Origin of the sequence: Bacillus sp. FJAT-27225 (assembly GCF_001685025.1) — a bacterium.
Lineage (GTDB): Bacteria > Bacillota > Bacilli > Bacillales > Cytobacillaceae > Bacillus_D.
Genome location: NZ_MAYU01000024.1, coordinates 288,357 through 332,032, shown reverse-complemented (window position 1 = coordinate 332,032; position 43,676 = coordinate 288,357). Strand labels below are relative to the sequence as shown.

Here is a 43,676-nt window from a genome sequence, read left to right as displayed (position 1 = left end):
AAAAGGGGTTCGGAATGAGACCATTCCGAACCCCTTTTGTCGACAATCTGAGAAAGCCTTAGCAACAAGGCTTTCTAAAAATCCCTTTACCTATTCAAAAAATAATTAAACAATCCATCATGTATCCCCTGGGCTGCTTTCTGTTGGAATGCAGAAGTGGCAACCGTTTTTTCCTCGTAAGGGTTGGAAATATAGCCAAGCTCCAGGAGTGCTGCCGGGCGTTTGTTCTCACGCAGGACGTGATAGTTCCCATACTTTGTGCCAAGGTTTTTCATCTTTGTCTGGGCGATAACCGAATTCTGGATTGATGAAGCCAAAGCTTTATCCTTTGAACTATTATAATAGTACGTTTCAATTCCAGCACTTGTTTTTGAAAAAGCATTATAGTGAATGCTCAAAAACGCATGGGCAAGATTGAGGTTTGAAATACTGACTCTCTTGGCAAGTGTTAAATACGTATCTGTTGAGCGTGTATAAATGACCTTTGCCCCTGACTTTTGAAGGAGTGGCCCAACCTGAAGGGCTGATTTTAACGTAAGCATCTTCTCATAATAAATGGCTCCGACTGCCCCGCTGTCATACCCGCCATGGCCGGCATCAACAACGATGACCTTTCCCTTCAGGACTGTCGCCGGATCCCGAAGCACCGTCGATAATATCCAGCCTGTCGTTCCATTTGATTTCTTCACTTGCGTCCAGCCATCCTTCACCGCAAGTTTGTCAAAATAGGTTCCCGCTGTTTCTGAAGACACAATCGCGTAGGTTGTGCCAGGGCCTTTCCTCATGCTTGTTGCGGATTTCAAAACAAGTTTTGGATTTACAGGGGTTACGGCGGTTTTGGAAATAAAGGAGGATGATACCCACCCATTCAATGATTTGGAAGGAACAGAAACCTTTAGCCAGCTTCCATCTGTTCCATGTACCGTCACCGCAGTACCACTCGGAATTGAGCCAAGAACTGTTCCTGTCGTGCTTGCCGCATTGCGGACATTCAGGCTATTCGCAGTAACATAGCCGCTCCAGGTAACAGGGGACAAGTATTGGGATGAAACCCAGCCTTTCACTGTTCCAGAAGTAATATTTGACCAGCCGCTTTTTTCCGATAGGACAGTCACCAGTGTGCCGGTCGGAAGCTTTCCTACGATCGAGTAAGAGGTTCCCACACCCGAACGTACATTAAGAGAAATAGCCGTTACCTTTGCCTGAAATGAATAGGCAGCGTCGGCTTTTGTATTGTCCAGTGACAGAACGAATGAAAATAAGACTAAGAAGCAGACGACAACTTTCCCCAACGATGATGCAGCTTTCACTCATTTCCCACCTTTTGTCTTTTCTTGTATGTTTTTGTAAGTGCATATCCACTATAAACCAAAAATGGAATGGAAAAGAGGTAAAAAAGTCCCGTTTCACGCTACAGGTAAAACTTGGTAACCAAAAAACACAATACGGCATTACTGAAATGCAGCATTTTTCAACAAGGGGGACAAACCTTCCATTGTTTCCTACTTAATAAGCTTAACTTTAAGTAAAAATGTGTTTCGAAACCTCCTTATGCGCCAACGCCCTTTTTGACAAGCAGTCGGCAGGCTATCTTTGTTGAAGGTTATCCTCAATCGTTTCTTTTCGACTAAATATTCCAACAAAATTTGGGATTTTGCACCCTTTAATCTACTTTTGTGGTAATATATTCTTACTACTAAACTACCAAAGAGGTGATTTCAGTCCAATGAAAGGTAAAGTTGTCGCTGCATGTGCAACAGTTGCCATTTTGTCTGCCGCGTATTCTGCACAGGCCTCTGCATCTGGAACGGAGTATATTGTCAAAAAGGGTGATACTCTATCAAAAATTTCCCTTACATACAAAACCACTGTTAAGGATTTAAAAACTGCAAATGGCTTACAATCTGACCTCATTTTTATTAATCAAAAGCTGTCCATTCCCACTGCGTCTATCAATCTGGTTACAGTCCCTATAGAAACACCAGCTGCAACTTTAACTGCTTCCGCATCCCATACGGTCGTAAAAGGGGATACATTAAGCGGGATTGCACTTAAGAATAAAACAACTGTGGCAAACCTAAAAAAATGGAACAGCCTTAAATCCGATTTGATTTATATAGCACAAAAGCTGATGGTTTCGGCCCCTGTTTCCGAATCGGCCCCAGTAACGGTAACGCCAACGCCAAGTCCAGTACAAGTAGTGCCAGTATCTGCCCCTGCCCCTGCCCCTGCTCCCGCTTCACAAAAGCCGCAGCCGGCAAATCCAGCTTCACCGCCAACCGAAGCTGCCGATAAAGACTATGCATCCTACACAATTAAAAGCGGTGACACTCTGGGCAGGATCAGCATGAACTTCAATACAACAGTTTCCGAACTTAAGGCACTAAATAATCTTACTTCTGATTTTATCCGGGTTGGCCAGGTAGTAAAGGTTCCAGCTTCTAAGGAGACACAAACAGCAGAGCCCGCTAACGCCGTAAAGAATGATAACTTAATTTCTCTGGCGAAAGGATTAATGGGCACTCCTTATGCATGGGGCGGTTCAACCCCAAAAGGCTTTGATTGCAGCGGATTTATTTATTTTGTATTTAAAGAATCAGGGAACAACCTTAACAGGCACTCATCCCAGGGCTTTTACGATCGCTCTTATTATGTAGACAAACCTGAAGCAGGTGACCTGGTATTCTTTGAGAATACATATAAAAAGGGCATTTCCCATATGGGTATCTACATAGGAGACAACCAGTTCATCCATGCCTCCGATAAAGGAGTCACGATTACAAGCCTGAACGATTCCTATTACAAAAAACATTTCTCGAGCTTTAAACGATTCTATTAAAAATAGTAAACAGGCATACCGGCTTCGGATGCCTGTTTTTATCATTTATTTGACTTTATAGAAGCCTGAAGGAGAACGAAATTTAAGGAAACCTCACCATTTTTCAATATTGCCAGTTTGTTTATGTCACTTTTTAGCGATTGAAAAAAGAATATTTCCCTCTTTTCTAAATTTATTTATATAATCCTACTAATTTCCCCTTTTATATTGGAAATTTTATACTATTATTTATTATACTAGTAATAATAGATTAAATAATACGGTTAAAAGATAGGTCAAGGGAGGTGTACTATGAATGGCCAACTGTACGAACTGGGTTTCAAAATAAAGAAACTTAGCGGTGAACTTGCCGATTATTTGGATACCCCGGGAACCGGCAATAAATATAGCTTGCTGTACCACCATATAGACGACCCCCACTACATGCAAAAATACCTTTTCTACCTGCTGGGAGACTATCTTTCAACACATAACCCTACCATCAAGAACGATTTAATCTCTTTTGCGAACCTAATGGGCCAGCGTTCAGTCGGGATTGCGGGTTCGCTCGATTCATGCATTAGCCTCGTTTACAAATCCCGTTCTGCTATCATCGCGTTGATGGAGCGTGAACTAAAGGAGGAGAAACTTGATGCTTACCAGCTTATCGAGGCCATTAAAGTTCTGGATCCCCTGCTGAATGCAGTCCTATATTCAGTGATAAGCCATTACAATGACATTCTTTTCACTACAAAATATGCCCTTGACGAATCTACAGAGGATTTGCGAATGACCTTGAAGGAATTGGCAGAACTTAAGAGGGCTCTTAATGAAGCTACAATATTTGCGGTAATGGATGAACATGATCGCTATCTCTATGTCAATCAGCGGTTCTGTGAGGTTTCTAAATACTCAAAAGAGGAACTGATTGGCCGGACTCCCTTTATCCTTAATTCCGGCTATCATCCGAAAAGCTATTTTGAGGATGTATGGAAGGACTTAAGCGAAGGCAAGGTTTGGAATGGGGAAATACTGAACAGCGCCAAGGACGGTACAACCTATTGGACGGACACAACCATCATCCCTTTCATGGATAAAAACGGAAAGAAATACAAGCACATTTCCATTCAATACGATATAACCGAAAAGAAACGAACCGAGGAAACACTGCAAAAAGCTGAAAAACTATCGATGGTAGGCGAGCTTGCTGCGGGTTTTGCCCATGAGATCCGCAATCCGCTTACAACAATAAAAGGATTTGTCCAATTGCTGACAGAAACAACCGAAGAAACGGTCTTCACAAGTACCATTCTTGAAGAAATCGACAGGATTAATTCAATTGTCAGTGACTTCATGATTTTTGCCAGGCCACATGTTGCCGATTATACACAGTGCGATTTGGCCGAAATCCTGCAGAACGCCGCAAAGTTCCTTGAACCAGAAGCCCTGCTTAGAAATGTCCTGATTATTACGGATTTTCCCGAGGAACAAGCCATCCTATCAGGGGAAAAAAACCAGCTGAAGCAGGTATTCCTCAATATCCTTAAAAATGCAATTGAAGCAATTCCAAACGGCGGTTTCGTCTACGTTACCCTGAGCAACCTCGCCACAGAAGTATCTGTAACTATTAAGGATACCGGAATTGGTATGACGGAGGAGCAGTTGAAAAAGCTTGGCGAGCCGTTTTTCACAACAAAATCAACGGGAAACGGCCTTGGGCTGATGGTGACATATAAAATCATTCAGGACCATAAAGGAAAAATAGATGTTTTCAGTGATGGCCCATATACAGGCTCCACCTTCAAACTTACCTTCCCGCGCATAATATAAACCTGATCAAAGAGGGACGGTTCTTGTTTTCCGTCAGCATAATAGGGAATTATAACTTTAGACGAAGTTTTTCTAGCGTAGTACCTTATAGAATCACTTTATAGGCCTTCCTATGTACATGGTTTGAAATCATGTACATAGGAAGGCCTTTTTAAAAACGTTTCGGCAAATTCTCTATCACTCTTTCCAGATTCGCCATTTTATTGTCCACCTTACACCTTATCCTTGTCCATACTCGGCTTCCCCTGTCCTTTTCCGTCTATTTTTGAGGAACGGTTCTTTGTTTATTTTCATAAAAAAGACGGTAAACAACTAGTAAAAGGAAGAAATGTCATGAAACCGCCAGTTCCATTAAAACAACAGACATTCACACAGAGGGGTGACAAGGAATGAAAATAAAAGCAGGCAGCTGGAAGCGATTAGCCACATGGGAAAAACAGTTCATTCTACAGGCAGTCAGCAATAAAACAAGAAATCGCTAGTAAGATTAAACAAATAGTGAGCATCTATATAAAAAATCACCCTGCACCTTCAGTAGGCAGCAGGGTGATTCTTTGTTTCTATCTTTCTATGAAGATATGTTACTTTCCTTTGCCAGGCGTTTCTCCGGATTGCCCAGGGTTATTCCCGCCTTTGCCAGGTGTATTGCCAATCTGGCCTGGAGGGGCATACTTTTGTTTTTTGGTAACCACTCCATTTTTGTCGAGCTTGTACCACCAGCCATCATAGCTCTCCCACTTGTCTCTCTGCTGAATCCCCTCATCATTGAAGAGGTACGTCTTTCCATCAATCGTGACAAGGCCGGTCTGCATTACCCCATCCTGATTGAAATAATAGACAGCTCCGTCAATGGCCTTCCAGCCGGTTACGCGGGCACCATTATTGACAGGGTCGAGATAATATACATTGCCGTCAAGCTCAAGCCAGCCGGTTACCTTCTCACCCTTCTCGTTGAAGTAGTACCAGAGGCCGCCTTCTTCCACCCAGCCTGTTACAATGACAGGCTCGGATCCAGTAACGATCCTGCCCTCAACAGCAGGTGAAATTGGGCTGAGCTTTGTTACATATTCAGCTGTGATTTCATAGTCAGTAATCAACAGCTCGTTAATGCGCCCTTCGTTCTTTGCAGCTTTGAACATAGTGAAGCCGTCTCCGCCATCGGCCGTAAACGCATTGGTTGCAACGGTATAGGTATTGTCAAGATTAATAGGCTCATAGCCATTGGCTGTTTTCACTTCCACTGACCAAACACGGTCATAGGCAGGCTTTGACGGGTCATATTTAAATTGCAGCCCGGATACCTGAAGGAACTGGCCAGCACCTGATTCTACCTTCGCAACGGAATGCTCGAGGGCGTCCCAAATCTCTTTACCTGTCAAATCAAGTGTAACAAGCAGGTTAGCGAATGGCTGAACAGTCAGCAATTCACCAAGGGTAATGTCTCCCTGATCAATCGAAGCACGAATGCCGCCGCCATTTTGCAGTGCAATTGATGTTTTAGGATCAATCGACTTTGCTTTTTCAAGCATTGCATCTGTGATCATGTTGCCAAGGTTTGTTTCTTTAGTCCTTACATTGCCGCGTTCGCCGTCAAGAGGAACATTGGTGTAGCCAACAACGGTTTGCTTCAGTTCTTCAAGTGGAGCTTTGAACTCATTAACCTTTGCCTGAGCAGCTGCATCAGGAGTGAATACTGCCACATCGCGAAGTTCGCCAGTGGATTGTGTTACAACGCCCTCTTCATCAAATGAAACATTCAGGACTCCTAGGAAGTTCAAATATTCATTTGCCTGAACAATTACAGTTGGCTCTTCTTTTTCAACCAGGACAGGCTGTGTTAATTTCGTATGGGTATGGCCGCCGACGATGACGTCAATTCCGTCAACTGCTTTAGCAAGGTCCTGATCTGGACCGTAACCAAGATGTGAAAGAACGATAATTTTGTTGATGCCTTCCTCCTCAAGGGCAGCAACGGTTTCCTGTGCTGATCCAACGGCATCTTCAAAGATAATGTCGTCAGATGGGCTGGCAAGGAATGTCGTATCAGGAGTAGTCAGCCCGAAAATCCCTACCTTTTCCCCATCAATTTCCTTCACAATTGCAGGATAGATGTTTCCGCCTTCCGGTGAGGAGGAAATTTCATCCTTGAATAGCTGGTTCAGCACGTCATCGCCTGTTACGTTGACATTAGAGCTGACCATTGGGAACTGCATGTCCTTGATAAAATCGGCCAGTACATTTGAATCCTTATCAAACTCATGGTTTCCGAATGTCATAGCATCGTAACCCAGCTGATTCATAAACCATAAATCTGCTTTGCCAAGATATTTATTGAAGTAAAGCGTTCCAGAGAACACATCGCCTGCATCAACCAGCAAGGCATCAGGGTCTTCCGCGCGGACTTGGTTTACAGCGGTGAAAAGTTTTGGATATTTTTCAACGTTTGCATGGCTGTCGTTTACATGCATAAGTGTCAAATCAATCGGCTTCGGATCTGGAGTCAAATCGATTAGGGCAACCAGCGGATCGTGATCGCTGACCCTACCATGCGCTTCTGTGAAATCGGAATTCAGGTGAACGATATCCAATTCTGCTGAGCCTACCAAGCGGTTTGACACCAGCAGGTGATCAAGCACCTGTGCATTCCCCTGGTAGTTGTACGTATACCGCTCCGGCTTTGGTACACTTTCAATCAGGTTTGTCAGGTCATCGCCTTTTAATGTTTCAAGAGGTGCAGAGAATTCAAAGTCATTCAGGTCGCCTAGGACTACAACATTCGCATCAGGGTTCTTTGTTTGAACATCGGAAACAAAGTTGTTTACGATTTTCGCAATTTCAAGACGCTGTGCCTCACTGCCAAGTACCGGCGGCTGATTTTTACCGAAAATCGGCTCGTCTCCGCCTTTTGAGTTGAAGTGATTCGCAATAACAATCACTTCTTCGCCGTTAAAGACAAATTCAGCTGCCAGCGGCTTACGGCTTGAATTGAACGCTGTATTTGTCGGGTCAATCCGGCCGGGGTTCAATGTAAGCGAGCCATTTTCATAGGAAACCGCTTGTGTCGCAGTACCTTTTGGAGCACCTTCTGCCAGCTGGACGCGCTCAGGGTTATAAAGGTAACCGACTCGGATGTTTCCTCCAGGTGCACCCCCGTCCCTAAGGTTTTCAGGTGCAATATCCGTCCATTTATAAGTTGGGCCGCCAAGGGCTGCTATTGCATTAATCAGCGCTTCATAGTTTTTCGAAGCATCAACTGTTCCATCATTCTTTTCGCCATTGTTGTCCTGTACTTCGACAAGGCCAATGATGTCAGGTGTTTTTAGGTTGTTTACAAAAGTTTCAGCAAGCTTTTGAGTCTTAGCTGTTTCACCAGCATGGTAGTTTTCCATGTTGTAGGTTGCGACAGTCAGCTTGTCCTCTTCTTTTGTAATAGTAGTTGATTCACGCGCGGCAGTTCCCTCAACCAATGGAGGTAAATCCGATTTGTTTGTCAGGATTTTGTAGTTGGTGAAGCCATAGCTGACAACGCCTGTTACCGTTCCGTTCAAACGGTCGCCAGTCTTGTTAACAAAATTCCGGTCACCCATCAGGATATGCATCCGTTCAGGGTTGGAGTTTTCTTCAGTGATAATCGTGCCACCGGCTATCGTATAAGGCTTGCCTTCAACCTTACCGGCAATAACAGGAATTTCACCGTATTTTTGCGGAGCTGTTGCAGTAGGATTTTCGATTGAAACCCTCATGCTTTCGAGGCTTTCGTAAAAATCAATTCCATCTTCTTGTGGGTCAAATGTTCCAAACCTGTCGTTATCAACAACTTCTGTCGGAGGGATTACATCCTTGCCGATGACGACTGGCTGTGGCAGAGGCTGGTTGTTTCCAATTACCCAAATTGCACCGTTCTGTGCGTTGATTTCGGTCATTGCCAGATCGGTCTGTAGCTTTTCAGCATAACCGTCCAGTACCCATTCCTTCACAAGGCCGTTTACCGCTACAAGGTCACCGACTTTTACGTTATGAGTTGGCTTATAAACAAGAATCCCTTCAGACGTATTGCTGTCACTGTCAGGTGTAACCGATTGCATGTAGAAGTTGCTTGCATCTTGAACATGAGTAACAATACCCCTGACTCCTGTTACATTTTGGTCTTTAAAAGGAGATGTATGAGAGTTTCCCTGAATTTCATGGATTTTCGGGCCTTCGGCTGGGGGTTGCCCAGGGTCTGATGGATTTTCCCCTACGAAGCTCATTGCAGTAGGGCTCCTTAATCCTGGAACTGAGAAATAAGCAGCTAAGGTGCCAGTGACCAGGATTTCTTTCCCGATATTTCCTTCATTTGTCTTCACATTAAATTTCGTCCGAAAGTCACCGGATGGTAGCTGAACTGGCAGTATTTTTGCAGGATCTCTTTCAGTTGGAGAATCTGCAATTGCTATATTTGTATCTCCATCAAATGGTGCATCAAAATCGTAACTTCGGGTTCCTTTTGTAAATGCTACAATATACCCCTTTACTGTCGCTGTGCCGCTATTGTTCGCAATTGCTTGTGAAACGGTTATATAATTTTCCTCTGCACTTGCTTTGCCCGCATATGGCAGGATTGTTCCTGCTAGCAATGCGAGAATTGTAGTTAGGACGAATAATTGCCTTCTAATAGCCTTCAAATCCTATTGCCTCCTTAGATATTTAGCAATTTATTTACTTAAAGCGTTCAGTGGCTTTCGGTTTGCAGTCGTTTTTTGCAAGTGTGAATGACAAGGCCAAGCGATGGCACGCACTCCTTTCGAGGAAATTTTACACTGCACTCCTCATTTTATCTGAATGTTAAAAACACGCACATAGGCCGTTATTCACGTTTTAGAGGAAATATTCCGACTTTTATTCGACTATCTTTGGCAAATCTCCTCCTTTTTCATTGCATATCTAGGTAAACAGAACTAAATTATTTCCATAATTATGAATTAACACACTGAATTAGGTGGTTGCCGTCAGTATTTGTTGAACGGTTAGCTATTCAATTTCGCCTCTGGCAGCGCTATAGTTATACATAGAAAGACAATAGATAGCAATGGTTCAAAAACAGCGCATTATCAGCCTGTTTCCGTCAATAAATAAAAACGGGGAGTGAACTTTCATGAAAATTCAAGTTAAAAACTGGAGAATGCTTACTGGGGAAGAGAAACAATTTTTATTGAAGGTACTCAGCAACCGTTTTAAAAAATAACGGATCGAGTTGCCTATAAAATTGAATGTTTAATACACATATAAGAATCCCGCCGTTGTCAGGCCTTTTTGGTCATGACAAAGGCGTATTTGTACGCATTTCGAAAAGGCAAGCCATATCTGCCCTTCCGCCAAGCTAAAGGCAGCCCAACCCGCTGCCTTATTTAAATTTATGAAACCCTTTTATTTTGCGAGAGCCATGGCCAATACTATATGATAATAAGAGAATAGATAAAAGGAGAACGGCCATGAAGGATGAATTGCAGTATATAGGTGAGAAAATCATTGCTAACGACCATATTATTGCAAAAAATGTTACAGATATCATTGAGAAAAATAACACGTTCAGGCTTCCTGTTATTGAAATTCCCCGCGAGAAACAAGTTAATTTTTGCTCTGAGCTCGTTCGGCTGCTTGGCGAGGCTCTTTTGGATTCAACCCCTGTATATGGCAAGATTGAGGAATGGAGCAAAAAAGCAGCCACTATCGCAATTCGTCATTCAATCTCCCTGACTGACTCTCTGAGAAGCGCAACCTTTTTCCGGACCGTCATTTGGGATGTATTTACCGATGAGCTGGAGAAAAGGAAATTTGCAGCCATTACAATGCTAGATGTTTCAAAAATTATCGACCCCCTCCTCGACCGGGTCAGCAGTGTGATAGGGGAGGAGTTTGAATTACACACAAACCGCCTGATGAACGTTGCCTACACTGCCCTTGAAGAGCTATCTGTCCCCGTCGTCCCGATTGTCGAAGGAGTGGCGGTTGTACCTCTGGTCGGTTCTATTGATACACGCCGAGCAAAGCTGATTATGGACGTATCATTGGCGGAAAGCTCAAAACTGAATGTCCGCCAAATGATATTCGATGTTTCCGGAGTGCCGATCATTGATACAATGGTGGCCGATCAACTGTTCCAAATTTTTAATGCCTTGAGACTAACAGGCGTTCAAGCTGTCATAACCGGGATTCGCCCCGAGATTTCACAGACGATTGTCAACCTCGGTTTAAATTTTACTGGAATCAAAACAAGGGCCACCATGCAGCAAGCCCTTCGTGACTTGGGTGTTCATAAGCTTTCCAAAGAGCAAAAATAAAGGTCAATAGCTGCCGGTAAAGACGGCTGCTATTGACCTTTTCTTTTTGATGGCCAAGCTGTACTATTCCCCTATGTTCATTTCCGTCCCGGAATCAGCCCCTATCTTGCGGACCGCGGTTTCCATGATCCACACTGTAAGGAGAAGCCCGGAAAAGAGTAAAGATGCATACTCAAAATAATACCATTCGAAGGTTATCACTATATCATAAACACCATGGACAGCGATTAACAGCCATAGATTGCGTGACCATAAGAGAAGAATGCCCAGGAACAGGCCCAAATTTGTAAACGTAACAACCGTACCAATCGTTACTTCCCATGGCTGTGGAGTGTCCAAAGCATGCCCAACCCCGAATAATAGGCTGCTGATGAACAAGGCGGCCATCAAAAAAACATCTTTTGGCCATTTAGACCATCTGTTTGGAAGGATTTTTTTAAAAAGCATTAAAATCAGGATGATATAGCCAAGCCGGTAAACCTCCTCGAACCCTGCAAGGGCGGAAGTATAGAAATCGTATCCTTCAAATTCAAACCAGTCGATTAGAGAATTTGTGGCACCCGGCTCAATCAGCCCTTCCTCTTCACCTACTTGATTCCACTCACCATTTACTGCCTCAACCGATTCTTCCACATACTCCTCATACTGATCGTTAAACCCGGGAAAGAGAATAGTAGAATAAAAGTTAACTACCGCTGATCCCATGTAGAATAAAAGGAAAGCAGCCGCAAATTGGGAAGCATATCCTCTATTCCAAAATTTATGTTTGCTATCTGGCATGTCAGTAGTGAACCCAAGCGCATCCTTTAACGTTCCGGCTGCTTTCCTTCCAGTTGGGCCTGCCAGCCTCGGATGAAGTTTCCATGCCACAAAAATGGATACAATCATGATCGCATCATATATTTCAGTAAAGAAAGAACTATACCGAGAAAGAAAAAGGGCCAATTCAGAGCCCACTGTCACAATTAGAAGCAAAAAGAATAGCCGTTTTGATACCGGCCTAACTAGATCGTCTACCAAGTCCTATTCCCCACTAACATCCTTTTATTTTCCAACAAATTGAATGACAAGATACCCAATTCCGTTTACGGCCAGCAAAAAAAGCCCGCAGCCCAATAGCCATCTGCTATTCCATTCCATACTAATTGCTCCTGACTATTTTTTCCTTAGCTTATCATATTCCGCTTGACTAAACATCAACTTTTTGAAGCCTCTTTCAGGGGGCAATTTCGACATCTTGCCCAGCAATCCGACAAATCCATTTTTAATCAAACGTTTGATTGAAAACAGCAGAAAACGCAACGTAGCATAGGATGTAAGACTTTAAAAAATTAAAAAAATGTCGAAGGGATAATCGGATTTTAGACTAAAAAGAGTTGGAAACAGCTTTGTCCTGATTCATTTAAACATTGTCCTAATCGTTCGTTGAACACCTCGTTCACCGGTAAAACAGACAAAAAGAAAGCTGCGGGCATACTTATGCCGACAGCTTTCCATCAATCCTTTATTCAATCCGTTTCCGGTTTGTGTCACCTTTAACTTCAAGCAGCTTTTGCTTCAAATTGCTCTCCATGAGCGAAAGCTCGTGCTCGGCTTGGCGACGCTTATTGCGCCCTTCTTCCTGGATCCGCAATGTTTCCTCAAGAGTCGAGACGAGGCTTTCTTGCGTCCGCTTCAGTGTTTCAATTTCAACGAGGCCGCGTTCGTTTTCGCGGGCTGTCTCAATGGTGTTTGCTTTCAGCATTTCCGCATTCTTCAACAGCAAATCGTTTGTTGTCTTCGAAACCTGCTTCTGGGCTTCAACCGCATTGCGCTGGCGGATAAGGGTCAGGGCTATTGCGACCTGGTTTTTCCAAAGCGGGATCGCCGTCATGATTGACGACTGAATTTTCTCGGCAAGCGCCTGGTTCGTATTTTGGATGAGCCTGATTTGCGGTGCGCTCTGGACAGTTAATTCCCTGCTTAGCTTCAAATCATGGATCCTCTTATCCAAGCGGTCGGCAAACTGCATCATGTCGTTAACTTCCTGGACCTTCATCTGGTCTCCAGATGCCTCCGCCTCCCTGCGCATTGCCGGGATTGTCTTCTGAATTAATTCATCATACTTCAATTCGCCAGCCGCGATGTAGACATTCAATGCATTGAAGTATTCGCGGTTGTGTTCATACAAGCGCTCAAGAAGGGCCATGTCGGCAAGGAGAGTATTTTTACTGCGGTCAAGCTTCACGGATATCCTGTCAATCTGCGCGCCTGTCTTCTGGTACTTCGACAGAACCTCCTGGACTGAGCCAGTCACCTTTCCAAACATCCGCGAAATTAATCCTTTTTTCTCTTGATTCAACTCGTCTGGATTCACATGGGACAAGTGTTTCATCAGATCATTAATAATTTCGCCAATTTCCCCGACATCCTTCTTTTGGACATGCTCAAGCATGGTGTTCGAAAAAGAGAGCAGTTTTGACTGCGCCTGCGTCCCATAGGCGATCATGGCCTGATGGTTTTTTGGATCAATTTGATCGGCAAGCTGCAAGGCTTTTGCTTTGTTTTCCTCAGGAAGCACATCGATCAGCCTGACCTGCTTTCCCTCCTCCGCTACTGGAGCAGATGCCACTGCAGGGTTTTCATTCGCGCCGAACGGGTCAGACAAAATATCATCAAGAATATTATTCGAGTTTAGGGAAGGTATATTATTTTCGCTCATTTTAGCCTCCTGTTATCCTCTGGGATTTTGATACCTCTTTGTTTTTCAATCACCTTTTTGGCTACATCGATTTCAAAATCAAGATGGTCAATATCATCCCGGATTATATAATATAAATCCTGCTCAACTATATCCGCCATATCATCGAGCGTCCGCTGTGTTTCATGGAGCTTCAATTCAATCTCGGGGTTCCGCTTTGGCTGGGCTGAAAGGAATGCATATTTTTCGGCAAGTTCAATTAAGGAATCGAGATGGGAAAAATAGAATCGTTCCGCCTTATAAAATCGCTTTGGTTCATCTTTCGTCAGCTTGTATATTTTTTTAGTTATACGAAGCAATTCAATCCGCTGCTTCAGTGAGGGAAGATTCTTTATTGAAAAGAGAGCCTTGTGGAGGCGGTTGATTTTCCGCTTTCCTTCCTCAAGGTTTTGTTTAATATACCGGTATTCCTTCCGTGTCAGGCTGTGCTTCTTCAAGAATTGGGAATTGGTGTACATGCCTACCGACTTGTAGGCCGTAAAACCGCCGGCCGCCGAAATCCCTGTTGCCAGCAGCAGTCCAGTATCAAAACCAAAAAAACTTATCGCTCCCGCTGTCACAGCGGTAGGGACAGCGATCGAGCTTTTCAATAAAAACGATAGAAATGGATTCATACCGCATCGACTCCTGACTTTAATAGCTATATCTGTTAATACGTTGCTGGAAGTGAAATTGTTTCAATTTATACAAAAATATATTTTGTAAATACTGGTTTCCATACCTTAACAATACACGAATTGGCATTATCTTTCCACCGGCTGAAATTGTAGAATCAACTAGGTCTCAAGACTGAGTTTTATCCTAAGTTGCCTCCACTAAATTAAAAAAGCCTCCATCCATTATCGACAGAGGCCTGTATCCTTATGCATTATTGAAATCTTCCGGCCTTTCAGATTGCTTAAAGTGATACAAAATCGCCTTTACAATTCGGGCTGAGGCCAAACCGTCCCCATAAGGATTTGATGCCTTGGCCATGCAGCTGTACGCTTCTGGATTGGTCAACAAATCGTCCGCAAGCGCAAAAATCGTTTCTTCATCCGTTCCAGCGAGCCTCAAGGTACCGGCAGCCACTCCTTCAGGACGTTCTGTAGTGTCGCGGAGTACTAGTACCGGAACGCCAAGCGAAGGAGCTTCCTCCTGTACACCACCAGAATCGGTCAAGATTAAATGTGCCCTCGCGGCAAAATTGTGAAAATCAATCACATCCAGCGGCTCAATTAGGGAAATACGCGGATTGTCACCAAGAATACGCCCCGCTATTTCCCTTACGACTGGATTCATATGGACAGGATAAACAACTTGAATATCCTGATGCTTTTCCACCAAGCTGCGGATTGCCCTAAACATATTTTCCATAGGAGTTCCGAGATTTTCCCGTCTATGAGCAGTCATCAATACGAGGCGGTCACCGCCAATTTTTTCAAGAACAGGATGAGAATAATTTTCTTTAACAGTCGTCTTCAACGCATCAATCGCTGTGTTGCCGGTTACGAAAATATCCTCGGCCTTTTTATTTTCTGAAAGCAGATTTTGCCTGGACTGGTTAGTCGGTGCAAAATGCAAGTCAGCAAATACACTCGTCAACTGGCGGTTCAGTTCCTCGGGAAATGGAGAGTACTTGTTCCATGTTCTCAAGCCAGCTTCGACATGTCCGACAGGGATGGAATTATAAAAAGCGGCGAGGCTTGCGACAAATGTTGTGGATGTGTCACCATGAACGAGAACGATATCAGGCCTCGCTTCCTGAAACACAGCGTTCAGCCCCTCGAGACTTCTCACAGTTACATCAATAAGCGTTTGCCGGTCTTTCATGATATTTAAATCATAATCTGGAACAATATTAAAAATATTTAATACTTGGTCGAGCATCTGCCGGTGTTGTGCAGTGACTGTTACAACCGACTCTATTTTATCCGGATGCTTCTCGAGTTCCTTTACAAGCGGAGCCATTTTAATTGCCTCCGGCCTTGTACCGAAAACAGTCATTACTTTTACTGTCATCTATTCTTTATCTCCAATCATTAAGATCCTAATCTTCCCTTCATTATACGAAGAGCAATTCAAAATGATTATAAAAGATGAATAGAAACATTAATGTTAACTCAAGCCTATCCTTATCCTAATCCTGTCTAGGAAATTCTCTCTGATGATGGTTCCTCGCCCACTTCCCACGCTTCCTAGTTAAACTCGCCTAAACCCTTAAATGAAATTTAATTTTCAGTAAATATGCCAAAAAGTCATTTTAGAGCCGCTAACCGAAGTAAAACGACAGATTGCCTATACGTGTTACGTCAATTTTCAAGCCTTTTTATACGTAAAAAGAAAAATTGCCTCTTTCGACCGTTGCTGCCAAAGGCGGTATGGTTGTCTTACCCGGGAATACATGGCAAGCGCGCTTCTAAAAGGACGTACAAAATGGAACGTTATCTTGAAAATTTCGAGCATATCGCTGCTCAATATGAGCCTATGCTCAACAGCATTATCCGTTCTCTCCATATTCAGAAAAATGAAGATGAATTTTACCAAATCGGGCTCATTGCTCTTTGGGAGGCGGTACGCGGCTTCGACCCATCGAAAGGGAAATTCGAATCCTACGCCTACGGGTTCATTAAGGGAAGGATGATGATTGAGATCACCCGGTCCAGCAGGCGATTTGAACGGACTATTTATTTAAAATCGGAACTTTGGGATACAATTGAGGACCGTAAGGCAAGCGAAACGGAACTAACCGAATTGCTTGATGCCTGTACCGACATCCTTACCGCTAATCAGAAAAAATGGCTCGTTTATACATGCAGGGATGACTTGACCGTTCGCGAAATCGCCGCGCTTGAAAATGTCAGTATTTCCACTGTAAAAAGCTGGCGGAGCAGGGCTCAGCAAAAATTAAAGGGTAGTATATTCAAATAGCATTCTAAGCAAAAAAATAAAAGGGGCTCAATGCCCCTTTTGTTTTATAAACGATCCGATTCTGCAATCGGCATATTTTTCAAATCAAGTTTCAATTCCTCAATCATTTTCCTGGTTGTCATTTCGGTTTCAGTGACACCTTTTTCATAGGCCTTCTTTAATATCTCAAAAAACAGCAACTGGCCTTCTTCCACGCTTTTTCCTTTCACTTCGAGTTCGTTCCCCCTTTTTCTATCTTTTCTATCATTCTAGTAAAAATGTTGTCAAATGTAAATGAATTTCCAAAGATTTTGTTTTTGTACATTTTGTGCACGCCTCTATTCTTCGTTTTTATAAAACTAGTAGTTTGCCACTTCCCGCTTTTTTCGTTCTATAAACCAATACGCTCCAAACAATAGGATAAAAATATTCCTATAGAATAATTTTATGTTCGTAAATGAGCAAATGTGATCAAATAAAAAGCGGAAAAAAACCGAGCAAGGTACAAAGTGGGGGAAAAGCCATATAGCCTAGCCCCTTGTTGAACAGTCCAAAGCGACTACAAAGTCTTTAAAGAGGACACGTTGGATTTTCACTGAAAACATGTACAGGTCTCCTGTACTGCCCTGATTTGGGGTATAATAGTAGAATGCCGATTTTTCAATTATCATGCCTCTAACGGAATGTTCATGGCGGCGGGAATGGATTACTCTCCTCATTTCCACGTCGGAATGAAAACTGTTGCGGTGTGTAGTATAGGTCTGTCAAAGACCAGTAGTTTGAGCTAAACAACACAAGGTGAATTTTTATAAATGAAAGAGGAAGAGGTGTGTGCGGATGCGGAATGAAGGGCTGGAGATAACGTCAGAAAAACTTCGGGATATGCTGTCGCCGCATTCAGAAGAAGATGCGCGCCTGATGCAAAAGGGAATGATGCTGTATCGCCAGGGAATGGTTTCACAGCTGCGGATGGATGAAGAAACGGTTACGGCAACTGTTCAGGATGTAGTCCCGGTCCGGGTTACATTGGAGCTGCTTTTTCCCGAAATGAATGAGTGTTCGTGTCCAGGCCACGGCCTTTGCCGGCATCAGCTGGCTGTTTTTTTCACGGCATACAGCCGGACTGATTCTGTCGCTGAATGGATTGAGGATTGGCGCTATCCTGTCAGAGAAAAGCGGGCTGCTACAGCCTGGGGCATGCAGCGAGCCCGCGACCTGATTAAGGCAAATGGCGCACTGAAACAGGATTATCCTGCCTGGATTGAGTCGTTTACAGAAAACTTTGGGTCGATTATGCGTGCAAAGAAAAATGTGAATCCATATGTGGTCAGTGAGCTGTTTGGAGTATATTGGCGGCGGATCAAGGCTGACTCGCCACGCGGCGAGGAATGGAGCCTCCTATACCAGCTCTCGGCAAATGTGTTTTCATTCGCGGAACTTGCCCGCTTTAGCCGGGAGGTAGGCCATACAGATGAAATGGTCAACCGTTATTATCGGCATCTATTTACAGACCTTGGCAATGAGGCATCGAGCATTGCAGCGAGGCTTGGACATCGGGCCAAGCCATTGGGGTTCGATCCATTTCTTCAGAAGCTCAGGGAAGATACACGTGTTCTTTTGACCGACGTTCCATTGCTCAGGTACGAGCGTACATTTATCTATATGGGGATTTGGACCGGCCTTTTTAAAAAGAAGGAATGGCTTGAAGAAGAGTTGGGAAAGCTTGAGGAATTAATTGAAAGCGGAGAAAATGGGCTTCCAGTCGTGATTGCAGCTGCCCACTTGAATTTCCTCCTTAAGGAGGATGCACTCGTTCTTGGCCACCTTTCTATACTCAAAGAAAAGGAAGCTTCTCCTTTCCTTCTGCACTGGATTGATGAAATGAATGCTTATGAGGAATGGAACCGGGTGGGTCCGTATCTTGATATGATCATTCAGAAGCTGAAAGGTGTCCTTTCCAGTATACAAGGTTATCAGGGCCGCTCACAAATTGCCAGAAGTGTCGTTGAATCCGCTCTCCCATATGTCGAAGAAACCGGACGCTCGGATGTACTAGAGCGGCTTCTCCATCAGGCGCTCCCTTACACCTACTATGAGTACGGGAGCTTGCTGTTTGAGCGGGGAGACTATGCAAAGTGGGCTGAATTGCAATCGTATATGGGCTACCAGTACGCCGACCTGCCGAGCGCAAGGCTAAAGGTGCTGGAAAAGGAAATGCCCGAGGCGGTCATGTCGATACTGCATCAGTCGGCAGCGAAGCAAATTGCTGCCAAGAACAGGCCAGGCTATAAGCAGGCTGTCCGGATGCTGAAGAAACTTCGGACGTTGTATAAAAAGCAGAAACGGCTGGATGAATGGAATGCTTTTTTCGAGGAGCTGCTGGAGCGGACAAAGCGGCTGCGGGCATTTCATGAAGAATGCCAAAGGAGTAAGCTAATCGATGTACAATGAACGGTTCATTAAATTACTTTTGATAAAACAAGACTCAGGCTACCTGCTATCCGCACAAGATGAAAGCGGCGGATGGCTTCCGGTTGATATTTGGAAATTCACGCTGTTCAGCCGGCATCCGGAAAGCTATTACGGTGCCTTCCTCGACCCTGTCAAACAGGACGGAATTGAACTGCTTGAACTGAATGCCTGGCAGCTGGTCACGCTGTTTGCCCGTGAGTCTTTCAACCGGTTCTTTGACTGGGACTGGAACGAGGCAGCTGAAATATGTCTTGCGGCGGCGCATGTCCTTTATGAAGGCATCCATGAAAAAGAATGGCTTCCTGACTTCAAGTCCTGGGAGACCGGGACATTTCGCTGGCGTCTTCCTTCGAGAGTCCGTGATGAGTTTGAAAGCTCTTTTTGGGAACAGGCTGTTACTGTTCCTGGACTGTCTGCGGAACCTGAGGAAACCCCGGTCCAGGTGACAGCTTATGACTTCATTGAGGACCTTTATAATCAAGCGCTCGACGCGTATCTGACCCGTAACACCGAAATGCGTGCGCTGTTTGGGCCCAAACTTGAACTGCTTGAAAGCAAGAATATTCCAGCCGCCGCGCTTGCCCGTTATTTTGACGAGGACTCCTGGCTTGAGTGGGTTGGAATTAGGGAAAGCGAGACCCCATTCACTGTCGGGCTCCGGCTTGACGAGCCGGAGGATGGCGAAGGCTTCTGGCTCCTTGAGGTATTTTTACGGAGCAAACGAAAGCCTGACGACATATACAGGATTGATGACCCAAATGTCCCTGCTTCCTGGAAGCCATACCTGGAAAAAGCCGGCCAGGAGGAAAAGCGCTGGATAAGCCTGATTCCTTCCCTGGGTGTTTACGGCAGGCTGAAAACGTCCCTCTCCGAAGAGGAGGCGTGGATTTTCCTGACAGAGTCGAGTGAAATCCTGCTTGCCCTGGGCGTAGAAATACTCCTGCCAGGCTGGTGGGAAGCGATGAAGAACGCCAACCTGCGCGTTAAAGCCTCACTTAAAGGCACATCGAGCCACCGGCCATCATTTGTCGGCCTGCAGGCAATGCTTGATTTCAATTGGCGCTTCTCGATGAATGGCGTCGAACTTTCCGAAGATGAATTCAGGTCAATGGTTGAGGAGAAAAGGCGCCTAGTCTATGTTCGAGGCCGCTGGGTAAAACTCGACCCCGCATTTATCCGCCAGATTCAGGAAATCATGAAGAAAGCCGAAAAGGAAGGTCTGCACGTCCGCGATTTGCTTGAGCAGGAACTCACCCCTGAACAGGAGGGCGATGAGCTCGAAAACCCGCGTACGTTTGCGAAAATCCAAATTGAACTGAATCGACAATGGAAACAAATGCTCAAGCAGTTGAACGAACTCAAGGAAATTCCGCTTGCGGATGTGCCTGAAAGCCTGAACGGTACATTGCGGCCGTACCAGCAGCAAGGGATGAGCTGGCTCTTGTTCCTGCGCCAATTCGGCTTTGGGGCGATCCTGGCAGACGACATGGGGCTCGGCAAAACCATTCAGCTTATTTCCTACCTTCTTTCGGTAAAAGAAAAAGCCGCCGAAGAAGGCAGCCATCCAGGGGGCGGTACCCGAAAGGCTGATAGCGGGGAAGGAACGACGGCGGACCCAACCAAGGCTCTTGCTGGAGCGGCTGCCGCTACGGAGCCGCCAACCCTGATTATCTGTCCAACATCGGTCCTCGGCAACTGGCAGAAGGAACTGGAACGGTTTGCGCCAGGACTTCGCATTCACCTTCATTATGGCCCAAACCGCCTGAAAGGTGAGAAATTTGCTGAATTCGTCAGCGATCAGGATGTTGTGCTGACTTCCTATGGACTTACCCATTTGGATGAAGAAGAATTCTCCAGCATTCACTGGAGCACCATTGCTATTGATGAAGCTCAGAACATAAAAAATGCGAATACAAAACAATCGCGAGCGGTCCGGAAGCTAAAGGGAAGACACCATATAGCACTGACCGGGACACCGATGGAAAACAGGCTGTCCGAGCTCTGGTCGATTTTCGATTTTACAAACCATGGCTATCTAGGCAGCCTGGGTCAGTTTCAAAAACGCTTCATTATTCCGATTGAAAAAGACGAGAATAAAGAAAAAGTCCGTGAGCTGCAGGGGCTGATTCGGCCATTCCTGCTTCGCCGGACAAAGAAAGACGAAGAGGTCGCCCTGAACCTCCCAGACAAGCTCGAGCAAAAGGAATACTGCCCGTTGACGGCTGAGCAAGCTTCCCTGTACGAACAGCTTGTCCAGGATACATTCGCTCAGCTTGAGAAGCTGACAGGAATGGAACGGAAAGGGATGATTCTTCAGTTATTAGGCAGGCTGAAGCAGCTATGCAATCATCCGGCCTTGTATTTAAAGGAAACGAATGAAGCACGTGACAGTGGCGCTTCTGGGCGTGACTTGATTTCAAGGTCAACAAAGATGGAAAAACTCGTCGAGTTCATTGATTCTGTTCTCGAGCAGGATGAAAGCTGCCTGATTTTTACCCAATATCTTGAAATGGGCCAAATGATTAAAGCAGTCCTGAAGAGAAAGTTCGGAATCGATGTTCCCTTCCTGAATGGCAGTGTCCCGAAACATAAACGTGACGAAATGATTACCCAGTTCCAGGAGCATCAATTCCCTGTCTTCCTGCTCAGCCTAAAGGCTGGCGGTACAGGCCTTAACTTAACAGCGGCCAATCACGTCATCCATTATGACCGCTGGTGGAATCCTGCAGTTGAAAACCAGGCGACCGACCGTGCCTACCGGATTGGCCAGCAGCGCTTTGTCCATGTCCATAAGATGATTTGCACGGGTACACTCGAGGAAAAAATCGATGCGATGCTTGAAAAGAAACAGCACCTCAACGACCAAATCATTCAGAGTGAAAACTGGATAACTGAGCTTTCAACAGAAGAACTGCGCGAGCTGATTCTTTTAAAATAATTCGAAAAATTGTTTGTTAATTTGCGCTCCAGGATGCTCGCTTTCCGCGGGGCGGGCGGTGAGCCTCCTCGTCGTTAATGCGACTGCGGGGTCTCACCTGTCCCGCTGCTCCCGCTGGAGTCTCGCACCTTCCGCTCCAATCAACAGTTCCTTTATTGCAAGCTGCGGACTTATAATGAGGTAAATATAATCAATCCTTGTGGTGGAGGTCGGTTGTCTGTATTTATGGACAAGTTGATAAGCTAGCTTTTCAGTCTGTATTCAACTGACTTTCCATTCAGTAGCTTAGGCAGCGAAGAGACGTCTTACCAATATAGGAACATATAAAAAAGGAAAGCCGCTGAATTGGCAGTTCAGCGGCTTTCCTTATCTATTACAGGGGGGTTTTTAACAAGTCTGTCCCAAATCCGGGGTTTTATGCAAGGCAATGTTCACTTTCGGCAGGTTTTTTTGTTGGAATCGTTTCGGCTTATTGTGGCAAGTGAAATGTCACCAATAGGATGTATTGGAACTGTTTTGGCTTTTGAAAACGAGCAAAATGTCGCCAATAAGATGTATTGGAATCGTTTCAGCTTTTGAAAACGAGCAAAATGTCGTCAATAATGAGCTGGATTCCAAAAATAAAAAACCGGCGGGTATTTACCGCCGGCAGCAGGGGGCAGGAGAACGGGGAAACGGATTGAATCTCTTTCTGTAGGGGATAATGGCTTGTGGCTGGCTGTATGGATCGAATTGGCAATGGGAAGGTGGCCATGGGATCCGAATCGGTCGGTTTTTATGATAATAGAAATTTATAAGTGCATAAGGAAACCAGAGTCATGATGAGATTGGTTATGGGGATCGGAGCGGGTACATCCAATTGTTCGTTCATGTTCTGCCAACCGTTTTTCAAGGAGCTGGATCCGATTATTGAGAGTGCAGACCGTTTCATTGGTTCTGCCTGTCATCTTAATAAGCCTTTCAAGAAGAAGCTCCAGGCTTTCGGCTACATTGCTCTTATACCTATCCAAACGGAAACTCCTCCTTTGGCTGTACAACAGCATCTACTTTTGGGTATGAAGACTGCGCATTGGGCTGGTGATGGGGATAGGACGGTTGAACCGGATGGGCCTGATGCAAAATGGTCCCTGGCCCCGGAGGCTGCTCCTGGCGCGGGGGTCCCTGAGGAAAACCAGGTTCTTGCTGGGAATAACCACCCTGGCCCTGATACACATCATTTCCGGGGTATCCTCTGTGAGGGTCGGCCCCTGCCAGATGCGAATTTGTACTCGGGGTGTGTTGATTCTCAAACTGGACCTGATTGGCTGAACCGTGATGCGGACCAGCTTCAGGGAAAGGAAGCGGAACTGATTCACGTTCTTTCCGAGTCTCTTCTTCCCGGCGTCCCCCTTCTTTCGGCTTGCTGCTCAGGAAGCGGACCGACTCAGCAAGGACCTCTGTCACATATACCTTTTTCCCTTCGTTGTTTTCATAATTACGGGTTTGAATTCTGCCAGTTATTCCGATTACTGAACCTTTCCGGCAATATTGGGCAGTGTTTTCGGCAGCTTTCCTCCATAGTGTGCACTGGACGAAATCTGTGTCAATGTCACCGTGGTTATTTCGGAACTGGCGATTGACTGCCAGTATGATATTCGACACATAGGTTCCTTCTGTTGTTACTTTCAGTTCAGGATCCTTGGTCAACCGTCCCACCAGGGTTACTTGATTAATCATCTTCACAACTCCTTTCCTTCGATGGTTTTATCTTATCCTTGTCCCCTTTCTAAGTAAAATTGGCAAAAACCTGTTTTACGGCCCATTTTGCCTCTAAAAGTCACTTTTGCTTAAGGGAAAAGTGAACTATCGACTCGATTCCATGCAAAATAAGACGATTTTGCCAGTACAGAAAAAAAGTTTCGAAGCAGTAGTTGATTTTCGCTCCAGGATGCTCGCTTTCCGCGGGGCGTGCGGTGAGCCTCCTCGTCGCCAAAGCGACTGTGGGGTCTCACCTGTCCCGCTTGTCCCGCAGGAGTCTCGCACCTTCCGCTCCAATCAACTGGATACCAATCCTTTGCCATTTCTAATAGCAACAAAGTTTGCGAAAACTTATGGTATAATACAGGCAACAAAAACCCTAAGGGGAGGTATGATGTGTGAAAACGTTTAAATTAATCGCCCTTGAAATCATTGAGGATGAAAAAGCGATTGAAATTCCATTGGAAAGCGGCTTAATTATCAATAAAGAAGATGAGCAATCAAACTGGCTGATGGAAGCATACACCGACCTTTCCTTCTACCAGTTCTTTAAAAAATATCAGGAATCTGGAAAAGAATGCATTGTCCAGGTTGTTATCACGAATAGACAAAACGATCCTGCCTTTTTTCAGGCCAGGGTTTGCACGTTGAAGAAGTTTGAGAAACATATTAGCGTCCTGCTTGAAGGAAAACTCCGCAGGACAAAGGTAGGCTATGCAGAAATGCTGCTTGGCCAGCTTCTCGACCAGGGTTATGAGGGGGGCGGGCTGCTGTCTGAATTCAAAGACAAAATGCAAAGCAAGCCAAGGCTTAAGCAAAATCGATGAAATAATTAATTCAGCGGTTTTAGTTATAATTCAGCGATTTAAAATTCTAAATTAGAAGGCGGCTCCGTATTCAGGAAGCCGCCTTTCGTGTTTTTTCGACGATGCGATTGTTAATCAAACGTTTGATTAAATTTTTCCAATCCCTTGGCTGGTGTAGCTTAGGGCTTAAACTGCCTTGCAAACTTTGTAAAAACACAAGCCGCGTTCTTGGAAAAATGGCCTGGTTTCTATCCAGGCCTTTTTTCGTTTCCTATCTATTATTATCGTCGTCATCGAGGTCCAAATTGTTTCCGTTGTTGTCCCTCAGCATATTGCCATCATTGTTGTCGTTTCCATTATCTGTATCATTCAGTAAGCCATCTTCATCCACCCTGCCATCATTGTTGATGTTGGCATCATTGTCGTCCCTGTTATCAAAATTATCATTTTGATTCTGGTTATTGTCCTGAGGTGGTGGGTTTTGTTCATCATCATTTGTACCGCAGCCGCCAAGCATTAAAGCAGCAAACATTGAGGAGGCTAGCAGTGCGAAAAGTTTCTTCTTCATCTTGTAAATCTCCTTTCGTGTTGGTGGTTTGACCGGACATTGGTCCCCGAGATTAGCTTCCCCAAAACAGAAAGGAACTTACGGATTTTTTTCAAAACAAAAAACATGCAGTGCCAGTTGCAGTCTCTAGGTGTAGGTATGTGGCACTGCATGCTTTAGATGTAGTTTTAATTAACAAATTTCCCCTAATCAAAACCCCATTTTGGATAATTGGTTCAAACGGATTAGTTATTGGAATATGTTTCCTCTATTTCTGGTCAATCAGGGCAAACATAATTTCCGTTTCACAGGCGATTTCTCCATTAACCGTAGCAACACCTTTTCCCTTGCCCATCGGCCCCCTGAAGCGCACCATTTCTACCTCAAGACGGAGCTGGTCGCCAGGATAAACCTGTTTTTTAAAACGGCAGTTATCAATCCCTGTAAAAAACGCAAGCTTGCCGCGGTTTTCCTCACGCTTAAGCATCGCAACGGCACCTACCTGTGCTAGTGCCTCAACAATCAGAACACCCGGCATGACAGGAAAGTCTGGAAAATGCCCATTAAAAAATTCCTCATTGGCACTGACATTTTTTATTCCGACTGCCCTTTTTCCCTCCTCGACCTCGAGGATTTTGTCAACAAGCAAGAATGGATAGCGGTGGGGAATAATTTCTTTTATTTGCTTAATATCAAGCATTTAGTACCTCCTATTAATACGTAGTATTAATCTTATTGTACGGTTTCCAAATAAAAAAAGGAAGGGGTATCTCCCTTCCTCCATTATTTTTTAGTCACAAGATCCCGGATATGCGTCCAGGTCGATTCATTAAAAATATCAGTTGGCTTTCCGTCTCCAAGAACGCCATAGCCAAACATAACACCTAAACCGGCACAGGCAGTTACCAGAAGGATGAACAGGACTAATTTAAGCCAAATTGGAATAAGGCGTGTCCTGACCCGCTTTCTGTTTGACCCGGCTGGTACAGCCTTTTCATGCTCAGTGCGGCGTGCTTTTTTCACTTCTTCACGCGTCTTCGGTTGTTCTTGCTTATATGTTGTTGACGACATAATTGACTCCTTTTGGCGGGAAACAGGCAAAAACGTTAGCCAGCTGCCCTTTTTTGCAAAAAAACTGGTACCTTTTATCTCTATTATAAGAAAAAAATCAAAATGTAACAGCTTTTTTTGTTAAATAACAGAGAAACTCGCCGTCTTTGTCAATTTTCATCCGCACTATAAGGAGTTTAGCAGGGGTTAATGCACCCAAATTAAACCCGGAAACAAGTTTAATGGAACCATAACTCGAACGAACAACCCTTAAGCAGCTAATCCTTGATACGGACAAACAAGATGTTCCTGCAGCTCTATCTAACTATCCGAAGACAATGTAGCTCCCTGATTTTATACTATATTTCCCCCTGAATAAAAAGAGCCCAGATATCGTTCCATCCAGGCTCAAAGTTCTATTATCCAAGTTTCCTTCTGGCAATTTTATCGATATTATCAAGCATGATGCCTGTCCCAATCGCCACACAATCCATTGGGTTTTCAGCAATCAGCACCGGTACTTTCAATTCTTCGGCTAGCAGCTGGTCAATACCATGGAGCAGTGCCCCGCCTCCGGTCAGGATCACGCCGCGGTCGATGATGTCGGCAGAAAGTTCAGGCGGCGTACGCTCTAAAACGCTCTTGGCAGCCTGGACAATGACTGCGACCGACTCATGAAGGGCCTGCTCGATTTCAGTTGAATGGACTGTAATTGTGCGAGGAAGGCCACTGACCATATCACGGCCGCGGATATCCATGGATTCGTTGCGTGAGCCAGGGAAGACGGTCGCGATATTGACTTTAATATCCTCAGAAGTCCGTTCACCAATCAAAAGCTTGTATTCACGTTTGATATAGTTCAGAATCTCCATATCAAATTTATCACCGGCCATTTTTATGGAGGAAGACGTCACGATATCGCCCATTGAAAGGACGGCTACATCTGTCGTTCCTCCTCCAATATCTACGACCATATTGCCGCTTGGCTGGAAGATATCCATTCCCGCCCCAATTGCCGCAACCTTTGGCTCCTCTTCAAGATAAATCTTCTTTCCGCCGCTTTTTTCGGCAGCTTCCTTAATCGCCTTTTGCTCGACGCTTGTAATATTCGTCGGGCAGCAAATCAGGATGCGCGGCTTGGATAAAAACCCTTTTACATCCAGCTTGTTAATAAAATGCTTCAGCATTGCTTCAGTCACATCAAAGTCGGCAATCACTCCATCCTTCAACGGACGGATTGCAACAATATTCCCAGGTGTACGTCCAACCATGCGGCGCGCTTCTTCACCGACGGCAAGGACACGATTTGTATTTTTATCAATTGCAACTACAGAAGGCTCATTCAATACGATTCCGCGACCTTTTACGTGGATGAGCACGTTGGCCGTTCCCAAATCAATCCCTATATCCCTTGCAAACATTGCTTCTAATATCCTCCTCGAAAAAACGGTTTCCACATACTTTCCTAATTGTTTATTGTATCATATCGAATCCGTTTTCCATACCTTTTCAGGAGAATTCTGTAAAAGTTTGTCGAGAATAAAAGCCTTGAGATGGACAAAAAAGAAGCTGGGATTTATTTGAAAAGTTTGGTGGTTGCTATTTATTTGACCGGTTCGCCTTCTTCTTCCTTCTGGTACTTCATTTTCGTTGCTTCGCCGCCCCTTAAATGACGGATCGACTTATGGTAATCAAGGATTTCCTTTACTTCGTTTGCAAGCTCTGGACTGATTTCTGGAAGCCTTTCGGTTAAATCCTTATGGACTGTACTTTTGGATACGCCGAATTCTTTCGCAATCACGCGAACTGTTTTCCTCGTCTCCACGATATACTTTCCAATCTTGATAGTTCTCTCTTTGATGTAATCGTGCACACCACTCGCCCTCCCTTAGTTGGATGTGAGAAGTGTGAAATGAGACCCGCTTATCACTTCGACGAAATACTGCCTTCCGCACCCCGGCAGGTTTCACCGGATTAAGATGCGGCAGAAAGCATCCGCCCTTTATAAAAAAGCGCTTCGCTTTCTGACCCTATATGGTCTAATCAAATCTATGGCTAAATACATATTGTCTTCAAACGACTCCTCACCTCAAACACTCTCTTGTACAGGTTTGTAACAGTTTATTAGCTTGGATAGGCGAATATGCACAAGGGACAAGGGGTCAAGGAAGTTTTTCGAAAAATTGGACTGTTTTGCCCCTTTTCGCACATCTTTACACAACTAAAAATCCGCCATGGGCATGGCGGATTTATGCGGGAGGAGGTGCTCCCGCTTTGTTTAGAAGTCAATATCGACATCTGAATCTTGATCGGCATCCTGGTCCTGGTCAGCATCTGCCCTGGCGCGGACTTTTGCTTTGGAGTCAGAATCTACCCTGATATCAAGGTCGATTTTAGCGTTTCCGCTATCCTCAATTTTTGCGATATTGGTGTTATGGTCCCTATTCTTTACTCGATTTTCGTTTTCAACGTCTGTTCTGTTATCCACACGATTATCCAAATCTACATCTGCGCGGGATCTGCTTCTTGACTCGTTATCGCCATTATTACCTTTACCCATTTTTCTTTCCTCCTTATCCATTGGTAATGACAGTCTATTCAACGGTTTAAAAGTTGGGATGGACATATATCCTAGTGCAAACGTGGAAATCAAAAAATAATTAACTTTAAAAATATGAAAAAAAAACCTAAATCCATTACAGCTGTCCATACTCTTTTTGGGTTTAGGAATATATTGCTTATAAACCGGCGAGAAAGGAGGAGAAAATATATGAGCGATGTGTGGTATCCCGATTTTGGCGGGAATAAAAATAAGGGAGGAAATAGAATGAAAGGCTGGTTTCCAGGACTAGATAGAAGGCATAACATAAGAGAAGAGGAATTCAAGGGCCATGACCATGGTCATGACCGTAACCATGATCATGACCATAACCATAATTTTGGTGGTCATTTTGATGAATCAAGCAGCAGCAACTTTAATTCATTTGGCCGCGGAGATTCTGAATCCAGGAGCCGTTCCGACGTTGATATTGATATTGATAGCGATTTTGAAAATGAAGTCGATGTGGATAATGACAATGAAACGAAAAACATTGATTTTAATAAAAACATTGCCAGAATCCGCAAGAGTGGTAACGCAAAGATTTGCCTGGACATCTGCGTAGATGCTGATTCAGTTGCAAAGGTCCGTACAAGAGCAGAAGCAGACCAAAGCCAAGAGTTAGACCAGGATCAAGATGTATCCATTGATGATTGACAATGGATAGGCAAGGAATGTGGGGGAAGAGTATGGCCAGCCCAAGATTCAGACAAGAGATAAATAATCATGATGAGGATTCACAAAGGCTTGAATCAGTTTCAAAGGACACAAATGAAAACAATGCTGCCATTGGTCATAGTGGCAACTCAAAGGTTGATGTGAAAGTGAACGTCCAGATTGACACAAAGGCAATAGCCTATGCACTGCTTTGTTCATCTTTAGCAAAGAATGAAATGACAAACGACGAGTTTTCTTTTGCAGTCAGGAAACTGGAAGAGCTGCTGAATAAGAGTGAGTCTGATGATACCGATAATCCAAAACCAGTAGTAAGGCCAAGGCGTCAGATGTTCAGAGATTTTTAAACGAGCTCCCCTGCCGGAACAGGGGAGTTTTCTTATGCCCACTGCGCCAATATGCTCTCCAATTCCCTTTCAATTTATAATTTGATACAATATCGGTAGGTTTTTTTCGTCAAAATTAGTCTTTCTAAAATACAGGAGGTTATTATGTCTAAATTGAGATTTGCCATACTCGGGTGTGGAAGAATATCCTACAAACATATTGAAGCACTTATCAATAACATTCAGGAAGCTGAACTTGTTGCAGTAAGTGATGTTGTTGAACAGAAGGCGCTTGACAAGAAAGGCCAGTATGAGGAGAAAATAGAAAATGCCAATGTCAAGGTATACACCGACTACATAGAGATGCTCAAAAACGAGCAAATTGACGTTGTCACCATCGCAACCGAAAGCGGTTACCACGCAAGGCATGCGATTGACTGCATTGAGCACGGGGCGCATGTATTGATTGAAAAGCCTATGGCCCTGTCTGTCGAGGATGCAGATGCTATTATTGCAGCTGCAAAAGAGCATGGAAAGAAAATTTCTGTTTCTCACCAAAACAGGTTCAACCCGCCGATTCAAAAGCTCCGCAGGGCGATTGAAGAAGGCAGATTCGGCCGGATTATGAGTGGAACTGCAAGGATTCTTTGGACAAGGGATATGAATTATTATAAGCAGGCTCCTTGGAGGGGAACGGCGGAACTCGATGGCGGTACGCTAATGAATCAGTGTATCCACAATATCGACCTGCTTCAATGGATGCTGGGTGGCTCTGAAATTGAGCGAATTCATGCAGAACGAGAAACATTCCTCCGTGATATTGAGATGGAAGATTTCGGGGCAATTTTGATTCGCTTCAAAAATGGCTCTATCGGCATTGTTGAAGGCAGCGCGGTAGTCTATCCAAAGAACCTTGAGGAAACATTAAGTATCTTTGGTGAAAAAGGTACAGTTGTTATCGGCGGACTTGCTGTAAATGAGATTAAAACATGGCAGTTTGCGGATGAGCGCGATTACGATAAAGAAGAGCTCAACACCGATATTGACAGCGTTTATGGTGAAGGCCATACGCCTCTATACAAAGATTTCATTGATGCAATCAACAACAATACCGAGCCGCTTATCAATGGCGAGGAAGGCAAGAAAGCAATGGAAATTATTCTTCGGGCTTATGAAGTATCTCCTAAGTAATTTAACAGAAAGGCAAAGTCCCAGCGCTTTGCCTTTCTTTTATTTCTGTTTAAGAAAATATAACTTTTCATTAATAACTGTCTTACCCAAGGCCTACGCGTGCACAAACTTCATGTTTTTTCTCTCAACGATAAGTCATTATCGAATTGCTTAATGCTCCTGTGCTTTTCCTTATTCCCACGCTTCCTCAAGCGTCTCCCTGAACAGCTGATCCAGTTGCTCAGTTGGGTCCTGAACGGTGGTATCTACTGTTCTTGCAAATTCCGCAAGATAATGGATTTCCTTATCGAGAAACTGATTGATAATGTTGACCCTTGGCTCCAAGTCCAATTCCTCTCCTGCAATTTTCCTTTTAAGCAAACTATTTATTTCTTCATACAACTCACCGGGCGGCAGGCTATCTTCCACAAGAGTCTGGAATTCCATCGGTGGGACTGTGTTATATTTTTCGATCCATTTTGCCGCAAGGATTGGCCTTAGGACATAAAAATACTTTTTGATTTTAACCCTTTCTCCCTGAAGGAACTCCCGATAGTTGCCTTTTGCCATATTCAGATAATGATGGATACCGGACACTGGTGAAAAGATAGCCTCGTTCATTTGCCTCAGTTTTTCAGCAGCGGCTCCGGCTTCATAGTAGACGATACCGGAACGGAGCCACTCAAGAAGCGGCGGATTGGATTTCCTGAATAGCCTTAGCGCCTTTCTCAACTCCCACCCGCTTACATCAAGAAGTTCGTCAATAGGAATTGATAAAGAGTCATGCTGCGGTATTTCAATTACTTCCCGTTTTTGGTCGATAGACAAGTACCAGTCATTATCGTGGATATAGATGAACCGCACGTCATAGTCGCTGTCCTTTGAAGGAAACCCCCAGGCACGGCTTCCCGACTCACAAGCATAAAGAATCTTTACCTTGTACTCCGCTTCAATCCGCTTAAGGACTTCCTGTATATGTTCATTCACTTTTATCCCTCTTTTTTGGCTATGTCAAAGTTGATTGTTAATTTCCGCTCCAATCAACGCCTATAAAATCAATACTACCCCTTAACACAGCCTTTTTTTAAAAAACCAGGAGAGCTGATTCCCCTGGTTTCTTTTACTTTATTCTAAACAGTTAATCGCTATTTTTACAGCTTCAAGAAGATCCGATTCGCTCCAGGAAGGCATCGCTTTTTTTCCGGAAATGGCTAGCTCGTGGGAGGCTGGAATGTGAATGAATCCTGCGGGAATTGTCCTGCCTGATACTGTGAGCTCATGCAGGACCGAATACATCACGTTATTGCAAAGGTACGTTCCTGCCGAGTTTGAAATTTCGGCGGGATAGCCGTTTTCCTTTAGCACATTGACCATCGTCCGAATTGGCAGGCTTGAAAAATAACCATCAGGCCCGCCTTCAGCGATTGGTGCGTCTTCCAGGGCCACTCCTTTATTATCAGGTGCTCCATCCCGGCAGTTAATGGCAATCCGTTCAGGTGTTAAAGCATTCCTTCCTGCAGCAAGCCCAAGCGAAATAACAGCATCAGGTCCAAGCCCGCGTACTTCTTCCACAATTCGGTTTGGCGCGGAACTGAAGTCGACCGGAAGAAGCAAACCAACAATCTTGTAGTCCCCAATTGTCTGTCCATTAAGGGCTGAAACAATTCTTTCCGTAGGATTAATTGGGAATCCCAGGAAAGGTTCAAAACCTGTTAAAAGCAATTTCTTCATTCTGTTCTCCTCCTACCAGCAGGCAATACTTCCATCTGTCCTGTGTTCTGTTCCACCAGTCAAAACGCCCGTCTCGGGATTTCGGACAATGACCTGTCCGCGCCCGAAGCGGCCGGAATCATAAGCAACACTTATTTGATGGCCTTTTTCCGCAAGCTGATGGACAAGGTGGTTCGGAAATTCGTGCTCAACTTCAATCCTTTTCCCTTCAATCCACTGCCATCTTGGCGCGTCCAGGGCGGCCTGCGGATTCATTCCAAAATCAATCATATTCATAGCCACCTGTACATGTCCTTGTGGCATCATGTAGCCCCCCATGACACCAAATGGGCCGACTGCCCCGCCATCTTTGGTGATAAATCCCGGGATGATGGTATGGTAAGTTTTTTTACCAGGGGCGAGTGCGTTCTCGTGCTCAGGGTCCAGGGAAAAATCATATCCGCGGTTTTGGAGGGCGATGCCTGTTCCAGGCACAACCACTCCGGAACCGAAGCCCATATAGTTGCTTTGGATGAACGATACCATGTTGCCGTCAGCATCCGCTGTTGCAAGATAAACTGTGCCGCCTTTAGGGAGCGTTCCTGGTTCGGGAATTTGGGCTGTCGGTTTGATTTTTTCCCGTGCCGCTTTTGAAAAATCCTCCGATAAAAGATCAGCAACATTGGCCTTCATCGTTTTCTGATCGGTTATGTATGTCTTTCCATCCGAAAAAGCCTGCTTCATCGCTTCAAGCTGAGTATGGATAGCATCGGCATCTTCACGGTGAGTAAACGTATATTCTTTTAAGATATTAAGCGCCATCAAAGCAACAAGGCCCTGTCCATTCGGCGGGATTTCCCAAATATCATAGCCTTTGTAGTTCACTGAAATAGGCTTGACCCACTCCGGCCGGTAAGACGCAAGGTCTTCTTTCCTTAAAAAGCCGCCCTGCTCAATCGACGCGGCAGCAATTTTTTCAGCAAGCTTGCCCCTATAAAAGCTTTCCGCATTGGTTTCTGCGATTTCCTGCAACGTTTTTGCATGATCTTCGGACTTCCACATTTCACCGATTTCAGGTGCCTTTCCATCCGGGGCAAAAACACGGAACCATTCTTCAAACTCGGGTCCAGTTGCTCTAGCTTTATATGCCTGAAATGCTTTTGCCCAATACTTTCCGAGAATTGGGGAAATCGGATAACCATTCCTTGCATATTCAATTGCAGGCTTTAAAACCTCTGTCAGAGGCAACCGGCCAAATCCTTCCGATAATACGGCCCAGGCAGATGGAATGCCAGGCACATTTACAGGAATCCAGCCCATAACTGGCATTTTTTCATAGCCAAGTTCCTTAAGTATTTCAATTGAAAGGGATTGTGGTGCCGGACCGCTTGCATTAAGTCCGTGCAGTTCCCCTTTTGTCCAGACTAGCGCAAATGCATCGCCCCCGATTCCATTGGAAGTCGGTTCAACAACGGTCAAACAAGCTGCTGTTGCGATAGCGGCATCAATTGCATTTCCGCCCTGCTGCAGAATCTGTAGACCTGCCTGTGCTGCAAGCGGCTGTGACGTAGCAACCATTCCGTTTCGCGCCACGGTTGCCATCCTTCTTGATGAGAATGGATATGTAAGAAGTGACATCTAATTCCCTCCCCGACTGTTTCGCCTTACGAAATAGTATACCAGACGGTCATCTTTCAGAAAAGGAGGAAAAGTCCGACACTGAATTTGCTAGGTTTAAAGAGATAAGTGGAGAATATATTGTTCGCCCATCCTGCCGATAATCCTCTTCCCCCGGTCCTCGAAACCTGCCTGAGTATACACATGCTGTGCAACAGGATTGGCATGATTGACGGCAAGGACAATTTCTTCCTTATTTGGGAAGTGCTTTTTCACGAAGGATGGAAGCAGAACCAGCGAACGGCCTGCTATACCTTTTCCTTGAAAGCGGCTGTCTATTGAATAAGCTCTTAGTAAAATGGCGTTCCCCGATCCGTCAATATGTCTGATGTCCTCGCCCTCATGGAGAACGAAAAAGCCAGCCAAATCTCCATCAGATAAGATAACGACTGGATGCCTGTCCGGTTCCTTTTCACAGGTTTTTAGTGCCTCTTTAGGCATCGCTGTGAACCTTTGCTGATCCTGGGGCAGGTTATATGTTTCGATTTCCTGTTTAAAAGTTTCCTTATACCACTCTAGCTTTATTGTCATGACGGTATCCCCTATCTTTTTGGGCTGCAATTCTATTTATAGACGTACTAGTGATAAGATTTTAAAAGTGATAGCATTTCCAATACTGAAGACATGTGAAATAAAACGAATAGAATTTATTGGTGACGTTTCAGGCTTTGAAGAGATGCAAAATGTAACCAATAGGCCTTATTGACGCCGTTTCAGGCGCTTGAGAAAGCGGAAATGTAACCAATAAGCTTTATTGGCAACGTTTTAGACTCTCGAGAAGGTCGAAATGTAACCAATAGACCCTGCACGGGATTGAGTCATTCATTTCTTTTTCGATCGGAACATTCGAAAATGGAAGAACAGCTTACAGGAAGGCCCGCCAATTTCAATTGGCCTCTTTAACTCTATTCTTGAAGTTGTTTTTGAAAAAGAAAAGAGGCCCCCACTCTTGGGAACCCCCCTTTGGATTACCTCATTTTATCTCTTCGAAAATCGTTTTCACGATATTGATTGGTATGCTGGAGCTGCCTCGTTTCTGGACATCCTCGATCACCATTGCAATAAGCATATCACCTGCTTCAGCATTGTATGCAACAAACCAGCCATTTTCCTTGCCAGTTTCCCCTTGTTTTTCCTTAATCTCAGCGGTTCCCGTCTTTCCGGAAAGCGGATAATCCTTTATTTCAGCTTTATGTGCTGTCCCGCCTGGATCGGAAACTACTTTCCTAAGGATTCCTCCAACAGTTGATGCAGCTTCAGGACTGATTGCACCTTGCTTTAACACTTGGCTCTTTTCCTCGTCCAGTAATAGAACCGGCTTAATCATATTGCCGCCATTCAAGAAAGGTGTATAGCTTGAACCAAGGTGAACGATATTCATCTCGAGCTGGGCTTGGCCATAACCGGCATCAGCCAGGAAAAGCTCGGAATCCAGCGAGCCTGTCTGAGATGTTTCAAGCGGGAATGGATAGCCTAGCTCTTCTCCAAAAGCAAAGTTCTTCATTGTCTCTGAAAATTTATCCTTCCCCATTTTCAAAGACGTTTGCGCAAAGTAAATATTGTCAGAGTAGACTAGCGCTTTTTCGAGATTTACGTCCGATGCCTCGCGTACCCGAGTCACATAATATCCGCCCCACGATGCATCCTTTTGCCATTTAAGGCCTTTCACATTCATGGCTGCTGCCGGGTCGAGCTCACCGGCAGTCAATGCTGCACCCGCAACAATTGGTTTTATCACCGACCCTGGGGCATATCTGTCATTAAAACGGGCATTTAGCGGCTTCTTCGGGTCTTCGTTCAGTTTCTTCCACTCAGGAGCCGACATCCCAAATACAATCTGATTCGGGTCAAAAGATGGGGAGCTGACCAGCGCCAATGTTTCTCCAGTTTTAGGATGAAGTGCAATGGCGGCTCCAGCCTCTTTTTTCATTTCTGCAGCTATCTTGGTTTGAAGGTCGGCATCAATTGTCAGCTTGACATGCTCACCATGAACAACCGGTTTTTCAGCCAGCACTTCCTTATTTCCCGCTTCGTCGACTATTAAGATCTGCACTCCCGGCTGACCCCGAAGCTGCTCTTCGAATTGCTCTTCCAACCCACTCTTCCCGATTATATCCCCGCTTGAATATCCCTTGTCTTTCATTTTTTCTAGATTGTCGGCTGTTACCTGGCCTACATAGCCCACCAGATGGGCTGTTGCTTCCCCGTACGGGTAGACACGAGATTCCACCTTTTTGGTCTGTACAGGGTCAAGCTTAATAAGTTCATCAATCAATGCTGTATCCAGCGGAGAAACCTTTTTAAGCGGAACAAAGTATTCAGGTTTCACCCACTTCGCGCTGACTGCCTTCTCTATCGTTTCCTCCGGCATATTCAAAAGCTCTGCTACCTTGGCAATATTCTCTTTTTCCTTGCCGGCCATTGCTTGAGGGACAAGGCCAATCTCAAGGACAAGCCCAATGGTTGCAAGCTTGTTGCCGTTTCGGTCATAAATATCACCGCGTGCTGGGGTTTGCGAGGAGAGCGAAATTTTATCCGTCTTCTCCATCTGCGGGAAAATATAGCTCGTATTCCAGTCTATATACCAATTTTCGTCATCATTCCGAGTTTCCTTGACTAGATAGGCATCGTGGCCGAATTCAATTGGACCGGCGATGCTGTCCATTTTTGCCGTATAGCCGTATGATGCCTGCTCTTCTTCTGCCTGCTTGTCTTCTTTCAGCTTCTTAAAGCTTATCTTTAGGTTATTAATTTGGAGGTCTCCATAAATTTTCTGATAGCGCTCCGTAAACTCTTTTTTCGTAATCCCATCTCTAGCACCAGAGGACAAATAGTCATACATTTTGTCAAAGTCCTGCTTGTTCCATAACTCTATGTATTGTGAAAAACGGTCCGCAGGCTGCGGTTTTTCCGTACATCCGGCAAGCACTACCATTAGGACGGCTGCTATCAGCAAGCCTATTCGCTTTTTCATCACCTATCCCCCTAAAATCCTGTTTTCCCCATTTTACCAATAACTGTTTTGAAAGGCTAACGATTCAGCCCTTGCCAACTGGCTTTTCAGTGGGATCATTTATGACCGATTCGCGAAAAAATAACCCAATAAGCAGTTTCGTCTCTTTAATCTTTTTATGGAACGAATCTCTTTGGAAGCTTATCGGAAAGATGCAAGTCTGAACAAGAAATGCGAACTTATTTATAGAGCTTTTTTTCATTAAAAAAAAAAGAGAGGGTTGCCCCTCCCTTTCCTAGCATTGATTATGAATTTGAGTTGTCGCCGCTTTCCTCAGATGAAGAATCGTCAGCTGGCTGCTCGGAGGATTCTTTGGAATCTTCCTTTGCATCTTCCTTATCAACCGGTTTTGGGCTATTGTTGTCTTCCTCAACAGCTGCCTTTTTATTCGCTGCTTTCTGCTCGCCAACTTGTTCTTGTTGGAGTGCGCTCAACGGCTTGTCGAAGTAGTTTTGCGGATTGACTGCGACGCCGTCCTTGCGGATTTCAAAGTGGACATGAGTGCCGGCTTTTTCATTCAGCAGGCTTTGGCCAGCAGCCGCAAGCACGTCTCCTTTGTCAACTGTGTCGCCAGCTTTGACCTTAATATCTTTTACGGATTGATAGTGTGTTACAATACCAGTGTCATGCTGGACTTCGATCAAGTTACCAAGCAGGGAGTCTTCCTCTACTCTAGTGACTGTACCGCTAAGTGCTGCAAGGACATCAAACGAGGAGCCGTCCTTCATTGCGATATCAAGGCCTGTGTTCGGAACGTAGGTATTGTTATAGAATACCAGTGCCGCTTCTTGATCCTTTTCACTTGCAGCGTTGTCGTAGAATTTCTTCTGAATGACTGTCTGCTCCTCGTTGCCAACTGGCATCGAGAGGGTTTCCATAGACTTGTTTACTTCGACGGAAGGTTCATTGAACTGCTTTTTGGCGATATCAGTCGATTTGTAATCATTTTTGTCTGCTGAGTCGCCGCTGTTCTGATACCAAAGAACACCAGTCAGAATGATAGCTGCACTAAGAATGTAAACTGTGGGTAATACCCAGCGCTTTTTTAAAAAGCGTTTGAAACCTCGAGAAGATTGCTTTTTTTCTTCCTCTCTCATTATCATCACCTCAGCAATCATTCTGAACACAATGGTAGAATTATATACATGGCTTGAAAATTTTTTAGATTATTTTTTGTTTGTTTAGAATGTTTTATGCATGAAAGGGAGATTTTTTTATGAAAATTGTCAAATGGGCGGCCCGGCTGCTGCCTTTCATCTATATGGCATTGATATGGATTATGTCGAGCCTGCCAAGTAACCATTTTGTCGAGCTCCCGGATTCAACGCTCGACCGGACCATTAAGGAGTCCCTTCATTTTGTGGAATTTGCGATTTTATACGGACTGTTTGTCATTGCCTTCCTGACTTTGAAAAAGAAATTTACTGTTCAGGTCAATCTTATTCTCGCGGCCGCCGCCTCCCTGTATGGACTGACAGATGAGATTCATCAGTCGTTTTACCCGTACCGCTCTGCTTCGCTGTTTGACCTTTTTAAAGACGTTACCGGTGTTTTGGCCGTGTATTATTTTGTAGATGGTGCAATGTTTAAAGGGAAGTTTTCAAGGCTTAAGGAACTGCTGGGAAAATGGAGAGACTGGATGCGAGAGGGGACAGCCTGAAACAGTGGACTGTATTTTTTGGTAATGAGAATGATTTCGCGGACAGTTTGGCTGTCCTGGAAGGGTGAAATGTCCACCAAATGAGGTTTCGTAGACAATTAGACTCTCCTGAGAGGGTGAAATGTCCACCAAATGGGGTTTCGTAGACAATTAGACTCTCCTGAGAGGGTGAAATGTCCACCAAATGGGGTTTCGTGGACATTTTGACTCTCCTGGGAGGATGAAATGTCCACGAGATGGATTATTGAGCACAAATCCCGGTAGTATAAAAAATTCTTCATTAACTAAATCACTATTCGCAGCTGCTCATCTGTGAATAGATTTTAAATTGGGCTTTAAACTCATTCCAGTTTGGTTGATTTCACTATTTCTCATTCTTACTCTGCCCAGCGGACTCGTTTGTCCTGAATATTCAGAAATCTGTCCTGTATCATTTGGAAATGTCGCGCATTTTTTGGGAAACGTCCCGTATATATGAAAAGTTGTCTTGAAAATGTTGTCCTGAATCCATTTAAAAAGCCAGCCCCATGAATGAATGGGGCCGGCCTGATTTACTTTCCTGCGGTTATAGTCGCAAGCATTGCGTCTGCTTTGCTGATATCAATGCCTTTATAGTAGTGTTTGACGATTTCTTCATATGATTTTCCCTCGGCCGCCATGCCATTGGCTCCGTACTGGCTCATCCCGACTCCGTGTCCAAAGCCGCGCGTTGTGATCAGGATTTTATCGCCGCGCCTCTCCCAGGAAAAATCGGAGGATCTGAGCCCAAGCTGCTCTCTGATCTGTTTTCCGGTCAGGCTCTTTCCATTGAAGTCGACTGTTCCTACCCGGTTGCCTGCTGTCCGGCCTTTAATGACTCCAATTGTCTTGGAATTGCCAATCTTTACGCCTAGCTTGCTTTCAAAATCTGTGACTGCAATCGTCATTTGGCTCTTATACTTAGGTGATTTTTTATCCCAGGGACTTTCAACACTGCGTAAATAGGGGAATGCATTTGGCCAGTATTCCTCTGAATTCTCCGTATATCCATTGCTTGTTGAAAAAAAGGTCGCCGTAATTGCCTTGCCATTATAGGTAAGGATTTGTCCGTCGGTTGCACGGACGGCCTCCCTGATTTTTTTCTTTTTCCAGTTATAGTCGGAACCCCATCCTTTAGGTTTAGGCTGCTTTAGCTCTTCGTCACTTTTAAATACCTGGTGAATTTCAGTATCGGTAACCTGTGCCCCCTCCGGCAAGCCTAGCTTCTCCTCTGTCAACAGCTGTTGGACAATATAGGTCCTTGCTGTCAACGCTTGTGCCTTCAAGGCCTCCTCTTCAAACTCGGCTGGCATTTCTGCAGCGACGACTCCTTCGAGATATTTGTTAAGTTGCAACTTTTCTATTTTCTGTTGGGCGGTGCGGTAGACAGCTACTTCCACTGTGGAATCTGCTGCATGTTCATTCACCTTATCAGTTGGAGCCTGCTGCAGGTCTTCACCCAGTCTGCCTCCCGCCTGTTCACCCTTATAGGGGAGGACGAGTAAAGCAGGTATAATGAGCGTTACAGCAAGAAGGAAGGATGCTAGTGCGATGAATGGTTTTACTTTTTTCATATATCGGAGCCTCCAGTTGAAAAGTAAACGGCCGGCAATGAACCGGCTGCGCTTCATTAAAACATATGGAGTTGGACAAGCAGATATGACTAAAGGATGAGGTTTTCGGGATTACGCCTGCTGAGGGTACTCTATCTTTTTATCGTTTTGAACTAAAAAAACCGCTCGTACAATTCTGGCGAGCGGTTCTGATTATTTTTGCGAATGGATGGTATAGCCGTAGTCATTCATTTCAGCAAGGCCTTCCCTAAAGAGGATTTCTTCAATTTGCAGTCTCTCGCCAAAATATTTCTCGCCATTCTCCCTGAACACCTGGCCACACTTGTTTGAGGTCACATAAAGTGTTTCATAGGTGTATTCATAGCCTTCGCCACCGATTGCTTTCCTGTCGCCAACCGATACGCAGAGTTTCTCTATTTCTTCCCTATCTCCATTTTCATCAACGAAAAAATATTTGTCTTCAATTAAGGAGCTATCGAGTGGCTCTGCAGAAAGTCCATATCCGGATTCATTAATGGTAATCACATCATATCCGTCAGCAGTTTTTTCTTGAGGGGCATTTTTCATATCATGGAGAATCTTTATCTCACCCTCAAAGCCTTTCGGTATCATATACGCATTATGGGTCCGTTCCTGAAAGCGATTCACAAGGCTCGGAACTGAAACGATCGCTGCAGCAGCAACTGACACGACACTTATAAATGAGATAGCGGGCTTCCAGGTAAACGCAATTTTCTTTCCTGCCTGCTGCCACTCCGTGAAGAGGAAGAATAGGAAAGCTGCTGCGATTGAATAGAACGCTACTTCATCAATAATCAATACTGGTAGCAGCCCAATTGCAATATGGATCAACCCCGCAACAGGAAATCGGAAAGCGCCGAGCCGCCTTGTCAGGAAATCGGAAAAATAAGATACTGGGATTGCTACTACCATATTGCCTATCATTGCGACAAGCAGCATGATTCCAAAAACAAAGATCGTTGACCCGACAGATCCAGAAAGGAAGTTTGGAATAAAAAGAGTTATGACTCCAAGGGCCAGGGTGGTAAATAGTGCTGATTTCAGCTTAATAAAAAATTTTGTCATGGGCACACACCTCTCTCACCCATTTTACCAATTCGCCCCTATGGATATTGTTACAATATAAAGAAACTTAGAACTGCAGCGATCAATCTATTGATACATTTCGGCTTTACTCTAAACTTGGAAGGATGCCATTACGACTCATTAGCTGCGTTTCAGCTTGTCACAAACCTTGAAATGATGCCAATACGACTCATTGGCTTCGTTTCAGCTTGTCTCAGAACTTGAAATGGTGCTAATACAGCTTATTGACTTCGTGTTTGCCTTCCTCAAAGCCCAAAACGGTTCCAATACCTGAGCGACTAGTAATGCTTTTAATTTCAAACTCTCTTTTACAGTACATTTATGAAATTTATCAAGACATTTCTGTGTTTATCAAGACATTCCCTACTTTATCAAGACTCTTTCATTTGTATCAATACAAAAAAGCCGAGGAACACTGTCAGACATCAGACAGCCTTTTCCTCGGCTTCACTTCGGCATACTCTGCCATTACATGAATAAAATAAAGTAATTATTACGCGTTCATATCAGAAATAAGTGGTTGCGTTTCTTCAACAAATACTTCTTCAACATCTTTAACGCGCTCAATATCGGCACCCAAGGCTGCAAGCTTTTGGTGGAAATTTACATAACCCCGATCCAAATGCTTCAGTTCTGTAACCCTGGTTACACCGTCCGCTACAAGGCCTGTTAAAATGAGGGCTGCCGCTGCACGAAGGTCTGTTGCAGCTACTTCTGCTCCCTGGAGATTCGATTTACCAGGAATAATAACAGAACGCCCTTCTATTTTAATATCGGCATTCATGCGCCGGAACTCTTCCACATGCATAAACCGATTTTCAAACACTGTTTCGGTAATCATGCTTGTTCCATCAGCACGAAGCAGCAAAGCCATCATCTGTGATTGCATATCGGTCGGGAATCCTGGATGAGGCATCGTTTTTATATCAACAGCCTTCAGTTTTTCAGGGCCAATAACCCGTACGCCGTCCGCTTCCTCAATAATGGTAATTCCCATTTCCTCCATTTTTGCAATCAATGAAGATAAATGCTCTGGAACCGCTCCTTTGACTAGTACATTTCCGCCAGTAATCGCAGCGGCTACCATGAATGTGCCAGCTTCGATGCGATCAGGAATAATGGAATGGTCAGCACCGAACAATACCTTGACGCCTTCAATCCGAATGGTTCCTGTACCCGCACCGACAACCTTTGCACCCATTTTGTTCAAAAGGTTTGCAAGGTCTACAATTTCAGGTTCTTTGGCTACGTTCTCAAGGATTGTCGTTCCTTCCGCAAGTGTGGCAGCCATCATGATATTTTCAGTTGCTCCAACGCTAGGGAAATCCAGGTAAACACGGGCACCTTTCAAGCGGCCATCAACCTCCGCTTCAATAAAACCGTTCCCCACCTTAACTTTTGCACCCATTGCTTCAAAGCCTTTCAAGTGCTGGTCGATTGGGCGTGAGCCAATCGCACAGCCACCAGGCAGTGCCACACGTGCGCGGCCATTGCGCGCGAGCAAAGAGCCCATAACTAATACTGAAGCACGCATTTTGCGGACATACTCAAATGGTGCCTCCTCATTCAACTCTCTAGATGCATCTACAACAACTTGATTATCTTTAAAAACGACATCTGCGTTTAGGTTTCGTAATACTTCGTTGATCGTATATACATCGGAGAGAGTAGGCACATCACGAATAATACTTTTCCCATCACTAGCCAATAGTGTTGCAGCGAGTACAGGCAGTACAGAATTTTTGGCACCTTCAACCTTAACTGTTCCATTCAGCCTATTTCCGCCGCGGACGATGATTTTTTCCAAGTGTATTCCCCTCCGCGTCCAAGTTCTCTTCTATATTAATATTCAACCGTTATGATGGGGGTGCCGACAATGACACTTGCTTCTTTTCCCCCAGCCTGACGAACAGCAATTTGTACGTTCATACCATTTCCAAACACATCGGTAAATTCAGGTGAATATCCCGACACGGAAATAAAATCGTCTTCTCTCATTG

The 43,676-nt window shown here is 44.6% G+C and carries 36 protein-coding genes (1 of these 36 only partly in view); 11 read left to right on the top strand and 25 right to left on the bottom strand.

Going from position 1 to position 43,676, the window contains the following annotated elements; translation table 11 throughout:
• Nucleotides 1-86 precede the first annotated feature (86 nt).
• The gene (locus tag A8F94_RS22625; RefSeq protein WP_066206077.1) at nucleotides 87-1,310 is read right to left on the bottom strand and encodes an N-acetylmuramoyl-L-alanine amidase; all 1,224 of its coding nucleotides are present in this window, start codon (nucleotides 1,308-1,310) and stop codon (nucleotides 87-89) included.
• 416 nt (nucleotides 1,311-1,726) lie between these two features.
• On the opposite strand from A8F94_RS22625, the gene A8F94_RS22620 reads away from it, so the two are divergent.
• Both A8F94_RS22620 and A8F94_RS22615 read left to right on the top strand, forming a co-directional pair.
• Nucleotides 1,727-2,839, top strand: coding sequence for a C40 family peptidase (locus A8F94_RS22620; protein WP_066206075.1), 1,113 nt, complete (start codon nucleotides 1,727-1,729; stop codon nucleotides 2,837-2,839).
• A 291-nt stretch (nucleotides 2,840-3,130) separates the two neighbouring features.
• Nucleotides 3,131-4,648, top strand: a complete 1,518-nt coding sequence (locus A8F94_RS22615; protein WP_066206073.1) for an ATP-binding protein — start codon at nucleotides 3,131-3,133, stop codon at nucleotides 4,646-4,648.
• 581 nt (nucleotides 4,649-5,229) lie between these two features.
• Here the strand turns inward: A8F94_RS22615 and A8F94_RS22610 are convergent.
• Nucleotides 5,230-9,312 carry a 5'-nucleotidase C-terminal domain-containing protein gene (locus A8F94_RS22610; RefSeq protein ID WP_066206071.1) on the bottom strand — a complete coding sequence of 1,361 codons (4,083 nt, stop codon included), beginning with the start codon at nucleotides 9,310-9,312 and terminating at the stop codon, nucleotides 5,230-5,232.
• Between the two features lie 807 nt (nucleotides 9,313-10,119).
• Between A8F94_RS22610 and A8F94_RS22605 the strand changes: the two genes are divergently transcribed.
• Nucleotides 10,120-10,968, top strand: coding sequence for an STAS domain-containing protein (locus A8F94_RS22605; protein ID WP_066206067.1), 849 nt, complete (start codon nucleotides 10,120-10,122; stop codon nucleotides 10,966-10,968).
• Between the two features lie 63 nt (nucleotides 10,969-11,031).
• Here the strand turns inward: A8F94_RS22605 and A8F94_RS22600 are convergent, their stop codons facing one another.
• From A8F94_RS22600 to wecB, 4 genes are all read right to left on the bottom strand, one after another.
• Nucleotides 11,032-11,988 carry a CPBP family glutamic-type intramembrane protease gene (locus tag A8F94_RS22600; RefSeq protein WP_066206064.1) on the bottom strand — a complete coding sequence of 319 codons (957 nt, stop codon included), beginning with the start codon at nucleotides 11,986-11,988 and terminating at the stop codon, nucleotides 11,032-11,034.
• A 484-nt stretch (nucleotides 11,989-12,472) separates the two neighbouring features.
• Nucleotides 12,473-13,669, bottom strand: a complete 1,197-nt coding sequence (locus tag A8F94_RS22595) for a toxic anion resistance protein (protein ID WP_066206061.1) — start codon at nucleotides 13,667-13,669, stop codon at nucleotides 12,473-12,475.
• The gene (locus A8F94_RS22590; RefSeq protein ID WP_066206059.1) at nucleotides 13,666-14,322 is read right to left on the bottom strand and encodes a 5-bromo-4-chloroindolyl phosphate hydrolysis family protein; all 657 of its coding nucleotides are present in this window, start codon (nucleotides 14,320-14,322) and stop codon (nucleotides 13,666-13,668) included. Before A8F94_RS22590 ends, A8F94_RS22595 begins: the two co-directional genes overlap by 4 nt.
• 247 nt (nucleotides 14,323-14,569) lie before the next feature.
• Nucleotides 14,570-15,709, bottom strand: coding sequence for a non-hydrolyzing UDP-N-acetylglucosamine 2-epimerase (gene wecB / locus A8F94_RS22585; protein ID WP_066206058.1), 1,140 nt, complete (start codon nucleotides 15,707-15,709; stop codon nucleotides 14,570-14,572).
• Nucleotides 15,710-16,123: 414 nt separating this feature from the next.
• Between wecB and A8F94_RS22580 the strand changes: the two genes are divergently transcribed.
• Nucleotides 16,124-16,618, top strand: coding sequence for a sigma-70 family RNA polymerase sigma factor (locus tag A8F94_RS22580; RefSeq protein ID WP_066206055.1), 495 nt, complete (start codon nucleotides 16,124-16,126; stop codon nucleotides 16,616-16,618).
• A 44-nt stretch (nucleotides 16,619-16,662) separates the two neighbouring features.
• Here A8F94_RS22580 and A8F94_RS25975 read toward each other — a convergent pair whose 3' ends face one another.
• Complete coding sequence (locus tag A8F94_RS25975) at nucleotides 16,663-16,827, bottom strand: hypothetical protein (RefSeq protein WP_175384496.1); 165 nt, start codon at nucleotides 16,825-16,827, stop codon at nucleotides 16,663-16,665.
• Nucleotides 16,828-17,434: 607 nt separating this feature from the next.
• On the opposite strand from A8F94_RS25975, the gene A8F94_RS22575 reads away from it, so the two are divergent.
• Together A8F94_RS22575 and A8F94_RS22570 are read left to right on the top strand one after the other, a co-directional pair.
• Nucleotides 17,435-19,048 carry an SWIM zinc finger family protein gene (locus tag A8F94_RS22575; RefSeq protein WP_066206049.1) on the top strand — a complete coding sequence of 538 codons (1,614 nt, stop codon included), beginning with the start codon at nucleotides 17,435-17,437 and terminating at the stop codon, nucleotides 19,046-19,048.
• Complete coding sequence (locus A8F94_RS22570; protein WP_066206047.1) at nucleotides 19,038-22,007, top strand: DEAD/DEAH box helicase; 2,970 nt, start codon at nucleotides 19,038-19,040, stop codon at nucleotides 22,005-22,007. Before A8F94_RS22575 ends, A8F94_RS22570 begins: the two co-directional genes overlap by 11 nt.
• Before the next feature lie 791 nt (nucleotides 22,008-22,798).
• Here the strand turns inward: A8F94_RS22570 and A8F94_RS22560 are convergent.
• Nucleotides 22,799-23,017 carry a hypothetical protein gene (locus A8F94_RS22560; RefSeq protein WP_066206042.1) on the bottom strand — a complete coding sequence of 73 codons (219 nt, stop codon included), beginning with the start codon at nucleotides 23,015-23,017 and terminating at the stop codon, nucleotides 22,799-22,801.
• Nucleotides 23,010-23,723 carry a single-stranded DNA-binding protein gene (ssb, locus tag A8F94_RS25205; RefSeq protein WP_077247866.1) on the bottom strand — a complete coding sequence of 238 codons (714 nt, stop codon included), beginning with the start codon at nucleotides 23,721-23,723 and terminating at the stop codon, nucleotides 23,010-23,012. The genes A8F94_RS22560 and ssb overlap by 8 nt, the downstream gene beginning before the upstream one ends.
• Nucleotides 23,724-24,142: 419 nt before the next feature.
• On the opposite strand from ssb, the gene A8F94_RS22545 reads away from it, so the two are divergent.
• Nucleotides 24,143-24,571 (top strand): YwpF-like family protein, encoded by a 429-nt coding sequence (locus tag A8F94_RS22545; RefSeq protein ID WP_066206036.1) that lies wholly within the window; start codon nucleotides 24,143-24,145, stop codon nucleotides 24,569-24,571.
• A 250-nt stretch (nucleotides 24,572-24,821) separates the two neighbouring features.
• On the opposite strand, the gene A8F94_RS22540 is transcribed toward A8F94_RS22545, so the two are convergent.
• The 6 genes from A8F94_RS22540 to A8F94_RS22515 all read right to left on the bottom strand — a co-directional run bounded on the left by A8F94_RS22540 (nucleotide 24,822) and on the right by A8F94_RS22515 (nucleotide 28,707).
• Nucleotides 24,822-25,118 (bottom strand): hypothetical protein, encoded by a 297-nt coding sequence (locus A8F94_RS22540; RefSeq protein WP_066206033.1) that lies wholly within the window; start codon nucleotides 25,116-25,118, stop codon nucleotides 24,822-24,824.
• Between the two features lie 247 nt (nucleotides 25,119-25,365).
• Nucleotides 25,366-25,797 (bottom strand): 3-hydroxyacyl-ACP dehydratase FabZ, encoded by a 432-nt coding sequence (gene fabZ, locus A8F94_RS22535; RefSeq protein WP_066206030.1) that lies wholly within the window; start codon nucleotides 25,795-25,797, stop codon nucleotides 25,366-25,368.
• Nucleotides 25,798-25,880: 83 nt separating this feature from the next.
• Entirely contained in the window at nucleotides 25,881-26,168 is a 288-nt protein-coding gene (locus tag A8F94_RS22530; RefSeq protein ID WP_066206027.1) for a DNA-directed RNA polymerase subunit beta, read from the bottom strand.
• A 398-nt stretch (nucleotides 26,169-26,566) separates the two neighbouring features.
• Nucleotides 26,567-27,568, bottom strand: a complete 1,002-nt coding sequence (locus A8F94_RS22525; protein WP_066206024.1) for a rod shape-determining protein — start codon at nucleotides 27,566-27,568, stop codon at nucleotides 26,567-26,569.
• A gap of 182 nt (nucleotides 27,569-27,750) precedes the next feature.
• A complete protein-coding gene (gene spoIIID, locus A8F94_RS22520; protein WP_066206021.1) occupies nucleotides 27,751-28,020 on the bottom strand; it encodes a sporulation transcriptional regulator SpoIIID in 270 nt (89 codons plus the stop codon).
• 405 nt (nucleotides 28,021-28,425) lie between these two features.
• Nucleotides 28,426-28,707, bottom strand: coding sequence for a hypothetical protein (locus A8F94_RS22515; protein ID WP_066206019.1), 282 nt, complete (start codon nucleotides 28,705-28,707; stop codon nucleotides 28,426-28,428).
• A gap of 210 nt (nucleotides 28,708-28,917) precedes the next feature.
• On the opposite strand from A8F94_RS22515, the gene A8F94_RS22510 reads away from it, so the two are divergent.
• The 3 genes from A8F94_RS22510 (at nucleotide 28,918) to A8F94_RS22500 (ending at nucleotide 30,938) form a co-directional block, all read left to right on the top strand.
• Entirely contained in the window at nucleotides 28,918-29,403 is a 486-nt protein-coding gene (locus A8F94_RS22510) for a hypothetical protein (RefSeq protein WP_066206016.1), read from the top strand.
• A gap of 32 nt (nucleotides 29,404-29,435) precedes the next feature.
• Nucleotides 29,436-29,768 carry a hypothetical protein gene (locus A8F94_RS22505; protein WP_066206014.1) on the top strand — a complete coding sequence of 111 codons (333 nt, stop codon included), beginning with the start codon at nucleotides 29,436-29,438 and terminating at the stop codon, nucleotides 29,766-29,768.
• A 144-nt stretch (nucleotides 29,769-29,912) separates the two neighbouring features.
• On the top strand, nucleotides 29,913-30,938 hold the full coding sequence (locus tag A8F94_RS22500) for a Gfo/Idh/MocA family protein (protein WP_066206011.1): 1,026 nt from the start codon (nucleotides 29,913-29,915) through the stop codon (nucleotides 30,936-30,938).
• Between the two features lie 171 nt (nucleotides 30,939-31,109).
• Here the strand turns inward: A8F94_RS22500 and A8F94_RS22495 are convergent, their stop codons facing one another.
• From A8F94_RS22495 to A8F94_RS22470, 6 genes are all read right to left on the bottom strand, one after another.
• Nucleotides 31,110-31,904: a nucleotidyltransferase domain-containing protein gene (locus A8F94_RS22495; protein ID WP_066206009.1), complete on the bottom strand. Its 795-nt coding sequence runs from the start codon at nucleotides 31,902-31,904 to the stop codon at nucleotides 31,110-31,112.
• 138 nt (nucleotides 31,905-32,042) lie between these two features.
• The gene (locus tag A8F94_RS22490) at nucleotides 32,043-32,648 is read right to left on the bottom strand and encodes a pyroglutamyl-peptidase I (RefSeq protein WP_066206006.1); all 606 of its coding nucleotides are present in this window, start codon (nucleotides 32,646-32,648) and stop codon (nucleotides 32,043-32,045) included.
• A gap of 12 nt (nucleotides 32,649-32,660) precedes the next feature.
• Complete coding sequence (locus A8F94_RS22485) at nucleotides 32,661-34,265, bottom strand: gamma-glutamyltransferase family protein (protein WP_066206003.1); 1,605 nt, start codon at nucleotides 34,263-34,265, stop codon at nucleotides 32,661-32,663.
• 96 nt (nucleotides 34,266-34,361) lie between these two features.
• The gene (locus A8F94_RS22480; protein WP_066206000.1) at nucleotides 34,362-34,835 is read right to left on the bottom strand and encodes a GNAT family N-acetyltransferase; all 474 of its coding nucleotides are present in this window, start codon (nucleotides 34,833-34,835) and stop codon (nucleotides 34,362-34,364) included.
• A gap of 442 nt (nucleotides 34,836-35,277) precedes the next feature.
• Nucleotides 35,278-37,278: a penicillin-binding transpeptidase domain-containing protein gene (locus A8F94_RS22475; protein ID WP_066205997.1), complete on the bottom strand. Its 2,001-nt coding sequence runs from the start codon at nucleotides 37,276-37,278 to the stop codon at nucleotides 35,278-35,280.
• Nucleotides 37,279-37,562: 284 nt separating this feature from the next.
• Nucleotides 37,563-38,414: a M23 family metallopeptidase gene (locus tag A8F94_RS22470; RefSeq protein WP_066205994.1), complete on the bottom strand. Its 852-nt coding sequence runs from the start codon at nucleotides 38,412-38,414 to the stop codon at nucleotides 37,563-37,565.
• Nucleotides 38,415-38,533: 119 nt separating this feature from the next.
• Between A8F94_RS22470 and A8F94_RS22465 the strand changes: the two genes are divergently transcribed.
• The gene (locus A8F94_RS22465) at nucleotides 38,534-38,977 is read left to right on the top strand and encodes a VanZ family protein (RefSeq protein ID WP_066205992.1); all 444 of its coding nucleotides are present in this window, start codon (nucleotides 38,534-38,536) and stop codon (nucleotides 38,975-38,977) included.
• Nucleotides 38,978-39,528: 551 nt separating this feature from the next.
• Here the strand turns inward: A8F94_RS22465 and spoIID are convergent.
• The 4 genes from spoIID to A8F94_RS22445 all read right to left on the bottom strand — a co-directional run.
• On the bottom strand, nucleotides 39,529-40,569 hold the full coding sequence (gene spoIID, locus A8F94_RS22460) for a stage II sporulation protein D (protein WP_066205988.1): 1,041 nt from the start codon (nucleotides 40,567-40,569) through the stop codon (nucleotides 39,529-39,531).
• A 192-nt stretch (nucleotides 40,570-40,761) separates the two neighbouring features.
• Nucleotides 40,762-41,655: a DUF6843 domain-containing protein gene (locus A8F94_RS22455; RefSeq protein ID WP_066205986.1), complete on the bottom strand. Its 894-nt coding sequence runs from the start codon at nucleotides 41,653-41,655 to the stop codon at nucleotides 40,762-40,764.
• 514 nt (nucleotides 41,656-42,169) lie between these two features.
• Nucleotides 42,170-43,483, bottom strand: a complete 1,314-nt coding sequence (gene murA, locus A8F94_RS22450) for a UDP-N-acetylglucosamine 1-carboxyvinyltransferase (protein WP_066205983.1) — start codon at nucleotides 43,481-43,483, stop codon at nucleotides 42,170-42,172.
• A gap of 35 nt (nucleotides 43,484-43,518) precedes the next feature.
• Nucleotides 43,519-43,676, bottom strand: the end of a protein-coding gene (locus A8F94_RS22445) for a YwmB family TATA-box binding protein (RefSeq protein WP_077247864.1). The gene runs 577 nt beyond the window's last position; the window shows 158 of its 735 coding nt (coding positions 578-735); its start codon lies beyond the right edge, outside the window; the stop codon is at nucleotides 43,519-43,521.

Bases quoted from the DNA above. Each gene is read 5' to 3' on its own strand.
- A8F94_RS22485 (WP_066206003.1), bottom strand. From the start codon at position 34,265: ATGTCACTTCTTACATATCCATTCTCATCAAGAAGGATGGCAACCGTG.
- A8F94_RS22575 (WP_066206049.1), top strand. From the start codon at position 17,435: ATGCGGAATGAAGGGCTGGAGATAACGTCAGAAAAACTTCGGGATATG.
- A8F94_RS22615 (WP_066206073.1), top strand. From the start codon at position 3,131: ATGAATGGCCAACTGTACGAACTGGGTTTCAAAATAAAGAAACTTAGC.
- A8F94_RS22515 (WP_066206019.1), bottom strand. From the start codon at position 28,707: ATGGGTAAAGGTAATAATGGCGATAACGAGTCAAGAAGCAGATCCCGC.
- A8F94_RS22595 (WP_066206061.1), bottom strand. From the start codon at position 13,669: ATGAGCGAAAATAATATACCTTCCCTAAACTCGAATAATATTCTTGAT.
- A8F94_RS22500 (WP_066206011.1), top strand. From the start codon at position 29,913: ATGTCTAAATTGAGATTTGCCATACTCGGGTGTGGAAGAATATCCTAC.
- A8F94_RS22525 (WP_066206024.1), bottom strand. From the start codon at position 27,568: ATGTTTGCAAGGGATATAGGGATTGATTTGGGAACGGCCAACGTGCTC.
- A8F94_RS22570 (WP_066206047.1), top strand. From the start codon at position 19,038: ATGTACAATGAACGGTTCATTAAATTACTTTTGATAAAACAAGACTCA.
- A8F94_RS22510 (WP_066206016.1), top strand. From the start codon at position 28,918: ATGAGCGATGTGTGGTATCCCGATTTTGGCGGGAATAAAAATAAGGGA.
- A8F94_RS22605 (WP_066206067.1), top strand. From the start codon at position 10,120: ATGAAGGATGAATTGCAGTATATAGGTGAGAAAATCATTGCTAACGAC.
- A8F94_RS22470 (WP_066205994.1), bottom strand. From the start codon at position 38,414: ATGAGAGAGGAAGAAAAAAAGCAATCTTCTCGAGGTTTCAAACGCTTT.
- A8F94_RS22475 (WP_066205997.1), bottom strand. From the start codon at position 37,278: ATGAAAAAGCGAATAGGCTTGCTGATAGCAGCCGTCCTAATGGTAGTG.
- A8F94_RS22540 (WP_066206033.1), bottom strand. From the start codon at position 25,118: ATGAAGAAGAAACTTTTCGCACTGCTAGCCTCCTCAATGTTTGCTGCT.
- A8F94_RS22590 (WP_066206059.1), bottom strand. From the start codon at position 14,322: ATGAATCCATTTCTATCGTTTTTATTGAAAAGCTCGATCGCTGTCCCT.
- A8F94_RS22530 (WP_066206027.1), bottom strand. From the start codon at position 26,168: ATGTCGTCAACAACATATAAGCAAGAACAACCGAAGACGCGTGAAGAA.
- A8F94_RS22480 (WP_066206000.1), bottom strand. From the start codon at position 34,835: ATGACAATAAAGCTAGAGTGGTATAAGGAAACTTTTAAACAGGAAATC.
- A8F94_RS22505 (WP_066206014.1), top strand. From the start codon at position 29,436: ATGGCCAGCCCAAGATTCAGACAAGAGATAAATAATCATGATGAGGAT.
- fabZ (WP_066206030.1), bottom strand. From the start codon at position 25,797: ATGCTTGATATTAAGCAAATAAAAGAAATTATTCCCCACCGCTATCCA.
- A8F94_RS22465 (WP_066205992.1), top strand. From the start codon at position 38,534: ATGAAAATTGTCAAATGGGCGGCCCGGCTGCTGCCTTTCATCTATATG.
- A8F94_RS22580 (WP_066206055.1), top strand. From the start codon at position 16,124: ATGGAACGTTATCTTGAAAATTTCGAGCATATCGCTGCTCAATATGAG.
- ssb (WP_077247866.1), bottom strand. From the start codon at position 23,723: ATGATTAATCAAGTAACCCTGGTGGGACGGTTGACCAAGGATCCTGAA.
- A8F94_RS22490 (WP_066206006.1), bottom strand. From the start codon at position 32,648: ATGAAGAAATTGCTTTTAACAGGTTTTGAACCTTTCCTGGGATTCCCA.
- spoIID (WP_066205988.1), bottom strand. From the start codon at position 40,569: ATGAAAAAAGTAAAACCATTCATCGCACTAGCATCCTTCCTTCTTGCT.
- A8F94_RS22620 (WP_066206075.1), top strand. From the start codon at position 1,727: ATGAAAGGTAAAGTTGTCGCTGCATGTGCAACAGTTGCCATTTTGTCT.
- A8F94_RS22455 (WP_066205986.1), bottom strand. From the start codon at position 41,655: ATGACAAAATTTTTTATTAAGCTGAAATCAGCACTATTTACCACCCTG.
- wecB (WP_066206058.1), bottom strand. From the start codon at position 15,709: ATGACAGTAAAAGTAATGACTGTTTTCGGTACAAGGCCGGAGGCAATT.